This is a genomic window from Amycolatopsis umgeniensis, assembly GCF_014205155.1.
GTDB lineage: Bacteria > Actinomycetota > Actinomycetes > Mycobacteriales > Pseudonocardiaceae > Amycolatopsis > Amycolatopsis umgeniensis.
In genome coordinates this window covers 2,468,763-2,525,138 of sequence record NZ_JACHMX010000001.1, presented here as the reverse complement: position 1 = coordinate 2,525,138, position 56,376 = coordinate 2,468,763, and the positions used below count along the sequence as shown (strand labels likewise).

Here is a 56,376-nt window from a genome sequence, read left to right as displayed (position 1 = left end):
GTTCGACGACTGGGCGCCCGAGCTCACCGCGCTGATCACCGAAAGCGACATCGCGCCGATCCACCGTCCCGCCTACGCCCTGCCGTTCGGGACGCGATGGGCTCGCGTTCCGGGGGCGACCCTGCTCGGCGACGCCGCCCATCTCGCGCTGGCGAACGGCGAAGGCGCCAACCTGGCGATGCTCGACGGCGCCGAACTCGGCAAGTCCCTCGCCGCGCATCCCGGTGACGTCGAGGCCGCTCTCGTCGAGTACGAGCAGGCCATGTTCGTCCGCGGTGAAACGCCCATCGACGAGGAACTCCTGATGGAAAGCGTGTTCGGCGAGGAACTCCCGCCGAGCCTGCTCGGCCTGTTCGAGGAGCGGAATTCTTAGCCGATCATGATGAGCACCAGGATCGCGGTGAGCAGGGCCAGTGCGGCGGACGAGAGGATTCGCATGTCACGTCCGCTGTTCCAGCCGTTCGATGCGATCGAGGACAGGGCGTAGCTCCTGACGGACCGCCGCGGTGATCATGGCCGCGGCGTCCGTGGTGCTCGTCTGGGCGCGGAGGTGGGTGTAGCCGGTGAGCGCGGCCACGACCGTCCGGCGCGCGGTGCGCAGGTCTGCGCCCGCCTCCCGCAGGACGCGCCCGCCCGTCCCGTCGGGTTCGCCGATCAGGCCGAGCAGGAGATGTTCGCAGCCGACGTAGTTGTGGCCCAGCGCGAGGGCCTCGGTCACGGTCAATTCCAGCGCGTTGGCCGTGGCGCCGCTGAACTGTGTCGCCGGCGGGGCCTCGGAAGCCTCCGCTGCCGGTGCGGCGTTGGCCAGCGCCCGTGCCACGTGGGCGGGATCGATCTCCATCGCGCGCAGCACGTGCAGGGCGAGATTGGTCCCCTCGGTGAGCATTCCGTGCAGCAGGTGTTCCGTGCCGACGTCGGCGGCGCCGCTCGCGCGCGCCCGGTCGATCGCGAGCTTGACCACGGTGCGCGTGCGTTCGGTGAACTGCGAGAGCTGGGCCGTCGGGTCTTCGGTCTCCAGATCGCCCAGCACGGTCGCCCGGATCGCCGCCACGCGCCGCACCGACTGCTCCAGTGCCCGCTGGCAGATCGCCGAGACCGGCACCCCGGTCGCCTTGACCGCCTCGGCCAGGTCGTCGGGCAGATACACGTTGATCTTCGGCATCGCGGCCGCTCCTCCCAGTGATGACTAACCCCATTTATAACCCCCCTTGGGGGTATGGTCAATCGGGTAGTGCAGGAAGGCCCCCTTCCTTGCGTCTAGCGCAAGGAAGGGGGCCTTCACGTACTTGGGGCGGTCAGGCGGCCGGGCGGCCCGCTCCGGCGTAGTCGTCGCCCTGCTTCCGGTAGGTGTGCACCTGCACCGCCTGCCCGGTCTGCGGGGCGTCGATCATCTGCTGGTTCCCGATGTACAGCCCGACGTGGTGGATCTTCGTGTTCGGCTCGCCGTAGAAGATCAGGTCGCCCAGCTGGGGATCGGTCACCTTGTTCACGCTGTGGTACTGCGTGTGGGCGGTGCGCATGAGCTTGACGCCGGCGCTCGCGTACGCGGCCGTCGTGAGGCCGGAGCAGTCGAAACCGGGGTCGCCGCCGCCGGTGCCGTTGCCGCCCCAGACGTAGGGCAGGCCGATCTTGTCGATGGCGAAGTTGACCGCGCTCAGCGCCGCCGCGTTCGGCGGCTGCGGGTTCTGGCCGACGGTGCCGTAGACGTTCACCGTCGCGAGGGTGCGGTGCATCAGCAGCGGCGCGGGCTGCAGCGTGCTCACCGCGTTCCACCACGTCTGGCCCTGGCCGAGGTCGCGGCCGCCCGCGCACAGGGCGCGTCCGGCGGTGAGCGTGGCGTCGTCGATGTTCTGCTGGTTCGGTTTCCCGCCGCTCGCCGAGGCCTGGAACTGGTTCCACACCGACGGCGCCAGTTGCAGCGGACCGCTGGCGTTCGCGGACGAGACGACCTTGTTGTAGAAGTCGCGGACCTCGACCGCGCCGAGCGGCACGGTCATCACCCCGTCGGCGTTGAGGCTCGAGCCGGTGGCGCGGCCGTGGTCCGAAGCGATCTTCCCGAGCGCCGCCAGCGTCACCCAGGACAGACGGCAGCCCGGCGTTTCCTTGCTCAGCGCGACGGTGGTCTTCGCGTAGCCGGTCATCGCGCGCAGCGGGATGTCGAGCCAGCCGCTGGTCTTCGACACCCAGGCGTCGAACTCCTGCCCCATCTGCTGCGGGACCTTCGGCTGTTCTTTCGGTATTTCCGCGGGGGCGGACGACGTCGGCGGGGCGGGCGGGACCGTCGACTGGACGGCGGCGGCTTCCGTCTTCGGAGCTTCCTTCGGCGCGAAGGTGATGGCGGCGACCAATGCGGCGCCCGCGACGACGACGGCGGCGATGATCACCGGAAGTCTGCGTCGGCGGGAGGTTTCCTGTTCCATCAGAGACCCCCGACGATGCGGTCGAGCACGAACCCGCGGAAGGCGTCGACGTCGGTGGTCAGCGCGACGTCGATGGTGCGGCCCGGCACGGTCTGCGGATCGGTGCTTCGCAGCCTTCGCCGGTCTACGAGTGTCGCGCCGCGCGCGGGGCCGAAGCCGCACTCGACGTCCACGGGGTACGACTCGGTGTCGAGGATGCCCGGCCGGATCGCTTCGGCCACCGCGACCGCGTCGTGCATGACCATCCCGGGGAAACCGAGGATCGGGGTGTAGTGCTCGACATAGGTGGGCGTGAGCGCTTCGAGCGCCGCGCCGAGCGGGCCGGACGCGGCGAGTTTGCCGAGCCAGGTCGTGTCGACCGAGCACTGGTGCGTGATGTCCAGCGGCACCAGCACCGTCGGGATGTCCCCGTCGACCAGCACCCGGCGCGCGGCCTCGGGATCGCTCCAGATGTTGAACTCGGCGGCCGTGGTGGAGTTCCCCTTGGTCACCCCGCCGCCCATGATGACGATCCGGCCGATCTTCTCGCGGATCTGCGGATGGGCCGCCAGCAGCAGCGCGATGTTCGTGAGCGGGCCGATCGGGGCGATGGTCACCGGCTCGTCGGCGGCTTCCAGCAGATCCACCAGCAGGCGGACGGCGCCGCGTTCGTCGAGAGCGCGCTTCGCCTCCGGCAGTGTGCCGGCGTGGCCGGACAGGCCGTCCTGACCGTGCACGAACCCGGCGGGCTTGGCGTTGTCGTACACCAGCGGCCGCTCCGCGCCGGCGGCGACGGGGACGTCCTCGCGGCCGAAAAGCTGCAGCAGGCGGCGGGCGTTGGCGGTGGTGTGGCTCAGCGGGACGTTGCCGAACACCGTGGTCACGCCCAGCAGGTCGACGTCCTCGGAACGGGTGGCCAAGGCCAGCGCGAAGGCGTCGTCGACCCCCGGGTCCGTGTCGATGATCAGCTTGGTGCCCATGCGCGTGCTCCCCTTTGCGGTCGGCGGCCTGATCACAGGTTACGGTCACCCGTATGACGTCCATGTGGGGTGCGCCCGCGCTGTCGCGGCTCCGCGCTTGGGGCCAGGCCCGTCGTGATCCGCGTCAGGCGAAGTTCCTGACCAAGGATTCGCTGCGCTGGGTGCTGCGAAACCGCGCGTACACGCCTTGGTACCTGGTCCGGTACTGGCGGCTGCTGAAGTTCCGCGTCGCGAATCCGCACATCATCCTGCGCGGCATGGTGTTCCTCGGCAAGGACGTCGAGATCCACTGCCGCCCCGGATACGGACGGCTGGAGATCGGCCGCTGGGTGCACATCGGCGACGGCAACGCGATCCGCTGCCACGAGGGTTCGCTGCGCATCGGTGACAAGGCGGTGTTCGGACGTCAGAACGTCCTCAACGGCTATCTCGACATCGAACTCGGCGCGGCCACGCTCGTCGCGGACTGGGTGTACATCTGCGATTTCGACCATGTCACCACGGACATCACCGTCCCGATCAAGGATCAGGGCATCGTGAAGTCACCGGTGCGGATCGGGCCGGACACCTGGATCGGCACCAAGGTCTCCGTGCTCAAAGGCACCAGGGTCGGCCGCGGCTGCGTCCTCGGCGCGCACGCCGTGGTGCGGGGCGAGATCCCGGACTACTCGATCGCGGTCGGCTCGCCCGCCCGCGTGGTGCGGAACCGGCAGGACGACTACGCCGCCGACGCCGCTCGCCGAGAGGCTGTCGCGGACATGGCGCGGAAGGCGAACAAGGCTCTGCAGAAGACCCTGGGCGCCGAGAGCTGAAGGGGACTTTCCCCGCATCGCACGCGGTGAGGGGCGCTTTCCCTGCATGAGACGCGGGGAAAGTCCCCTTCAACCGCGCTAGCCGCGCAGCTGCTCCCGGACCTCCATGAGCGCGAAGCCCAGGAGGTTCTGCCCGCGCCAGTAGTCGGGGCGCGTGGCGTTCTTGTCGTCACGGGCGACGCCGCTGCCCCAGACCAGGTCCATCTTCGATGCCTCGACGATCACCTTGTCGCCCGTGCTCAGCAGGAACTCGCCCAGCTCGGCGTGCTGGCGGAACTTCTCCAGGTTCCCGTCGACGACGATGTCGAAGCGGTGCCGCTCCCACTTGTCCCCGTCGAAGCCCGAGACCTCGCGGCCGAGGATCTTGGCGGTTTTGGGGTCCGGCGCCTGACGAATGTTCTCCGCGGCCTCGTAATCGCCGAACAGTTCGGCCTTGCTCGCCATCATGTAGTGCTCGGCCGTCGGGTACCGCTCGCCGCCCGCGACGAACGGCGCCAGCCACCACTGGCTCAGGCAGGCCGCGTTGACCCGGCCGCTCTTGAGCGGGGTGTGGCCGTAGAAGAGCTGGTACTCGGGCTCCGCGCCACTGTGGACCAGCTCGCGCAACGCATCGAGACTCCGGACTCCGTCGACCTTGCTCACCATGGCGACCAGTGGACCACAAGCCACCGACATCCCGCGCACCCACTGGACCACTCTCCGACGTGGCCCGAGGTGGTAGGTACATTCAGCATTCGTGCAAGGGATCGAAACGGTGAGCGCCCGAACGGTCGAAGAGGCCGCGAAACGACTGGCCGGGGTGGTGACCCGCACGCCGCTCGAGCCGAACGAGCGCCTCTCGGCGCGGGTCGACGCCAGGGTCTGGCTCAAACGCGAAGACCTCCAGACAGTGCGTTCGTACAAGATCCGCGGTGCCTACAACTTCATCGTCCAGCTCGACGCCGCCCACCGGGAACGCGGCGTTGTCTGCGCGAGCGCTGGCAACCACGCGCAGGGCGTCGCGTACGCGTGCCGCCGTCTCGGCGCGAACGGCCGCGTCTACGTGCCCGGCACGACTCCCCGGCAGAAGCGCGAGCGGATCGCGACGCTGGGCGGCTCGCATATCGAGGTCATCGTCGTCGGCGAGACGTACGAAGACGCCTTCACCGCCGCGAAGCACGACGCGGAGAGCACCGGCGCGACGCTGGTCCCCGCTTTCGACGCGCCGGAGACGGTCGCGGGGCAAGGCACGGTCGCAATGGAGGTCGTCGCGCAGCTCGGATTCATCCCGGATGTCATGGTGGTGCCGGTCGGCGGTGGCGGTCTGCTCGCGGGGATCGCCGCGTGGGCCGCGGAACGGGCACCGGAGATGCGGATCGTCGGCGTCGAACCGGCGGGCGCGGCCTGTATGGCGGCCGCGGTGGCGGCCGGTGAGCCCGTGCGGCTCGAAGGCGTCGACACGTTCGTCGACGGCGCGGCGGTCGCGCTGGCGGGCTCGGTGACGTATCCGCTGGTCCGCGACGGCGGGGTCGAGCTCACCGACGTCGCCGAGGGTGCGATCTGCACGGAGATGCTCGCGATGTACCAGTCCGACGGCGTGATCGCCGAACCCGCGGGCGCGCTCGCGACCGCGGCGCTGGGCTCGGCGGTGAAGATCGACCCCGGGCAGATCGTGGTGTGCGTCGTCTCCGGCGGCAACAACGACGTCAGCCGCTACGGCGAAGTGCTCGAACGGTCGCTGATCCACGAGGGACTGAAGCACTACTTCCTGGTGGGGTTCCCGCAGGAGCCCGGCGCGCTCAGGCGGTTCCTCGACGAGGTCCTCGGGCCGGACGACGACATCACGCGGTTCGAGTACGTCAAGCGCAACAGCCGTGAGACCGGTCCGGCGCTGATCGGCATCGAACTCGCGCGTGCCGGTGATCTGGAAGGCCTGCTGCACCGCCTGGAAGTGAGCCCGCTGCAGGTGGAGCGCGTGGAGCCGGGCAGCCCGCTCTTCCACTTCTTGGTGTGACACCACGCGTTCAGTCCTCTGGATGCGGTACTTGCGCTTGCCACTACCGCATCCAGAGGACGAAACGCGGCTAGCGGAAGGCGGCGAGGTGGGCTCGCGCCCAGTTCGCGAACGGCCGCGGCTCGCGTCCGGTGAGGTCCTGGACGGCGCCCGTGACCTCCGAGTCGTCGAACTCACCCTCGGCGAAGAAGCGGAAGAAGGCGTCGACGTACTTCTCCGGCATCTCCGCGCTCATCGTCACGCGGGCTTCGGCGTCCGAAAGCGGCTCCAGCCGCAGGTCGCGGCCCAGCAGTTCGCCCAGCACGCGCAGCCTGTCGGCGGGCCGGAGCGAGCCGGGACCGGTGATGGCGTACGCGCGCCCCTCGTGTCCCGGCGTGGTCAGGGATTCCGCGGCGACGGCGGCGATGTCGTGCGGATCGATCGTCGCCACCGGCACGTTCGCGAACGGCTCGCGTACGACGTCACCCGTTCGAAGCTGCGCTGCCCACTGCAGCGTGTTCGACATGAACCCGCTCGGCCGCAGGAACGTCCAGGCCAGTTCGGACGCGCGCACCGACGCCTCGGCCGCCATGTGCATCCCGGCGACGGCGTTGTCCGGGTGCCCGCCGACGACCGAACGCGACGACAGCAGCGTGATCTGCTCGACGCCCGCGTCCCGCATCACCGCGAGCGCACCCGCCATGTCGTCGTAGCCGCCGAGCAGGAACACCGCCCGGACGCCGTCCAGCGCGGGTTTCAGGCTGGTCGGTTCGTTGAGATCGCCCGGCACGCCTTCGGCCCCGTCCGGCAGCGGCCGGGGCGTGCGGACCAGCGCTCTGACGGGATGTCCGCCGCGCGCCAGGATTGTGGTCAGTTCCGAGCCGACGTTCCCGCCTGCTCCGGTCACCAAGATCATTCAGTTCTCCCCAGTGCGGTGGCCGCCGTCACACCGCGACGGCCGTCGTCGGCAACCCTGCCAGGGAGATCAAGTCGGCTCAAGGCGCCTTGGGCACCGCCGGGTACGGGACGAAGGTGCTGGTGTTCTCGTCCACGGTCAGCTGCTTGCCGATCGTCGGGAACGCGCGCTGCGAGCAGGCCGGGCGTTCGCAGACTTTGCAACCCATGCCGATCGGGGTGGCCGCGTCGCGGTCGTCGAGATCGAGCCCGGTCGAATAGATCAGCCGTTTCGCGTGCCGTAGTTCGCAGCCGAGGCCGACGGTGAACGTCTTGCCGGGGCTGCCGTAACCGCCGATGTTGCGCGACACCGTCCGCGCGATCCAGAAGTAGCTCTTGCCGTCGGGAAGGGTCGCGATCTGGGTGAGGATCTTGCCCGGCTGGGTGAACGCCTCGTAGATGTTCCACAGTGGACAAGCACCGCCGACGCGGGAGAAGTGGAAACCGGCCGCGGACTGGCGTTTCGACATGTTCCCCGCCCTGTCGACGCGCACGAACGAGAACGGCACGCCGCGGTTCTTCGGCCGCTGCAAGGTCGAGAGCCGGTGGCAGACCGTCTCGAAGCCGACGCCGAAGTGGTCGCACAGCCGCTCGATGTCGTAGCGGAAGCGTTCCGCGGTGGAGAGGAACGGTCCATAGGGGAGGATCAGGGCGCCCGCGAAGTAGTTCGCCAGCCCGACCCTCGCCAGCGAACGCGCGGCCGGGCCGGAGAAGGCCCACGAATCGGCGAGTTCGGTGATCAGGTCGTCGTAGTCGAGCAGCGCGATCTGCGAGGCCATCCGGAACGCCTGCTGCCCGACGCGCAGGCTCGGTGCCAGCCGCAACACCCGCGGCCCCGGTTCGTACCGGTGCTGTTCGCCGTTGGCCTCGTCGATGCCTTCGTTCGTGACGTCGACGCCGTAGCGCTGGATCAGGGTGTCCTTCAGTGCCACGAGCACCCGGCCGCGCTGCAACGGGATGTCGTGCGCCATCCGTTCGGCGCGTTCGTCCAGCTCGGCGACGTAGTTCTCCCGCTCGTAGAAAAAGTCGCGGACCTCTTCGTGCGGCAACGACCCGGCCGCGCTGCCGTGCATGCCCAGCCCGTTCTCCGTGGTCAGCGCGGCGGTGTTCTCGACCGAGTTGCGATAGCTGCGATGCAGTTTGACCAGGGCCTGGGCGATCGTCGGCAGGTTCGTGGCGAGGTCGTTGAGCTCGCTGGTCGTGACGTCGACGCCGAGCACCTCGTCGAGCAGCGCCTCCTTCACGTCCGCCACCAGCCGGGCGGTGTCGTTGTTCGCGAAGAACTCGGTGTCCACTCCGAACGCTTGCGTGATGCGAAGGAGCACCGGGACGGTCAGCGGACGCGAGTTGTGCTCGATCTGGTTGAGGTAACTGGGTGAGATCTCCAGCACACGGGCGAGATCCGCCTGGCTCATCGACCGGCTTTCCCGCAGATGCCGCAGCTTCGCTCCGGCGAAGGTTTTGTCCACTGAGGCCTCTCTGTCCGCAAGGTTTCCGGGCCTGAACGATTCAGTGAACGGTCAAGCCCGTGGATTTTCGCTCCACTTGCGAACCTGTGATTCGCAACCTTTGCAAGATGCTACGGAAGCTTCGCAGAAATTGGCAAATTGGAGGCCTGGATCGGATTTCCCCTGTCATGTCAGGGTCGGATCAGGAAAGGCGATCACTCGCAAACTTCGCAACACCGGGAGAATCCGATGACTGAGCACGCGCAGCAGCTCGAGAAGGCGGCGGCCGAACTGACCAAGCAGTGGGAGTCCGACCCCCGCTGGGCGGGAGTGAAGCGGTCGTACTCTGCCGCTGACGTGGTCAAGCTGCGCGGCAGCGTGGTCGAGGAGCACACGCTCGCCCGCCGCGGTGCCGAGAAGCTTTGGGACCTCCTGCACACCGAGGACTACGTCCACTCGCTGGGCGCGCTGACCGGCAACCAGGCGGTGCAGCAGGTCCGCGCCGGCCTCAAGGCCATCTACCTGTCCGGCTGGCAGGTCGCCGCCGACGCCAACCTCTCCGGCCAGACCTACCCGGACCAGAGCCTCTACCCGGCCAACTCGGTGCCCGCCGTCGTCCGCCGCATCAACAACGCGCTGGGCCGCGCCGACCAGATCAACTGGGCCGAGGGCAACACCGACACCGACTGGTTCGCCCCGATCGTCGCCGACGCCGAAGCCGGCTTCGGTGGCCCGCTCAACGCCTTCGAGCTGATGAAGGGCATGATCGCCGCCGGTGCCGCGGGTGTGCACTGGGAGGACCAGCTCGCGTCCGAGAAGAAGTGCGGCCACCTCGGCGGCAAGGTGCTGATCCCGACCAAGCAGCACGAGCGCACGCTGAACGCCGCCCGCCTCGCCGCGGACGTGCTGAACGTGCCGTCGCTGATCGTCGCCCGCACCGACGCCCAGGCCGCGACGCTGATCACCAGCGACGTCGACGAGCGTGACCGCAAGTACGTCACCGGCGAGCGCACCGCCGAGGGCTTCTACAACGTCACCAACGGCATCGACCCCTGCATCGACCGCGGTCTCGCCTACGCCGAGTACGCCGACCTGCTGTGGATGGAGACCTCCAAGCCGGACCTCGAGGTCGCCCGCCAGTTCGCCGAGGCCATCAAGGCGAAGTACCCGGACCAGATGCTGGCCTACAACTGCTCGCCGTCGTTCAACTGGAAGAAGCACCTGGACGACGCGACGATCGCGAAGTTCCAGCGCGAACTCGGCCACATGGGTTACAAGTTCCAGTTCATCACCCTGGCCGGCTTCCACGCCCTGAACTACTCGATGTTCGACCTGGCGCACGGTTACGCCCGTGAGGGCATGACCGCCTACGTCGACCTGCAGGAGCGCGAGTTCGCTTCGGAGGACCGCGGTTACACCGCCACGAAGCACCAGCGCGAGGTCGGCACCGGCTGGTTCGACAACGTCGCGACCGCGCTGAACCCGGAGAGCTCGACCACCGCGCTCAAGGGTTCCACCGAGGCCGAGCAGTTCTGATCCCTCGCAAGCAGTGAGCAGGTGGCGGTCTTTCGACCCCGGGAGACCGCCACCTCCCATCCCTTTATCTCTTTCGCGAAGCCAGCGGAGGCACACCATGGTTGAGAAGCTGAACTACCGGATCGACGTCTGCGGACCCGCCGGTGACCGGTTCGCCGAGATCCTCACCCCGGCCGCGCTGGACTTCGTGGCCAAGCTCGACAACGCGTTCGCCGGACGCCGCCGTGAACTGCTCGACGCCCGCCGTCTGCGCCGCGAAGAGCTGCAATCCGGCGAGAAGCCGCTGGGTTTCCTGCCCGAGACGCACGCCGTCCGCGACGACAGCAGCTGGTCGGTCGCCCCGGCCGCGCCCGGTCTCGAAGACCGCCGCGTCGAGATCACCGGCCCGACCGACCGCAAGATGACGGTCAACGCGCTCAACTCCGGCGCGAAGGTCTGGCTCGCCGACTTCGAGGACGCGACCTCGCCGACCTGGCACAACGTGATCGACGGCCAGCTCAACCTGTTCGACGCGATCCGCCGCAACATCGACTTCACCACCGAGGCCGGCAAGCGCTACACGATCGGCGACGAGCCCGCGACGATCGTCGCCCGCCCGCGCGGCTGGCACCTGGTGGAGAAGCACATCCGCATCGACGGCCGCCCGGTTTCGGCGAGCCTGGTCGACTTCGGCCTCTACTTCTTCCACAACGCGCGCCAGCTGCTGGCCCGCGGCAGCGGCCCGTACTTCTACCTGCCGAAGCTCGAGAACCACCTCGAAGCCCGGCTGTGGAACGACGTCTTCCTGCTGGCGCAACGGGAACTCGGCATCCCGCGTGGCACGATCCGGGCGACCGTGCTGATCGAGACGATCACCGCCGCGTTCGAGATGGAGGAGATCCTCTACGAACTGCGCGAGCACATCGCCGGGCTCAACGCCGGCCGCTGGGACTACATCTTCAGCGTCATCAAGAACTTCTCGTCGCACGGCGCGGACTTCGTGCTCCCGGACCGCGCGCAGGTGACGATGACCGTCCCGTTCATGCGGGCCTACACCGAGCTTCTGGTGCGCACCTGCCACAAACGCGGGGCGCACGCCATCGGCGGCATGGCCGCGTTCATCCCGAGCAAGGACCCGGAGATCAACGCGACCGCGCTGGAAAAGGTCCGTCAGGACAAGGAACGCGAGGCGAACGACGGTTTCGACGGATCGTGGGTCGCGCACCCCGGCCTCGTCCCGGTCTGCCGCGAGGTGTTCGACGGTGTCCTCGGCGGCTGGCCCAACCAGCTCGGCAAGCTCCGTGAGGACGTCGTCGTCACCGCCGAGGACCTGCTCGACGTCGCCAGCGCCGGTGGCGAGGTCACCGAGGCCGGTGTCCGCGCCAACATCAACGTCGCGCTGCGCTACATCGACGCCTGGCTGCGCGGGACCGGTGCGGCGGCGATCCACAATCTGATGGAGGACGCCGCCACCGCCGAGATCGCCCGTTGCCAGATCTGGCAGTGGATCCGCAACGGCACCAAGCTCGAAGACGGCACCGCGCTCACCCGCGAGCTCACCGTGTCCTATTTGGACGAAGAGCTGGCGTCGGTGCGGTCCGAACTGGGCGAGGCCAACCGTCTCGGCGACGCCTACGAGATCTTCACCGAGACCGCGCTGGGCGAGAAGCTGCCGAGCTTCCTGACGACCGGTGCGTACGCGCGGTACCTGACCACGCACTGACAGGCTCCGGCCGCCCCTACCTGACGCGGGGCGGCCGGGTTCCACACCGGTTTGGGACGGTGTGGCCCAACGGGTCCGGTGGCGGAGGCTCCCCGCCACCGGACCCGCTTCACGCGCGCGCTCCTTCCGGTAGCGCTGTCGGGCGCGCGCCGTCGCGGAGGCCCCGTCCACCCCCACACCGTCGTGGGCGGGGCCTTCGTCGCGTGATCAGACCCGGAACTCGCGTGATCAGACCCGGAACTCGCGATGCGGTCCCCAATCACGTGAGTTCCGGCTCCAATCACGCGAGTGCGGTCTCTGATCACGCGAGTCACGGTTTTCGTCCTGGTCGCGAACCCGGTGCGGACCAGCGGAAAGGGACGAACCGGTCACGGACCGCGATTAGGTAGCGGTACCTAGTGATACCCCCGTTGTTTCCGCGGCGGGTCGCGCGGATGCTCGGCGCCGGGTGGGAAATCCGCCCGGATCCCCGAGGAGCCACCATGAAGAAGCAGTTGAGAAGGGTCTTGGCCACAGCTTTCGCCGTCCTCGCGGTCGCCCTCGCCGCACCGGCCGTGTCGGCTTCGGTGACGGTCTCGGCGCAGCCGGACTGTGTCCGTCCCTGCCACTTCTGATCTTCGTCACCTAGAGCAGTTCCGTGGGTCGCGCCCCTCGCGATCCGCGACGCTCGTGGAGGGGGTCCGGGTCCCCCGACGGCCCGGATTCCCCTCCGCCCCAGCGCGTTCAGTCCTCTGAAGGCGCGGGTTCACGGCTCGAAAGCGTTGCCCGTCGCGATCTTCGGGCGGCCCAGTTCCACCGGTTCGCCGGTCTTCGTACGCCGGTAGACCGCGGCGGTCGCCTCGGCGATCCGGCCCCAGTCGAAATCCGCGGCCAGCCGCGATTGCGCTGTCAGCGCCCGTCGTGCCGCGGCGACCTCGTCGTCCAGCACCGCCTCGACGGCGTCTCCGAGGGCGTCGACGTCGCCGGGGCTGAACGCCAGGCCGGTTTCGCCGTCGACGACGACCTCGCCGAGCCCGCCGGCGGTGGACGCCACGAGCGGCGCCTTCGCGGCGGCCGCCTCCAGCGCGACGATCCCGAACGGTTCGTACCGGCTGGGCAGCACGACGGCGTCGGCCGCGGCCAGTACGGCGCGCAGTTCACGGTCGGACAGGTGCCCGACGAAGTCCACCGCGCGGCGGACGCGCAGTTTGCGCGCCTGCTCGACCAGTTCCTCCAGATGCCTGCCCTTGCCCGCGACGACCAGCCTGGTCCCCGGTTTGGCGCGGCGGATCCGGGGGAGCGCGGCGAGCAGGTCCTGCACGCCCTTCTCCCATTCCAGCCGCCCGAAGTAGAGCAGCAGCGGCGCGCCGGAGGGGCTGTAGACCTCGCGCGCGTGCGCGACCTCTTCCGCGGGCACCTGCCAGGTGCGTTCTTCGATGCCGTTGTGGATCACGGTGACCGCGTCGCCGTCGACCTCGAACAGATGCGACACCTCGCGGCGCATGGCCTGCGAGCACGTGATCAGCGCGTCCGAGCGGTTCGCGAGCCACCATTCGACCGAGTGAACCTGCTGGTTCAGCGGATGCGAGAGCCAGCCGGAGTGCCGTCCGGCCTCGGTGGCGTGGATCGTGCCGACCAGCGGGACCCGCGCGGCCTCCGCGATCGCGATCGCGGGGTGGGTGACCAGCCAGTCGTGCGCGTGCACGACGTCCGGCTGCCAGGTGCGCAGCAGATCGGTCGCGGCGCGGACCATCGCGTGCCCCATGGCCAGCGTCCACGCGACGAGGTCCCGTTCGAAGGTCACGTGCATCGGATCCTCGGCGACCCGGATGATCCGCACGCCCTCGACCACGCGATCGGTCCTCGGGTGGGTTTCGGCGTCGGTGCCCGCCGTGTGACGGCACAGGACGACCACGTCGTGCCCCTGCCGGGCGAGGTGCCTGGCCAGGGCGTGGACGTGCCGTGCGAGTCCGCCGACGACCACGGGTGGGTACTCCCACGACAACATCAGCACGCGCATGGGTGGAGGTTACTCGTCAGTCGGTCGTCACCGGGACGGGGCGAGCACCCCCGGCGGTAAAGTCGATCATGATCTTCGCGAGGGCGACAGGGACGGCGATCTTTGCCACCATCGGGCTGATGACGTCCTCGGTGAACGCGGCCGAACCGGCCTTCAAGCCCGTCGAACCGGTCCTCTCGACCCCGTGGTCCGCCCAGGTCGGACCGGGCAACGCCCTGCCGGAGTATCCGCGCCCGCGACTGGTCCGCGAACGCTGGCTGAACCTCAACGGCGTCTGGGAGTACGCGGGCGACCGCTCGCCCGGCCGGAACGGATACGGCGAGCGGATCCTGGTGCCGTACCCGCCGGAGTCTGCGCTCTCCGGTATCGGACGGCACGACGAGACCCTGTGGTACCGCAAGGTTTTCCAGGTTCCGTCCGGATGGGACGGTCAGCGGGTGGTGCTCCACTTCGGCGCCGTCGACCAGTCCGCGACGGTCTGGGTCAACAACCAGGAGGTCGCCGTCCACGAAGGCGGGTACACGGCCTTCAGCGCGGACATCACCGACGTGCTGCGGCCGTCGGGATCGCAGGAACTGACCGTCCGCGCGGTGGATCGCACCGACGCCTCGACGCACGCCGTCGGCAAGCAGCGCAACGACGCGAAAGGCATCTTCTACACCGCCGCGTCGGGGATCTGGCAGACCGTCTGGCTGGAGCCGGTGCCGTCCGCGCACGTCGGGGATCTCCGGATGACCCCGGACCTCACCGGGGTGACGGTTGTGCCCAAGGTCACAGGTGGCGCGCGGGCGGAGGTGATCGTCAGCGAGCCCGGTGGCCCGGAGGTGGCACGCGTCGTGGGCGACGCGGGACGGCCGTTGCGCGCGGAGGTGCCTTCGCCGCGTTTGTGGACGCCGGACGATCCCCATCTCTACGACGTCGAAGTCCGGCTGCTCGACGAGAGCGGCAACGTTCTCGACGTCGTCGAGTCCTACACCGGGCTCCGCACGATCGGGACGGTCACCGACGCCGAGGGCAGGCCGCGGATCGCGCTCAACGGCCGGATCACCTTCCTCCACGGCCCGCTCGACCAGGGCTACTGGCCGGACGGGATCTACACCGCCCCCACCGACGAGGCGCTGCGCTTCGACCTGGAGAAGACCAAGGAACTCGGCTTCAACTTCGTCCGCAAACACGTCAAGGTCGAGCCGGAGCGCTGGTACCACTGGGCGGACAGGCTGGGGCTGCTCGTCTGGCAGGACATGCCGTCGCTCACCGTCTCCTTCGACGGCCCGCCCGGGCCCGCGCCCGATCCGGTGCCGGAAGCGAAAGCGCGCTTCGAAGCCGAACTGACCGAGATGATCGAGCAACTGCGCGGGGTGACCTCGATCGTCGGCTGGGTGCCGTTCAACGAGGGCTGGGGCGAATTCGACACCGCGCGGATCGCGAAACTGGTCAAGGAACTCGACCCGGCGAGGCTCGTCGTCGCGAACAGCGGGGTGAACTGCTGTTTCTCACGGCCGGACACCGGCGCGGGCGACGTCTACGACGATCACACCTACGTCGGGCCGGGGAAGCCCGCGGTGAAAGACCATCGGGTGATCGTCGACGGCGAATACGGCGGACTCGGCCTGGTCCTCGACGAGCACCGCTGGCCGGGGAAACCCCAGGCCTACGAGATGACGCTGACCTCGACACAGCTGACCAAGCGCTATGCCGAGGTCAGCGGACACCTCGAGCGGCTCGTCGCCGGAACCGGCCTTTCCGGCGCGATCTACACCCAGACCACCGACGTCGAGAACGAGGTCAACGGCCTGCTCACCTATGACCGGCGGGTGGTGAAGGCGGATCTGCCGACCATCGCCGCCCGCAACCGCGCGGTCATCGAAGCGGGTCAGTCCGGCTGAGCCTCCACCGGACCGCCGGAATCACGGACCCGGACGGGCACCCCGAGCAGCTGAGAAGGCAGTCGCCCGGGGTCGTGACCAGGGGTCATCCACACGTCGATCGTGGGTGCCCCCTCGGCCTCGCCCTGCCCGACCCCCACCACTCCGGGGACGTCGTCGAGCCACTGTGACGCCGTGGCGAGGGCGGCGTCGACGGTGTCGTTGTCGGACACGTCGGCCACTACGGGTGCACCCTGATCCCGAGCGCGGCCTCGACCAGCACGATCCGGTTGACCACGGTGACCGTCGGCGAACCGGCGAACAGGAGGCCGACCGCGTTCTCGTTGAGATCCGCGACCAGGCTGCCGGAGTCGCCGCCCGCGGAGAAGGCCGTGGTCAGCAACTGCTGCGCGAACCGGGCCACCCTGCCGCCGCCGTAGTTGACGTCCACCGTCGCGTTGATGTTGGTGATCCGCCCGGTCGTCCAGTTCGTGGTCCGGCCGGTCTTCTGCACGACGGTGCCGACAGCGGGCGCGACGTTCGTGCCCTTGAGGTCGCCGACCCAGTAGATCCGCCGGTCGAGGTCATGGAACTGGCCTTCGGCGATGGCGGCGTCGACGAGGTTCAACGGCGCGGGCTGCCCTGCCTGGATGAACTTGATCGGGACGAACCGGCTGAGCTTCGCGATGACGTCCGCGGGCACCGTGCCGCCGTCGAACGGCCCCGGTTGCAGGATCGGGTCGCCGATGGCGGCGGCGTTCGAGTTCGCCAGAACGTGGTTGTTGGACAGGATGTAGTAGCGGGGAGGGATCCCGGGGAACGCGGTGGCGTCGTACACGGCGGTTCCGTAAGTGCCCGCGGTGATCTTGAAGTGGCCGACGCTCACGCCGCCGAACGCCGGGCGGAACCGTTTGGCCAGCGTGAACGGGCCGACCTGTTCGTGCGCCAGTTCTTCGGGATGGCTCAGCGTCGGCGCCGAGGACTCCTCCAGCATGCCGGGCAGTCCGTTGCCCTTCGTCTGGGTGAGACCGCGGCCCGCCTGGAGAACGCCGACCTCCTGCACGTCGGTGGGAACACCGGACACGGTCTGGGGAATGACGTCCTGTTTGCGGATCAGGTCGCGGGGGAGCTTGGTCTCGACGAGGACCGTGAGAGCCTTCTCCTCGGTGTCCTTGCCTTTCGACCACTTCGTACCGAGAGCGACACCCACGACGTTCTGGCGGGCCAACAGGCCTTCTTCCTCCGCCGCCTGTACTTCGGCCAGTGAGTGGAATTCCTTCGGGATCATGTTGCTTTCGATCATGTCGGCCACACTTTTCTGCTTGTCGGCGTTGACGAAAGTGCGAGCTCTGATGAGCTTTTCCAGTGGTGTGCGGGGAGCCCCGACGAAAGAGTCTTCCCCTGTACGAGGGGTCGCGCCATAGTGCAATCGGGTAGACCACTTCACCCGTGAATGTCAGGATTTCCCTTGTGTGTCAAGGTTTTGTGATTGATCCACCGGCCATCGCGCGGAGGGTAGCGATATTCAGGGACTTTGGTCACCGGTTTTCCGGAAAAGGAAACGGGCGGGTTTCCGTCAGTTCGATACGGAAACCCGCCCGCCGGGAACAATCGTGCTTCAGGCGCCGATCGTCGCGTCGATCGCCTTGGTGATCACTTCGTCTTCGGGCTCGGTGCGCGGGCGGAATCGCCCCACCACTTCACCGGACGGGGCGACGAGGAACTTCTCGAAGTTCCACTGCACGTCGCCGGCGGCGCCTTCCGCATCGGCGGCCTTGGTCAGTTCGGTGTAGAGCGGGTGACGGCTTTCCCCGTTGACGTCCAGCTTCGCGAACAGCGGGAACGAAACCCCGTACGTCGTCGAGCAGAAGGTCTGGATCTCCTCGGCGGTGCCCGGCTCCTGGCCCGCGAACTGGTTGCACGGGAACCCGACGACGGAGAACCCCTTGTCCGCGTAGCGTTCCTGCAGCTTCTCCAGGCCGGTGTACTGCGGCGTCAGACCGCATTTCGACGCCACGTTCACCACCAGCAGCGTCTTGCCCTCGAGCCCGCCCAGCGTGGCGTCCTCACCCGCGAGCGTCTTCAGCGGAATGTCGTGGATCCCCATGGTTCCCCTTTCGTCATTTCCTGAGCAGGTCACGCGCGTCGACGTGCCCGAACGGGCCGTCGTCACGACGGAACGCGGCCGCCGTCTCCCCGGCACGCTCGTGCGCGCCGTCGCGGAGGAGTCCGGCGAGCGTGTCGAACCGGTCGGTGTGCGCCTTCGCGCGCCGTCGCGCGTAGTCGGCGGCGGAATCCTTGGTGACCATGAACGCCCAGTCGCTCGAAAGCGCCAGCATCGCCTCGGCGACGGCCTGGTCGCGGACGGCGTCGCGGGTCGTCGTGTCCATCCCGGAGACGAGATCGAGCATCCGGTGCTGCAGCGCGGTGTTGTCCCGCACCATGTCGGCGACCTGCTCGCCGTCCCAGACCCGCCAATCCTTGCCCGAGCCCCATGACGACGCGGGGAGGTCGACCTTCCCGCCGAGGTGGCCCGCTTCGAGCGCGCCCTTGAGCGTGGTGACGCGGACGCCCGCTTCGGGCAGCGCGCGCAGGACGCCTTCGAGCCACGCCGGTCCCTCGTGCCACCAGTGCCCGAACAGTTCCGTGTCGTACGCGGCGACGACGAGCGACTCGCGGCCGTGCTCGGCCTTGAGCGAGCGCAGCCGGGCGACGACGGTGTCGACGAAGTCCTGGACGTGGCCGCCGAGCGTGGCCGCCGCCATCGCCGGGTCGTACGGCGCCTTGTCGGGCGGCTCGACGGTCTTGCCCGTCACCCGAGACGGCTTGAGGCCGACTTCGTGCGCCCAGGTGTGGAAGTCGCGATAGGCGGCGTTGCCGGGGTAGCCGGCCTTCGGCGACCACACGCGGTACGTGACTTCGAGGTCGCGGCCGAAGCAGACGACGTCGGAATCGCCGACGGTCCGTGCCGCCGAGGTGTCGCCGTGCAGGGAGGGCCCGTCGACCATGAACCGCTGGACGCCCGCGGCCGCGTATCCGGCTTCCATACCGGGCGCGTAACCGCATTCAGGTGCCCAAATGCCTTCGGGACGCTGTCCGATCCGCAGCGCGGTGTCGGCGAGGCCGCCGCGCAGCATGAAGTCCCGGACAGCCGGGTCGAGCAGCGGCTGGAACGGATGTGCCAGCGGCCCGCCGAGCAGTTCGATCGTCCCGCTGTCCACAAAGGACCGGAGGATCGGCGAGAAACCGTGTCGCCAGCGGGTTTCGAGCTCTTCGGATGCCTTGGTCGCCGTCCGGTACTCGCTCGCGGCGAGATCGCGCAGCAGCGGGTCTCCGCGCCAGAGCGTCGACGCGTGCCAGGCCCGCAGCTGCCAGTGGCCGAGCCAGTCGTGGAAGGCGCCGATGCAGTACGGATCGTCGAGCTGGGCGGCGAGGATCGGGGTCATGCCGAGGGTGAGCACGTCCTCGCGGCCCTCGTCGGCGAACCGGCGCAGGAGGTCGACCATCGGCAGGTACGAATGCGCCCAGGCCTGGTAAAGCCATTCTTCGCCGACCGGCCACGAGCCGTGATGCGGCAGCCACGGCAGATGGCTGTGCACGACGAGGCAGAAGGTGCCCTCGTACTCGCTCATCGGCGCACCGCCACGGCGACCAGATCGAGGCTGGCGTCGAGGTCTTCGCCGTGGATGGCGAAGTCCGCGGCCCGGATGCCTTCGACGTCGGCGAGCAGTTCCGGGGGCCAGGTCGCCTGGCCGGGTAGTTGCCCCATGACGACGTCGAGCTGCGCGTCGATGATCGAGCCGCCGTACTCGGCGTCGAGCTTCGCCACGCCCTCGCCGTGATGGAGACCGTGCAGCGTCTCGACCTCGAAACCGGCGTCACGCAGCAGTCCGTCCAATTCGGACGGTGCGAGTTCCCTGGTGTGGAACGGGTTGAGCGGGGTGTCGCTGTCCGGGGTGAAGGTCAGCCTGTTGGGTGTGGTGACGATCAGCCGTCCGCCGGGAGCCAGCACGCGGCGGCATTCGGCGAGGAAGGCGCCCTGATCCCAGAGGTGCTCGATCACCTGGAAGTTGGCGACGACGTCGATCGAGGCGTCCCGCAGGGGCAGGAACACGAGGTTCGCCCTGGTCACGCCGATGCCGGGGTAGCGGCGGGCGACGTGCTCGGTGGTGGGGACGTCGTAGTCGAGCGCGAGCACCCGCGCGGCGACGGTGGCGATGAGCCCGGCGCCGTAGCCCTCGCCGCAGCCCGCCTCCAGGACGATCTTGCCTTCGCACAGCGGGAGGAGGTGGTGATACGCCGCTTCGTGGCGGCGAAACCAATAGTTCTCCTCGGCGATGCCCGGCACGGTGCGTTCACCCGTGAGGTGCAGCGCTTCGGCCCTGGTGGCTGGGGTGGTCACGCCGCGACCCTACCGGCCGGTCACTTCGGCTCGCGTGTCACGTTTCGCGGCGCTGTCCAGTCCAGGGGGTATGCAACGGACACTCACTCGCGTACTGCTCGTCGTCTTCGGCCTCATCGAACTGCCCGTCGGGCTGTGGCCTCTGCTCAGCCCTCGCGGGTTCTACGAGGACTTCCCCGGCTTCCGCACCGGCTGGGTGTCGATGGACGGCCCCTTCAACGAACATCTGCTCCGCGACTTCGGCGGCCTCAACCTGGCGCTTTCCGCCATCCTGATCGGCGCGGCCGTGATCGGGACGACAGCCGTGGCCAGGCTCGCGGCGCTGGCCACGTTCCTCTTCGGACTGCCGCACTTCCTCTACCACCTGGGCCACGTCTCGCATTTCGAGCCGACGGACCAGGTGCTGATCGTCGTGACGACGGCGCTGGGCGCGGTGCTCCCGCTGGTACTGGTGCTGATCCCCGGGAAGCGGCCTACACCGGAGACACCGTGATCCCGATGGCTCCGGGGCCGAGGTGGGCACCGAGGATCATGCTGGCGTCGACAAGGGTGCTGTCGACCATATGCGGCAGCCGTGCCCGCAACCGCCCGCCGATCTCGAGGTCGCGTTCGTCGGGGCCGAACCGGGTGATGGCGATCTCGACGTCCTGATCGCCCGCGCATTCCACCGCGAGGTCGACGAGTTTGTTGAGCGCCCGTCGCTGCCCCGGCACCCGGGTCAGCGGGGCGACCTCGCCGTTCTTCAGCGTCAGCAGGGGTTTGATCGAGAACGCCGAACCGAGGAACGCCTGCGCCGCGCCGATCCGGCCGCCGCGCCGCAAGAACTCCAGCGTGTCGACGTAGAGGATCTCCCGGCTGCCCCGGAACCGGCGTTCGGCCGCGTCGATGACCCGGGTGGCCTGCCCGCCGGCGGCGGCGACCTTGGCCGCCGAGGTCGCCGCGAAGCCGAGGCTCATCCCGGTGGTACCGCTGTCGAGGACGTGGACCGGGACGTTCACCTGCTGGGCGGCTTCGCGGGCGGCGTTCACCGTCTCCGACATCCGTCCCGAGATGTGGATGCTGACGATCGCCGAGGCGCCCTTGCTCGCGGCGTCCTGGAACGCCCAGAAGAACGCGGCGACCTCCGGAGGCGCCGTCTTCACCGGTGTCCCGGCGCGTAGCTGGTCGATGATCTCTTCGCGGTCGTAGCGGTTCTCTTCGTCGAACTGCTCGCCGACCTGCAGTTGGACCTGAACGACGCCGATTCCCCAGCGTTCGGCGACCGGGACGGGGAGGCAGGCGGTCGAGTCCGTGATCACGGCGACGGCGCCGGGCATGGAACGCATGGTGGGGCAGGTTAGCTCGTCACTCTCGCCGGGAGTACCCCGGAATACGGCCGTTCGGGTTAGTCGGCCGGTTACACTCACTTCCGGGTGAAATACCTGGACGATGGTCCCACTAAAACGTGCATCCAGGTGAATGAGGTCACCTCGGCGGGCCGCGGCGCCGAAATGGCCCTAATCTACCGGCCAGTAGAGCTGTTGCCCCGTGGCCGACGCCGGCCACCAACGGGAGGTCGAAGTAGACCCATGACGAACATCGTTGTCCTGGTCAAGCAGGTACCGGACACCTACTCGGAGCGGAAGCTCTCCGGTGCCGACAACACTCTTGACCGCGAATCCGCCGACGCCGTGCTCGACGAGATCAACGAGAAGGCCGTCGAAGAAGCCCTGAAGATCAAGGAAGCCGGCGAGGGCGAGGTCACCGTCGTCTCGGTGGGTCCCGACCGCGCGACCGACGCGATCCGCAAGGCGCTGTCCATGGGTGCCGACAAGGCCATCCACGTTTCCGACGAGGCCCTCCACGGCTCCGACGCGATCGCCACCGCCAAGGTGCTGGCCGCCGCGATCTCGAAGGTCGAAGGCTTCGACCTGGTCATCACCGGTAACGAGGCCTCCGACGGCCGCGGTGGCGCCGTTCCGGCGATCATCGCCGAGCTGCTCGGCCTGCCGCAGCTGACCCACGTGAACGAGCTGACCGTCGACGGCACCTCGATCAAGGCCGACCGCTACACCGAGGACGGCGTCACGCACCTCGAGGCGAACCTGCCCGCGGTGGTGAGCGTCGGCGAGAAGATCAACGAGCCGCGCTACCCCTCCTTCAAGGGCATCATGGCCGCGAAGAAGAAGCCGGTCGAGACGCTGACCGTCGCAGACCTGGGCCTGGACGCCGGCGAGGTCGGCCTGGGCAACGCCTGGTCGTCCGTGCTCGAAGCCACCCCGAAGCCGCCGCGCACCGCTGGTGAGCGCGTCGAAGACGAGGGTGACGGCGGCAGCAAGGTGGCCGCTTACCTGGTCGCCCAGAAGCTCATCTGAGACAGGTTTCGAGGAGGAATAGGGAAATGGCTGAAGTACTCGTCCTCGTCGACCACGTCGACGGTGAAGTCAAGAAGGTCACGCTCGAGCTGCTGACCGCCGCCCGCGAGCTCGGCGAGCCGTCCGCGGTCGTCGTCGGCCCGACCGGCACCGCCGCCAAGGCGAAGGAAGCCCTCGCCGCGCACGGCGCCGCCAAGGTGTACGTCGCCGAGGGCGACAACGCCACCGGCTTCCTGGTCACCCCGAAGGTGGACGTCCTCGCCGCGCTGGCGGAGCGGACCTCCCCGGCCGCCGTGCTCGTCGCGGCCAGCGCCGAGGGCAAGGAGGTGTCCGCCCGTGTCGCGGTCCGCCTCGGCTCCGGTCTGCTGTACGACGCCGTCGGCGTGAACGGCGACGGTAGCGTCGACCAGTCCATCTTCGGTGGCGCGTTCTCCGTGAAGTCCAAGTCCACCAAGGGTGTCCCGGTCATCTCGGTCCGCCCCGGCGCGGTCGAGGCGACCCAGGCCGACGGCGCGGCCGCCGAGGAGACCGTCGAGGTCCCCGCGGGCGACCCGGCGAAGTCCGCCAAGATCACCGGCATCGAGCCGATCGTCGGCGGCGACCGTCCGGAGCTGACCGAGGCCTCGGTCGTCGTCTCCGGTGGCCGCGGTGTCGGCTCGGCCGACAAGTTCGACGTCGTCGAGACGCTCGCCGACTCGCTCGGTGCCGCCGTCGGCGCTTCCCGCGCCGCCGTCGACTCGGGCTACTACCCGGCGCAGTTCCAGGTCGGCCAGACCGGTAAGACGGTCTCGCCGCAGCTGTACATCGCGCTGGGCATCTCCGGGGCGATCCAGCACCGGGCGGGCATGCAGACCTCGAAGACCATCATCGCGGTCAACAAGGACGCCGAGGCGCCGATCTTCGAGATCGCCGACTTCGGTGTGGTGGGCGACCTGTTCAACGTCGCGCCGCAGCTGACCGAAGAGGTCCAGAAGCGCAAGGGCTGATCTTCAGGCTTAGCGGGGGCCGTCCGGGATCAATTTCCCGGACGGCCCCTTTTCTGTGATCCGAAAGTGATGTTCCACCCTGAGAGAAGCCTGAGAACCCGCAATTAACTGAACGTGCACTATTCGGCCATCGGGCGCATTGTCGTTGGTACCCCCCGAGGGGTAGACCTTGCTTATGACGACGTCACAGCTCCTCGTCAGTACTGACCAGGCAGGTGTCGAACTCCCGGCCGACGCGCCGCGTTACTCACTCCTCGTCGCCAACGGAAACGAAGAAGTCGTTGCCGCGCAACGCCTTCGGCATCGGGTGTTCGCCGAGGAAATGGGAGCGACGCTCAATTCCCCCGTACCCGGCCTCGACGTCGATTACTTCGACGAGTTCTGCGACCACCTCGTGGTGCGGGACGACAACACCGGCGAGATCGTGGGTACCTACCGGATGCTGCCGCCCGATCGGGCGGTACGGGCGGGAAAGCTCTACTCGGACAGCGAATTCGACCTCACGGCGCTCGACTCACTGCGTCCTTCGCTGGTCGAGACGGGCCGCTCGTGCGTGCATCCCGACCACCGCAGCGGTGCCGTGGTGAGCCTCGTCTGGGCGGGGATCGGGCGCTACATGCTGCTGGCCGGGCACCGGTACCTCGCGGGCTGCGCGTCCGTGCCGCTGACCGACGGCGGGGCATACGCGGCGGGCGTCTGGGATGTCCTGCGCGCCAAGCACTACGCGGACGAGTCGCTCCGGGTGACCCCGCTGAACCCGTGGCGGACCGAAGGGCTCGAGCGGCCCGCCCGCGCGATCCTCCCGCCGCTCATCAAGGGGTACACGCGGCTGGGCGCCAAGATCTACGGCCCGCCCGCGCTGGACGCGGATTTCGGTGTCGCGGACTTCTTCGTCCTGCTGGATCTGCACAACGTCGACGAGCGTTATCTCAAGTTCTTCCTGGGAGTGCAGGGATGACTCACGCCTGGATGCCGAAGTCGCCGTGCGGCGACGGCTGCCTGACCGAAGGGGCGCCGACGGTGGCGTTCCCGCGGCGCGTCCTGCGGTTCGCCGCGGCGATCGGCGTCATCGCCGGCGCTTTCCTGGCCGCGCCGCTGGTGCTCGTGCTGCGCGGCATGCCCCGGGAACGGTTGGTGCGCCTGCTGTTCGCGGGGATCCTGAAGTCGTTCGGGGTGCGGCTGCGCGTCCTCGGCGACGAGCGTTTCCGCGCCGTGCCCGGCCGTGGCGCGCTCGTGGTGAACAACCACATCTCGTGGCTGGACATCATCGCGGTCAACGCGATTCAGCCGATGCGGGCGCTCGCCAAGAAGGAGGTCGGCGCCTGGCCGGTGCTCGGCCTGCTGGTCCGCCGCGGCGGCAGCATCTTCCTCGACCGGGAGAACCTGCGCAGCCTGCCCGCGACGATGGACGAACTCGCCGACGCGATGCGCGGCGGATCACTCGTCAGCGTGACCCCGGAGGGCACCACCTGGTGTGGTCTCGGCTCGGGCCGCTTCCGTCCGGCGGCGTTCCAGGCCGCGATCGACGGCGGTGTCCCGGTGCGGCCGCTCGCCCTGCGCTTCCGGCTCGCCGACGGACGGGAGACGACGCAGCCGGCGTTCATCGGACCCGAGTCGCTCATCGCCTCGCTGCGGCGGGTGGCGGCGTTGCGCGGTCTGGTGCTGGAGGTGCACGTGTGCCCGGAGATCGCGCCGGGCCGCGCGTCGGACCGGCGGGAACTGGCGCTGCTGGCGGAATCCGCGGTGCAGGCGGCGCTCGGCCGGGTGCAGATCCCGGTGCAGCGGCGGCGGCGTGCCCCCGCTCCCACCCCTGCCCCGGCCCCCGCGCGGACTCCGGCGGGCTGAAGGGAACTTTCCCCGCATGAGACGTGGTGAAAGCGTCCTTCGCCGTGTCTCATGCGGGTATGGGCCCCTTCAGCTCACTCGAAGGTCAGCGTGATCTTCCCGCCCGCGTGCCCGGTGAAGCTCTCGCGGTGCGCCTCGGCGACATCGGTGAGCGCGTAAGCCGACCCCAGCTTGAGCTTCAGCCCCCGCGAGACGAGATCCTCCAGCACCGCGGCGCTTTCCTCGCCACCCGCCGAGAACTTCAAGCCCTGCGCGTACGCGGCCGGGTCGGCGATGGTGATCAGCCGGTCGGGTGATCCGAGCAGCGCGACGGAATCGGCGAGGACCCCGAAGCCCGCCGCGTCGAACACCGCGTCGACACCGTCCGGAGCCACCGAGCGGACCCGCTCCACCCAGCCGTCGCCGTACTGCACCGGCACCGCGCCGAGCGCCTTCACCTCATCCAGTGACGAAGCGCCCGCCAGCCCGATGACCGTGGCGCCCAGCGCGACCGCGGCCTGCGTCGCGATCCGGCCGACCTGGCCGCTCGCCCCGTGGAGCACGATCGTCTCGCCCGGCTTGACTTCGAGTTCGCCCAGCACCCGCAACGCCGTCTCTCCCACGATGGGCAGCGCGGCGGCTTCGGCCCACGAAAGACCGGCGGGTTTGCGGATGAGCTTGCTCGCCAGCGCGTACTCCGCGTACGCCCCGGAGTCGGACCAGCCGAAGACCTCGTCCCCGACAGCGAATCCGGCGTCTTCGCCCACCGCGTCCACCACACCCGCCAGTTCCAGGCCGAGGATGTGCGGGAATTCGACCGGGAGGACCTCCGCCATGGCGCCGGACCGGATCTTCCAGTCGATCGGGTTGACGCCCGCGGCCTTGACCGCGACCCGCACCTGACCCGGGCCGGGCTCCGGCACCGGGACCTCGGCCGCCTCGAGGACCTCGGTGTCGCCGTACTGGCTGATGGTGATCGCTCGCATCGTTCACTCCTCATCGGATTTTCTTCGCTGCGATCAGTCAACCGGCGCCCGCACCCCGCCCGAACCGCTCGGACGAGCAGTGTTCACTAGCCGGGAGAGCAGCGTCGCTCACCGAGGACGCGCCTACTGTGGAGCCATGGACGAGTGGTCGGATCCGCTGTACGTGCTGAGCCAGGTCGAGCACATGCTCGCCGCCACGCGCGCCGAATTCCTGCCGCGGTTCTCCGCGGCGGCCGCGGCCGTCCTGCCGCATCGGGCCGCCGCCATGGAGACCGGCGACTGCTCCCGTATCCCGATCAAGGTCGACGGCGATCCGGCTATCACCGGCTCGGTCACGAGCGCCGAACTGCAGCGGCTCGCCGCGCTCGGCGTCCCGGGGCAGGCGGTGGTGACCGAGGCGACACTCGGCGGCAAGCGCCGGAAACTCGTCGTCCTGAGCTCGGCTCCGGTGATCGGCAACGGCGCGATGATCGCGCTCGTCCCCACCGAGGACGCGCCCGCGGAACTCGCGCTCGGGATCGTCGCCAAACTGTGGGACATCGTGAGCGTGAACGCCGCCCAGCGCGCCACGGATCCCGAACCCGAGATCATCGCGAGCAACCTGGCGGCCGCGACGGCGCGGGCGCAGACGATCACCGATCTGGGGCAGACCCACGCGACCACCCTGGCGTCCCTGCTCGCCGTGCTGCGATCCCGTCAGCTCGGCGACGCCGCCGCCCGCCAGACCGCCACCGATCTCGCCGCGGCCGCGCTCGTCGAACTGCGCTCGGTCGCCGATCGTGATCGGGAGCTCTCGGCGGAACCCGCTTCGGCGGCGTTCGACACCCTCGCCGCGCAGCTGGATCCCTTGGTGCGGCACAACGACGTGACCGTCGACCTCTCCGGACCAGGCGACGAGCGACCGCTCGCGCAGGACATCGCGCACACCGCGCGCACGGTCACCCGGGGTCTCGTGCTCGCCGCGCTGGAACGCGGCAGCACCCGCGTCCGGGCGTCCTGGCTGATCGACGGCGGAGCTCTCCGGATCACCGTGCGCGACGACGGCCCGGACGTCGCCCGCGCCGTGCCCTCCACCGGTCTCACCGAGCGGATCACCCCGCTCGACGGCCGCTGGGAGGTCGACGCCGTACCCGGCTGGGGCGCCACGATCACCGCGATCCTGCCGCTGGGCGTCGCGGAAACCCCGGAGCTGCGCCCGCTGGACAGGCTGAACTCACGCGAACTCGAAGTCCTCGCCGGGATCGCCATGGGCAAGAGGAACCGGCAGATCGCCGAGGAGCTCCAGCTGACCGAGCACACCGTGAAGTTCCACGTGCGGAAGATCCTCGGGAAGCTGGAAGTCACGTCGCGCGGCGAGGCCGCCGTGCTGGCGCGGGAGCTGCGGCTGGAGGTCGTCGGTCACGTGTCGTGAGTGGGCCGCGGGTGCCCGTGGCTTCGCGTGGCGGTGAGGTGTCGGTCCGGCCCCGTCGGTCGCCCAGCCACTCCAGAACCGCTTGACCTCCACCGAACTGGAGGTTGCACGCTCGGTGTATGACGATCACTGGGGACAAGGCGAAGCCGAAGGGCGTGCTCTGGACACCTGAGCACCGCGTGACCACGTTCGGGTTGCTGCTCATGGTCACGCTCATCGCGTTCGAGAGCATGGGCGTCGCCACCGCGATGCCGACGATGGTGGCCGACCTCGACGGCCTCGCGCTGTACGCCTGGCCCTTCACCACGTTCCTGGTCGCCAGTGTGGTCGCGACCGTCCTTTCCGGACGCCTCGGCGACCGCAAGGGCCCGGCGCCCGCGCTGCTCGCCGGTACCGCGCTGTTCGCCGCCGGGTTGCTGGTGGCCGGGCTCGCGCATGACATGCCGTTGCTCCTGCTCGGCCGGGGATTGCAGGGTTTCGGGTCCGGGCTCCTGCTGGTCTCGGTGTCACTGCTGATCGCGCTCACCTTCAGCGACCGTGAACGTCCGGTGATCTACGCCGCCAACGCCGCCGCGTGGGTGCTGCCCGCGGTGGTCGGGCCCTCGATCGCGGGTGTGGTGACCGTGGGCGTCGGCTGGCGCTGGGTGTTCCTCGGGCTGATCCCGCTGACGGGGATCGGGCTCGCGCTGCTGGTGATGGTCACGCGCCGGCTGCCCGCCCACGTGCCCGGCGCGTCCGCGAGCCGTGCCGGGGTCGTGCCCGCGGTGGTCGCCGCCCTCGGCGTCGCCGCGGTCACCTGGGCGGCACAGCATCCGTCTCTCGCGGCACTGGCTTACGGCGGCGCCGGTCTGGTGGCCCTGGCGTACGCGCTCCGCAAACTCCTGCCCGCGGGCACACTGACGTCGCGGCCGGGGTTGCCGACAGTGATCGCTTCCCGCGGGCTGATCGCGGGCGCGTACGCCGGGATGGAGGCGTACCTGCCGCTCACGATGACCGAGGTCCACGGCTACAGCCCCGCGCTGGCCGGATTGCCGCTGACGGTCACCGCGCTGGGCTGGTCGGCGGGCTCGATGCTGCAGGGTCGCAGGCTCGACTGGTCGCGCGAGACCTCCTTGCGCGCCGGATTCGCGCTGGTCGCGGCCGGTCTGGCGATCTTCGTCTTCGTGCCGCTGCCCTCGTTCCCCGGCTGGATGGCGTTCGTGGCGTCGGCGGTCGGCGGCGCCGGGATGGGGATCGCGATGCCCGCTATCTCGGTGCTGCTGCTGCGCTACTCGCCGGAGGCCGAACGCGGGTTCAACACGTCGGCGCTGCAGCTCGGCGACTGGGTCGGATCGGCTCTGACCATCGGTTTGGGCGGAGTTCTGCTCGTCTCGCTGGCGTCGGCGAAGGAGCCTTCGGTGGCGATCCTGGTGCTGTCGGTGCTGCTGACCGGCATCGCGCTGCTGGGGGTGCGGCTGACCGGCCGGTGGCCGTCGGCTATGAGCGGCACCACCCGCTGACCAGGGTGGGCTTGGTCACGCCCCGGAGCGGTCTACCCTGGTATGGCGATGACCTATCTCGACCACGCGGCGACCACCCCGATGTTGCCCGAAGCCGTAGCGGCCATGTCCGAGGCGCTGTCCACAGTGGGCAACGCCTCCGCGCTGCATTCCTCGGGCCGCCGGGCCCGCCGCCGGGTCGAAGAAGCCCGCGAGGTGATCGCGGAGGCGCTGGGCGCCCGGCCGTCCGAAGTGATCTTCACCGGTGGCGGCACGGAGAGCGACAACCTCGCGGTCAAGGGCATCTTCTGGGCCCGCAACGGCGAGGACCCGAAGCGCCGCCGGGTGCTGTGCAGCACCGTCGAGCACCACGCCGTCCTCGATTCCGTCGAGTGGCTGGAGCAGCACGCGGGCGCCGAGATCGTCTGGGTCGAGGTCGACGAGGACGGCCGGGTGTCGCCGGAGGCGATGCGCGCCGCCATCGGCGAAAGCCCCGAGACGGTCGCGCTGGCCACCGTGATGTGGGCGAACAACGAGGTCGGCACGGTCAACCCGATCGCCGGGCTCGCCGCCGTCTGCGCCGAGCACGAGATCCCGCTGCACACCGACGCGGTCCAGGCCGTCGGCGCGGTGCCGGTCGACTTCGCCGAGAGCGGCGCCGCGGCCCTGACCCTGACCGCGCACAAGCTCGGCGGCCCGTACGGCGTCGGCGCGCTGCTGCTCGGGCGCGACACCTCCTGCGTTCCGGTCCTGCACGGCGGTGGCCAGGAGCGCAGTGTGCGTTCGGGCACCCTCGACGTGCCCGCGGTGATCGCGTTCGCGACGGCGGTGAAGGCCACGGTCGAGGGCCGCGAGGAGTACGCCAAACGCGTCGCCGAACTGCGGGACGACCTGATCGAGGCCGTCCGGCGCGAGGTGCCGGACGCGGTGCTCAACGGCGGCGGGGGCGAATGCCTGCCGACGCACGCCCACTTCACCTTCCCTGGTTGCGCGGGTGACAGTCTCTTGATGCTTTTGGACGCCAAGGGCATCGAATGTTCCACTGGATCGGCGTGCACGGCGGGTGTCGCGCAGCCGAGCCACGTGCTGCTGGCCATGGGTGCCGATCCGGCGGCCGCGCGCGGGTCGCTGCGGTTCTCGTTCGGGCATACCTCGGCGCCGGAAGACGTTGAAGCGGTTTCGAAGGAGATCGCGGGCGTCGTCGACAGGGCGAGGCAGGCGGGACTAGCCGGAATGCGCAAGCAGACGCAGAAGCAAGAGGTGTGAGGAAGATGCGCGTACTGGCCGCGATGAGCGGGGGAGTGGACTCGGCGGTGGCCGCCGCACGCGCCGTGGACGCCGGGCACGAGGTCGTCGGCGTGCACCTGGCGCTGTCGGCGAAGCCCGGCACGCTGCGCACCGGCTCCCGCGGCTGTTGCACGATCGAGGACTCGGGCGACGCGCGGCGTGCGGCCGACATCCTCGGCATCCCCTTCTACATCTGGGATTTCGCCGAGCGCTTCACCGAAGAGGTCATCGAGACCTTCGTCGGGGAGTACGCCGCCGGCCGGACGCCGAACCCGTGCGTCACCTGCAACGAGAAGATCAAGTTCGAGGCGTTGCTGGACAAGGCGATGGCGCTCGGTTTCGACGCCGTCGCCACCGGGCACTACGCCCGGCTGTCCCTTGTGGACGGTGTCCCCGAGCTGCGCCGCAGTGTGGACTCCGGCAAGGACCAGTCGTACGTGCTGGCCTCGCTGACCCCGGAGCAGCTGCGGCATTCGCTGTTCCCGCTGGGTGATTCGTGGAAGACCGACGTGCGCGCCGAGGCCGAGAGCCGCGGGCTGTCGGTGGCGAACAAGCCGGACAGCCACGACATCTGCTTCATCCCGGACGGCGACACGAAGAGTTTCCTCGAGAAGCGCCTCGGCCGGCGTCCCGGGCAGCTCGTCGACGCCGAGACCGGTGCGGTGCTCGGTGAGCACACCGGCGTGCACGGCTTCACCGTCGGGCAGCGCAAGGGGCTCGGCATCGAGGCTCCGGCGCCGGACGGGCGGCCGCGTTACGTGCTTTCGCTGGAGCCGGTTTCGGGCACCGTGAAGGTCGGTTCTTCACGGGACCTCGGCGTGAACGTGATCGAGGCGAACCGGCCGATCTGGCCGAGCGAGCGGCCGCTGGACGGCCCGACCGAATGCGTCGTCCAGGTGCGCGCGCACGGCGGGATCGTCGAGGCCGTCGCCGAGGTCGCGGAGGACGAGGTGACCATCCAGTTGCGTGAGCCGCTGCGCGGTGTCGCGCCGGGACAGGTCGTCGTGCTGTACCGCACCGACGCGGCCGAAGGCGATCTCGTGCTGGGAAGCGCGAAGATCTCGGAAACCCGCAATTAGTCCTCTGGATGCGCTCCTTGCGTGTGCAACTACCGCAACCAGAGGACGAAACGCGGGGGTTCAGAACTTCAGCTTGAAGCCGGTGTGGCTCGCCTCGAAACCGAGGCGCTCGTAGAACCGGTGCGCATCCTCGCGTTTCACGTCCGACGTCAGCTGGACGAGGGCGCAGCCCCGGCGCCGGGATTCGTCGATCGCCCACTTCATCAGGTCGCCGCCGAGGCCGGAGCCGCGATGGCTCGCCCGCACCCGGACGGCCTCGATCTGCCCGCGCAGCGCGCCCTTCCTGGCCAAGCCGGGAATGATCGACAACTGGAGCGTGCCGACGGCCTCACCGGCGTCGTCGGCGACGATCAGCAGGTGCGACGGATCGGCGTCGATCTCCTCGAAGGCCTCGAGGTACGGCGTGAGGTCGTCTGTGGAATCACGAGTGCTGCCGATCTGGTCGTCGGCGAGCATCCCGACGATCGCCGCGACGTCTTCCCGGCGGGCTTGACGGATGATCACGAGGCGTAGTGTCGCACGCCGTCGGTCTCGGTCGAGGTCAGTTTCCCTTGGGCCACCAGCAGATCCAGATGAGAACCGGTCTCGAGGACGGCGAGCATCTGGTTGAACGGGTCCATCTCGGGGAGCTTGCGCAGCTTGCGTGTCCAGCCCAGCCGCAACGCGACCTCGTACGCCGTCGTGACGTCCGCGGTGATCTCGGCGCCCATGACCTCGAGCCGGTCGCGGTGGTGCTCCAGCAGTTCGTCCACCCTGGCGTGGACGCTGTCGGTGACGCGTCCGTGCGCGGGGAGCATGCGCCGGTCGGGCATCTCGCGCACCAGGCGCAGGGAGTCGAGGTAGTCCCTCAGCGGGAGTTCGGCAGGCACCGGCTGGAATCCGATGGACGGCGTGATGTGCGGCAGCACGTGGTCGCCGGAGAACACCAGCCCGGCTTCGTCGTCCACGAAGACGACGTGCCCGGCCGTGTGGCCCGGCGTGTGCACGACGTCGAACTCGCGGCCGGGCACGATGGCGCGTTTGCCGGGGGCGAGCCAATCGTCGGGCAGCTCCCACAGATGCGCCTCGGTGTGCCGGACCCCGCCGAAGGCCTTGGCGAGTTCCTCGACCACGGGCACCGCGCCGCAGCGTTCGAGGAGGCCGACCTGCGCCTCCATCGGGAAGCGGTCGGGATCCCCGGAGCGCACCAGCGAAGGCTCCTCCAGCTTGCCGAGCCCGATCGTGCCGCCGAACTCGCGGCGCAGTTCCACGGCGAGCGTGTAGTGATCGCGATGGACGTGGGTGATCAGGAATTCGTCGACGTCGCCGAGATCGGCGCCGAGCGCCTTCAATCCGCGCGAAAGTCGTTCGCGCGCCGACTCCAGCGCCCAGCCCGAGTCGATGAGGACGAGGCGCGTGCCGTCGGTGACGACGTAGACGTTGACCGCGCGCAGCGCGTCCTGCGGCAGGGGCAGCGGGATCCGGTGGACCCCCGGCGAAACCGTGTAGACGCCTGGCTCGGCCCAGTCCCGTTCGCCGTCTTCGGGCAACGGCTCCATGGTGACCTCCGTCCCGGACGCACTCCGGCGTGCCGCCCAGTCCTCCCACCTTGAGCCGCCGGAAGGCGAGTGTCCACTTGAGTGGGGTGAGACCCCGGTCACTTGTCGAATCGAGTTGGGGTCGTGAGTGGCGATTCGGGTTCTAACCGTTTTCGCCACTCACGACCCCAATGCGGGACTGGCCGTTCGCGACCTACTTGACCGAGACCTTCCGCCACTGCCCGCTCGCCTGTGCACGTTGCGAACGCCACTTTCGCAACAGTCCCAGTGCTCACCCCGCAGTAGGTACCTAAGACACGGTCAGCGATCGAACGGCCACCGGTGCTCCTACCCCGCTTGAAAGTCCGTGAAGGTCGAGTTTCCCCGGCTGAGCCGAGGGAAGGGGGCCTTCACGGACCGGGCCCTGACCCGATCGCCACTCACGGCCCCATCCGGCCGACTCGCGTGCGGCCGAGACGTGCCCCGCGAGCGCTCAGCCTTTGTCGTCCTGCTTCAGCGCCGTGTCGATGGTCAGCGCCGAGGCGACCACCATCGAGGCCAGCGGATCCCGCAGCGGCCGGTGGATCTCGACGACGTAGTTGTCGGCGGTGGTGAACGCGGCCTTCACGAAACCGCCCCAGGTCTTGGTGATCCGCGCGATCTCGACGTCGGCGTGGTCCCTGATCACGAAGTTCCAGGCCCGCCAGTTCTCGGCGAAGATCCCGCCGACCTTCTGGCCGTCGACCAGGAAACCCAGCCGGATCTTGCCGAAGACGTTCTCCTGCACGATCTCCCCGATCGGGGAATCGTCGGCCTTCGTCACCAGGAACCGGGATTTGAACACCTTCGCCGGCCGCGTCACCTTCAGCACGGTGCTGTGGTTCGCGTCCCGGATTTCGAAACGGTGGGTCAGGTACTGGTCGTAATTCGTGAGCAGCCGGATGGCTTTCTTCAGCGTGCTCTGCCCGACCTGGACGACGCCGCCGAGGCGGTTGCCGTTCTGGTCGAAGACCCCGAACTCGTTGGACATTTCGATGAGTTTCGCGCGCTGGTTGACCACCAGTACGGGTTCGGAGAACAGGGTGCCGCCGCCGACGACCCCGCCGGCCCGGCTTTGGGTCCCCTTCGCCACCTGCGTCCGGATCTTGCCCGGATCGTGCGCGCCCTCGATGTCCAGCTCGATCATCTCGGCGTCGTGAGACGGCCGCGTGTTGGCCGTCCAGGCTTGCCCGTCCCACCACCGGTAGACCCGGGGGTTCTGCTGGTCGGGATACCAGCCGGCGGGCTGTGGAGAGCTCGTCATGGCAGGTCAGAGTAATGCGCTCGGAGCCACCGCGGGCTCGTCGACGGCAATTGCGGCGAATGTCCGTGTCTCGGCGTGCCCCGCCGGGTCGCCGGTCCGGACCAAGGGGAGAATCCGGGTGTGAACGAACGACCTTGGCCTCTAGGCGCGGCGACCGCGATCGGTTCCCTGCCCGGCACCGATCCGGTCGAGGCCGCGTCGATCGTGTTCGGCGAACTGCCCGAATTCCCCTGTCTGCCCGAACTTCCGGCGCGCGGCGTCGGCGCCGACCTGATCGGCCGGACGGCGGCGCTGCTGGTCGACCTCGCCGTCGAAGTGGTGCCGAGCGGCTATCGGGTCGCCGCCCGTCCCGGGCACGACCACCGCCGGGCCGTCGACCTGATGAGCTGGGACCTCGACGCCGTCCAGGAGGCGAGGGAGAAGGCGGGCGCCGCGCCGCCGGTGTTCAAGGCACAGGTCGCGGGGCCGTGGACGCTCGCCGCGAACGTCGAACTCCAGCGAGGGCACCGGATCCTCACCGACCGGGGCGCGCTGCGCGATTTCACCTCGTCGCTGCTGGACGGCCTGGCCGGTCACGTCGCGGAGCTGAAGTCGCGCGTCGGCGCGCCGGTGGTGCTGCAGTTCGACGAACCGTCGCTGCCCGCCGTCCTCGCCGGTGACCTCCCGACGGCGTCCGGCTACGGCACCGTTTCCGCCGTACCCGCGCCGGAGGCCCGCGAACTGCTGTCGACGGTGATCGCCGGGGCGGAGCGCATCACCGGTCAGCCGGTCGCCGTGCACTGTTGTGCCGAGAAGCCGCCGATCTCGTTGCTGCGCGCGGCGGGAGCGAAAGCGATCGCGTTCGACTTCACTCTGTTGAAGGGTGCTTCGCCCGCGCAGCTCGACGAGATCGGTGAGGCGCTGGACTCCGGCACGACGCTGATGCTCGGGCTCGTCCCCACCGCCGACCCCGGTGTGCCGGTGGCGCTGCGTGACCTGGTCACGCCCGTGTTCAAGCTCGTCGACAGGCTCGGATTCCGCCGGGAGATCCTCGCCGAACGGGTCGTACCGACCCCGGCGTGCGGTCTCGCGGGCGCCACCCCCGAGTGGATGCGCCGCGCGCTCACCCTCAGCCGGGAGGCGGGCAAGGCTTTCCTCGAACCGCCTGAAGGCTGGTGATCGGCGCGGTAGCGTGCCCTCCATGCGTTTGTTCCGCCGCTCCCGCAAGTCCGAGGACGTTCCCGACCCCCGCACCGCGTGGCCGGAGCAGCCGGTCCCCGAGGACGCGGCCGCCGCGGCGGTGACGTTCTGGGAGGCGTGGTTCGCCCTCCTGCCCGAAGTCAGCGCCGCGCTCGGCGACCGCGAACCGCACCGCGTGGAACACGACCTCTGCACCATCGTCGAGGCGCTGCACCCTCGGCTGCACTTCTCCCTCGATCGGGGGCACCGCGCGATCTACTCGCTCGTGCTCACCGGCCAGGAGGATCCGGAACTGCGCCCGTACACCGACGCGTGGAAGGCCGCCGCGCCGCCGGAGGACGCGATCTGGGAGTACCACGACTCCGTGCCGCCCGTCCCCGATCCGAGCGAAGTCACCGTCAACCTCGGCGAGACCCGCATCGCGCTCGCCGACGTCCGGGTGACCGCGAAAGTGGACGATTCAGCCGGACGGGTGGACGTGACCGTGTTCCACCCGCTGATCGAAGAGCTCCGGCCGGAGACCAGGACGACGATGACCTTCCTGCCGCTGGACGCCACGCTGGGTGAGCGCGTCGCGGCCGAGCGGCTGGGCAAGGTCGAGCTGGTGACGGAGGCCCAGGACGGGCAACTGACCTTGCTGGAGCTTCGCGAAGTGGTCGGCCGACTCGGCTCACCGACGCCCGGAAATGTCGGTACCCCCGACTAGGCTCACCCCTGTGAGCAGCGAACTTCCCGAAAACCTCGAACCAGCGCAGGACGTCACCGACGTGCCCGCCGAAGTCCGTGAAAGGCATGCCGAACTGGCGGAGGAGATCCGCGGGCACCAGTTCCGGTACTACGTGCTGGATTCGCCGATCGTGTCCGACGGCCAGTTCGACGAGCTGCTCAACGAACTCCAGGCCATCGAGGACGAGCATCCGGGGCTGGTGACGCCGGATTCGCCGACCCAGAACGTCGGCGGCACGTTCTCGACCGAGTTCGTCGCGCACGACCACCTCGAACGCATGCTCAGCCTCGACAACGTCTTCGACGGCGAGGAGTTCGAGACCTGGGTCGAGAGGGTCCAGAAGGAGATCGGCGCGACGAAGTACCTCGCCGAGCTCAAGATCGACGGGCTCGCGATCAACCTGCTGTACGAGAACGGCCGTCTGACCCGCGCGCTGACCAGGGGCGACGGCCGCACCGGCGAGGACGTCACGCTCAACGTCCGCACCCTGGAGCAGGTGCCGGACAGGCTCACGGGCACTGATCAGTTCCCGGTGCCCGCGCTGGTCGAGGTCCGCGGCGAGGTGTTCTTCCGCGTCGAGGACTTCTTGGCGCTCAACGCGAAGATGGTCGAGGCGGGCAAGGACCCGTACGCGAATCCGCGTAACACCGCCGCCGGATCGTTGCGGCAGAAGGATCCCAAGATCACGAAGTCCCGCAACCTGCGCCTGATCTGCCACGGGCTCGGGAAACGTGACGGCTTCGAGCCGAAGCGCCAGTCCGAGGCGTACGACGCGCTCGCCGCGTGGGGCCTGCCGGTCTCGCCGCACAGCAAGGTGCTCGCGACCGGCGGGGAACTGCTGGAGCACATCAAGTTCTGGGGCGAGCACCGCCACGACGCCGAGCACGAGATCGACGGCGTCGTCATCAAGGTCGACGAGGTCGGCCTCCAGCGCCGTCTCGGGACGACTTCGCGCGCGCCGCGCTGGGCGATCGCCTACAAGTACCCGCCGGAAGAGGCGATCACCACCCTGCTGGACATCCAGGTCAACGTCGGCCGCACCGGGCGGGTCACCCCGTTCGCGGTGATGGAGCCGGTGAAGGTGGCCGGGTCCACGGTGGCGATGGCGACGCTGCACAACCAGGAAGAGGTCAAACGCAAGGGTGTGCTGATCGGGGACAAGGTCGTCATCCGCAAGGCGGGCGACGTCATCCCCGAGGTGCTCGGCCCGGTGGCCGACGCGCGCACCGGTGAAGAGCGCGAGTTCGTCATGCCGTTGCGCTGCCCCAACTGTGACACCGAATTGGCGTACCAGAAGGAGGGCGACATCGACATCCGTTGCCCGAACGCGCGATTCTGCCCGGCGCAGCGGCGGGAGCGGCTGTTCCACCTGGCGAGCCGGAACGTCTTCGACATCGAGGTGGTCGGATACGAGGCCGCGGTGGCGTTGCTGGACGCCGGTGTCGTGCACGACGAAGGCGACATCTTCGACCTGGACGAGGAGAAGCTGCTCGAGGTCGACCTGTTCCGCACCAAGGCGGGGGAGCTGTCGGCCAACGGGCGCAAACTCCTGGAGAACCTCGAAACCGTCAAGGACCGTCCACTGTGGAAGGTCATCGTCGGGCTCTCGATCCGGCACGTCGGCCCGACGGCCGCGCAGGCGCTCGCCCGGGAATTCGGTTCACTGGAACGGATCGAGAACGCTTCCGAAGAGGAGCTCGCCGGTGTCGACGGGGTCGGCCCGACCATCGTCCGGGCCGCGAAAGAGTGGTTCGAGATCGATTGGCATCGTGAAATCGTCGAGAAGTGGCGTGCGGCGGGCGTGCGGATGGAGGAGGAGCGCGACGAGTCGATCCCGCGCAACCTCGAGGGGCTGTCGATCGTCGTCACCGGTTCGCTGAACGACTACTCCCGTGACGAGGCCAAGGAGTTCATCATGGCCCGCGGCGGGAAGGCGGCCGGTTCGGTGTCGAAGAAGACGGCGTTCGTCGTCGTCGGCGACGCGCCGGGGACGAAGTACGACAAGGCCGTCCAGCTGAAGGTTCCGGTGCTCGACGAGAACGGCTTCCGGGTGCTGCTCGAAAGCGGCCCCGAGGCCGCCGCCGAGCTCGCGCTGCCGAACGAGGAGGAGAGCGGTGAGTGACCTGGAGATCCGGCCCGCCAGGGCCGGCGAACTGGAGGCGGTCGGGGAACTCACCCTGGCCGCGTACTCCGAGGATTACGGCCTCGTGGAAGGCGTCGGCTACGCGGCCGAGCTCGTCGACGCCGCGAAACGGGCCGAGCAGGCCGAACTCCTGGTCGCGGTGGACGGTGACGGTGCGCTCGTGGGCACCGTCACCATCGCGCGGCCGGGCACGCCGTTCGCCGAGCTGTCCCGCGAGGGCGAGCTGGAGTTCCGCATGCTCGGCGTTTCGCCCTCGGCCACCGGGCGTGGCATCGGCGAGGCCCTGACCAGGGCCGTCATCGAGCGGGCACGGGAACTCGACGCCGACAGGGTGGTGCTGTGCAGCCTGGTCACGATGAAACGGGCGCACCGGCTCTACGAGCGGCTCGGTTTCACGCGGCTGCCCGAACGTGACTGGGAGCCGCACCCCGGGGTGACCTTGATCGCCTACCGCCTGGAGCTCGCCTGACCTTCCGCATTTAGTCCTCTGGATGCGGTACTTGCGCGTGCAACTACCGCATCCAGAGGACTGAACGCGAAGGTCAGCTGTCCAGGACGACGGCGACGATGCCCGCGAAATGCGCCAGGCGCGCCACCTCGGCGGCGCGGAAGTTCGGCCCGCCGGGCCGCGCGACCAGCAGCGCCTTCCCCGGCTTCCCCAGCGGCGTGGCCGCGAGTTCGGTCCCCAGTTCCTTCCACGTCTCCGGGATCCACGCCTCCTCGGCGTCGAGGATGGTGGCGCGTTCCAGCGGAAGCCACGGCAGGTCGGTGATCGGCGTCTCGGGCGCGGCGCTGGACGAAGCCAGCCTCAGCGCACCGGATTCCGAATGCTCGACGACGACGGCCCAGCCCGCCCGGATGATCCTGGGCACACCTTCGGCGAGGATCTCCAGCCCCGAAGCGGGCTTCGCGGCGATCTCCTCGACCAGTTCGAGTTCGCGATGGGTGTCCAGCACCCCGGCGTACGGGCGCACGGCGTCGACCTCGACGCCGTCGACGCTTTCGGCGGCGGTGATCAGCGCGTCCGGCAGCCTGCCGGAGGGGATCTCGACGACGAGGTCGTCGATGGCGACACCGCCGCTTCGTTCGACCACGTCCACGCTCAGGATGTCGGCGCCGACGGTGCCGAGCGCGGTGGCGACCGCGCCGAGGGTCCCCGGGGTGTCCGGTAATTGGACCCGGATCAGGAACGACACACGCGCCCCTCTCGCCTCAGGCGTTCCAGCCTCGCCGTGGAACGCGCTACGCCGGGCGCCGATTGTGACAGACCGGACGGTGTAATGGGGCCAGCCATCCGGCCTTCGGGATAACGAACCAGGCACTCCTACCCGACGTGGGAGTCCTGGCCGCGGCATAACCCGGTCGAGTTCGCCGACGCCGCCACCATAGACTTGCAGCTTCCGACAGAACCCGCACAGCACACCCCGGGAGTCACCCGCGTGCCCAACATTTCCCGCGACGAGGTCGCACACCTCGCCAAGCTGGCCAGGCTTGCCGTCACCGAAGAGGAGCTGGACGTCTTCGCAGGCCAGCTCGACCAGATTCTGGACTCGGTGGCCAAGGTGAGCGAGGTCGCAGGCGAGGATGTCCCGCCCACGTCGCACGCCGTACCGCTGACGAACGTGTTCCGCGAGGACACCGTCCGACAGGGGCTGACCCAGCAGCAGGCGCTGGCCGGTGCGCCGGCCGCCGAAGAGGGTCGTTTCCGGGTGCCGCGGATTCTGGGAGAAGAGCAGTGACCGAACTCATCAAGCTGACCGCCGCCGAGCTGGCGGAGAAGATCCAGTCCCGTGAGGTGTCGGCCGTCGAGGTCGCCCAGGCCCACCTGGACCGGATCGCCGAGGTCGACGACCACATCCACGCGTTCCTGCACGTGGACACCGAGGGCGCGCTCGACGCGGCCCGCGCGGTGGACGCCGACGTCGCCGAGGGCAGGGCTCCGAAGTCGCCGCTCGCCGGGGTGCCGCTGGCGCTCAAGGACGTGCTGACCACCAAGGGCATCCCCACCACGGTCGGCTCGAAGACGCTGGAGAACTGGATCCCGCCGTACGACGCCACCGTGACGCGCAAGCTGCGCGAAGCCGGTGTCGTGGTGCTCGGCAAGACCAACATGGACGAGTTCGCGATGGGCTCCTCCACGGAGAACTCCGCGTTCGGCCCGACGCACAACCCGTGGGACCACGCCCGGATCCCGGGCGGTTCCGGCGGTGGCTCCTCGGCGTCGATCGCGGCGTTCGAAGCGGCGATCGCGATCGGCACCGACACCGGCGGCTCGATCCGCCAGCCCGGCGCTGTCACCGGCACCGTCGGCGTGAAGCCGACGTACGGCGGCGTCTCCCGCTACGGTCTCGTCGCTTTCTCGTCGTCGCTCGACCAGGCCGGTCCCTGCGCGCGGACGGTGCTCGACGCCGCCCTGCTGCACGAGGTCATCGCCGGATACGACCCGATGGACTCGACTTCGATCGACGCGCCGGTCCCGCCGGTGGTCGCCGCGGCCCGCCAGGGCCTGACCGGTGACCTCAAGGGCGTCCGCGTCGGCGTGGTGAAGGAATTCGCCGGCGACGGTTATCAGCCGGGCGTGTTGCGGTCGTTCGAGGCCGCCGTCGAGCAGTTGCGCGCGCTCGGTGCCGAGATCGTCGAGGTCTCGTGCCCGAACTTCACCTACGCGCTGCCCGCGTACTACCTGATCGCGCCGAGCGAGTGCTCGTCGAACCTCGCCCGGTTCGACGCCATGCGGTACGGCCTGCGCGTGTCCGACGACGGCGCGCACAGCGCCGAAGAGGTCATGTCGCTGACCCGCGAAAAGGGCTTCGGCCCCGAGGTCAAACGCCGCATCATGCTCGGCACGTACGCGCTGTCGTCGGGCTACTACGACGCCTACTACGGCTCGGCGCAGAAGGTCCGCACGCTCATCACGCGAGACTTCGAAGCCGCGTACGAAAAGGTGGACGTGCTGGTCTCGCCGACCACGCCGACCACCGCGTTCAAGATCGGCGAGCGCGTCGACGACCCGATGGCGATGTACCTCGCGGACCTCTGCACCATCCCGTCGAACCTCGCGGGCAACGCGGCGATGAGCGTCCCGAGTGGACTGTCGCACGAGGACGGCCTGCCGGTCGGTCTCCAGATCATGGCCCCCGCGATGGCCGACGACAGGCTGTACCGCGTCGGCGCCGCCTACGAGGTCGCGCGTGACGCCGCCAACGGTGGCTCGCTGGTGCACGAGGTTCCTGAGCTGGGAGGAAAGAAGTGACCGCCGTGGTTGAGTTGATGGACTACGCCGACGTCATCGAGCGGTTCGATCCGGTCCTGGGCCTCGAGGTGCACGTCGAGCTGAACACGAACACCAAGATGTTCTGCGCCTGCGCCAACGAGTTCGGCGGCGAGCCCAACTCCAAGGTCTGCCCGACCTGCCTCGGCCTGCCCGGGTCGCTGCCGGTGGTGAACGGCAAGGCCGTCGAGGGCGCGATCCGCATCGGCCTCGCGCTCAACTGCGAGATCGCGTCGTGGTGCCGGTTCGCCAGGAAGAACTACTTCTACCCGGACCAGCCGAAGAACTTCCAGACCTCGCAGTACGACGAGCCCATCGCGTTCAACGGCTACCTCGACGTGACACTGGACGACGGCGAGGTCGTGCGTGTCGAGATCGAGCGCGCGCACATGGAGGAGGACACCGGCAAGTCGCTCCATGTGGGCGGCCGGACGGGTCGTATTCATGGCGCCGAGCACTCGCTGCTCGACTACAACCGCGCCGGCGTGCCGCTGATCGAGATCGTCACGAAGACGATCGAGCACACCGGCGGACGTGCGCCCGAGGTGGCGCGCGCGTATGTCACCGCGCTGCGGGACCTGCTGAGTGCGCTCGACGTCTCGGACGTCCGGATGGACCAGGGTTCGGTCCGGTGCGACGCGAACGTGTCGCTGATGGCCAAGGACGCGACCGAGTTCGGCACGCGCACCGAGACCAAGAACGTCAACTCGCTGCGCAGCGTCGAGCGCGCGGTGCGGTACGAGATGACCCGCCAGGCGGCGATCCTCGCCGAGGGCGGCACGATCAAGCAGGAGACGCGGCACTTCCAGGAGGCCGACGGCACCACTTCGCCCGGCCGTACCAAGGAGACCGCCGAGGACTACCGGTACTTCCCGGAGCCCGACCTGGTGCCGATCGCGCCGACGGCCGAGTGGGTCGAGGAGCTGCGCAAGACGCTGCCGGAGATGCCGTCGGAGCGCCGCAAGCGCATCCAGCGCGAGTGGAACCTGACCGACGAGGCGCTGCGCGACCTGCTCAACGTCGGCGCGGTCGACCTGGTCGCCGCGACCGTCGAGGCGGGTGCGACGCCGGACGAGGCCCGCAGCTGGTGGGTCAACACGCTGGCGCAGGAGGCCAACTCCCGCGAGATCGAACTGGCGGAGCTGGCGATCACCCCGGCGCAGCTGGCCGAGGTCATCGGGCTGGTCAACGCCGGTGAGCTGACCAACAAGCTGGCCAAAGAGGTCGTGCAGGGTGTCCTCGCAGGCGAGGGTTCGCCGTCCGAGGTCGTCGAGAAGCGCGGCCTGAAGGTCGTCTCCGACGACTCCGCGCTGATCGCGGCCGTCGACGAGGCACTGGCCGCGCAGCCGGACATCGCCGAGAAGATCCGCGGCGGCAAGGTGGCCGCGGCCGGGGCGATCGTCGGCGCGGTCATGAAGGCCACCAAGGGGCAGGCCGACGCCAAGCGGGTGCGCGAACTGATCGTCGAGCGAGTCGGTGCCTGAACTCGGTTTCAAGAAGGTCACCTGGCGTGAGTGGCTCGGCCTCGCGGCCGGGCTGCTCGCGCTGGTGGCCTTGTTCTTCCCGTGGACGACGCTGACGGCGTCGCGTCCGGAGATCGAGGACGTGCTGACGTCCTTGCCCGCGGGCGACGTCACGCGTGACGCGTGGCGTTCGGGCTTCCTCGCCTGGGCGCCGGTCTTCCTCTTGTTCCTGCCCGGTCTCGCCGTCGTGCTGTTCGGCCGCGTCGAGGCCGTCCGCCGCGCGGGCCTGCCGCATCTGTGGCTGATGGCGGCCATCGCCGCCCTGCTGCTGATGCTGCTCGGCTGGTTCACCCTCGACTGGCAGTTCGACGCCGACCAGCGGGGGATCCTCTCCGCCGCGGGCATCGAGATCGGGGCGGGCCTCGGCCGCTACCTCGGCCTGGCGGCAGCTGTCGTCTCCGTTGTCGGCGCCGCTTTCGACGTCCGAGCCCGCAAGTAGTCCTCTGCCTGCGCAGGGGTTGCGTAAGAAAGCGCTTTCTGTCTACCGTGTAAGAGCCTCACAAGCACGGTGGAGGTCACGGGTGACGACCGGGACACCCCTCCGGGCGGCCATCATCGGCACCGGAGGAATCGCCAAAAGCCATCTAGCCGCCTACGAAGCCCACCCGTCGGACGTGACCGTGGTCGCGGCGGCGGACGTCGACGAAGCCAGGGTCGCCGGTTTTTCCACCGGCGATATCAAGCCCTACACCGATTTCCGGCGGCTTCTCGCCGAAGAGAAGCCCGATCTCGTCTCGCTGTGCACCCCGCCTTCGCAGCATGCCGGGCAAGCCGTGCGGGCTTTGCGAGCCGGAGCGTGGGTGTGGTGCGAGAAGCCACCTTGCCGGTCACTGTCCGAATACGACGAGATCACCGCGGCCGAGTCCGAGGGCGGGCCGTACGCCAGTTTCGTTTTCCAGCACCGGTTCGGCTCCGCCGCCGCGCATTTCCGCGACCTGCTGGCCGCGGGCGAACTCGGACGGCCGCTGGTCGCGCACTGCCAGACGACGTGGTTCCGCGACGCGGAGTACTACGCCGTCCCGTGGCGTGGCGACTGGGCCACCGAAGGCGGCGGACCCGCCATGGGCCAGGGGATCCACCAGATCGACCTGCTCCTGCACCTGCTCGGGGACTGGGCCGAGATCCGCGCGATGACGGGCAGGCTCGTGCACGACGTGCGCACCGACGACGTCTCGACGGCGTTGGTGCGGTTCGAATCCGGCGCGATGGCGACAGTGGTGAACAGCGTGCTCTCACCCGGCGAAGTCAGCCGGATCCGCATCGACTGCTCCGACGCGACAGTCGAATTGACCCATCTCTACGGCTACGGCAACGACGACTGGATCTACACGCCCGCGCCGCACGTCGCCAAGAAATGGCGAAAGCCGTCGGCGAACCTCGACAGTTCCCACACCGCGCAGCTGACCCGGGTCCTCGCCGCGATCAGGGCGGGGGAACGTCCGCCGTGCAGTGGTGCGGATGGACGGCGCGCGCTCGCCTTCATCGCCGCGCTGTACAAAGCCGCGTTCACCGGGCGCACCGTCCACGCGGGCGAGATCACCTCCGAGGATCCCTTCCACTTCGCCATGAACGGGGAATCGTGAGCGCATCCATCACCGTCACGCACCGGCACGGCGAACGTGTCACCGTCGAGGCCGCGGGCGTCGAACTACTGTCCTATGTGTACAAACCCGATCCCGCGGCCTATGAGTCGCGCAAGCCGTACACGCATCCGCTGCGGACGCTGGCCGGACGTCAGGTCAGCGCCTACCGGCCGTCGGATCACCGCTGGCACAAGGGACTGCAGATGACGTCGAGTCATCTGTCCGGGCAGAACTTCTGGGGCGGCTGGACCTACGTACCCGGCGATTGGTACCGGGAACTGCCCGATCTCGTCGGTTCCATGCGGCACGACGGTTTCGCGGAGTTCACCGTCGAGGACGAAAGCCTCACCGTGGGCGAAAACCTGACCTGGGTCGAGAACGGCGGCGGGGAATGGGCGCGCGAACGGCGTGACCTCGTCGTCCATTCCGTGGTGCCGGACGAGGGGGCCTGGGCCATCGACTGGGCGATCACCCTGACCAACATCCGTGACGAGCCACTGGACTTCGGCAGCCCGACGACCGCCGGACGCGAGATGGCAGGCTATACCGGGCTGCACTGGCGTGGCCCCCGCGAATTCAGTGGCGGCGAGGTGCTCGGCCCCGGCGATCTCGGCGGCGAGGAGATGATGGGACGGCAGGCGCCGTGGCTGGCGTTCGTCGGCGAGCACGACGAGGTCGACGCGAAGTCGACGCTGGTTTTCGCGCACGCGCCGGAAAACGAGCACGCGATCCACGAGTCGCACTGGTTCGTCCGGTCGCACGGCACGCCGACGGTGGCGATCTCCTGGGCGTTCTTCGAGGAGTTCGCCCTGCCGCCCGGCGAAAGTTTCCACTATCGCTATCGCGTGGTGGTCGCGGACGGTGCCTGGGATCGCGACCGCGTCGAGCACTACCTGAAGACACACGGATTCTGAGGAGGTCCTCGTGTTCCCGCTTCCCGGCGGCATCGGCCTTTCCCATCTGCGGGCCTACGACTGGGAGGCCGCGGACGGGGTGTGCGGCGGCAGCCCGCATCTGCACCTCGCCTGCACGGAGGCCTACGTCGTCACCGGCGGACGCGGCGCGGTGCAGACACTCAGCGTCGACGGCTACCGCGAGACCGGACTCGAAGCCGGGGTCGTCGCGTGGTTCGCGCCCGGCACGGTTCACCGGATGGTGCAGCGCGACGACCTGCGGATCACCGTGCTCATGCAGAACAGCGGGCTGCCCGAAGCGGGCGACGCAGTCTTCACCTTCCCGCCCCCGCTCCTCGCCGACCCCGACGCGTACGCCGAGGCCGCCGCGATGCCCACGGACGACGACGCTGCCCGTCGCCGCCGCGACCTCGCGATCGAGGGCTACCTGCCGATCCGGGACGCCCTCGCCGCGGGGGATCCCGGCCCGCTGAGGGACTTCCATCGCGTGGCCGCCGCACTGGTCGCGCCGAAGGTCGGCGCCTGGATCCCGCGCTGGCGTGCCGGCGCGCTGGCCGCCGCCGAGCTCACCGGTGAACACCTGAAGGCGCTCGCGAACGGTGACGCGAGCCATCTCGAGGGAGCCGGCGTGCGGGTCGCGGTGCCGTCCACAAAGGACGGTTACGGCATGTGCGGGCGGCGCGAAGAGTACCGCCTTGAGGACCCGCCTCTGTAGTTAGTGGTTAGTAACTAGTAATCTATCGTCATGGCCGAACGGATGAGCGGGACCGAACGACGCGCCCAGGTGCTGGCCATCGCGGCGGAGGAGTTCGCGGAGCACGGGTTGCACGGGGCGTCGACGGAGGTGATCGCGAGGACCGCGGGGATCACGCAGGCGTACGTCTTCCGGATCTTCGGGACGAAGAAAGCCCTGTTCCTGGAGCTGGTCCGGGCCGCGTTCGAGCGTGTCAGCGACGGTATGCGCGCCGCGGGCGGGGGGAAAACCGGCCTGGACGCGCTCTCGGCGATGGGCGGCCAGTATTTCGACCTGCTGGCCGATCGGACCAGCTTGTTGTTGCAGCTCCAGGGCTTCGCCGCGTGTGGTGACCCCGAAGTGCGGGACGTGGTGCGATCGTGTTTCGCCCGGCTGTGGGGCACGACGGAGGACGGCACCGGTCTCGAGCCGGTGACCGTGAAGACCTTCCTCGCCTTCGGAATGCTGCTGAACGCCGGCGCCGCGATGGGCATCGAGCAGGTCGACGAGGCCTGGGCCGAGGGTGTCCGCACCCGGATCCAGCCGGAGCTGTTCGCGCACATCACCACCGGGACGAACCGGTGAGCACCCGTGCGGACCGCGGCCTGAGCGTCGCCCTGGTCTGCACGGCGTTGTCGGGAGCGGTGATCGGGAGCGTCGGAGCGCCTCTCATCACCCCGGTCGCCACGGGAACGCACGTGTCACTGGAGGCCGCGCAGTGGACCTTGACGGTGACCCTGTTCAGCGGCGCGATCGCGGGCCCGGTGCTGGGCAGGCTCGGCAGCGGCCCGTACCGCCGGGTCACGATCCTCGCCACCCTGGCCCTGGTCATGGTGGGTGGACTCTTGACGGTGCTCCCGCTCCCGTTCGCGGCGTTGGTGATCGGACGCGGTTTGCAGGGGCTCGCGGTCGCGGCCGGGCCGCTGTTGATGAGCGTCGCCCGCGCACATCTGCCACCCGAACGTTCGGCATCGACGATCGCCGCGATCTCGGTCGCGTCGACCGTGGGCATCGGGGTCGGCTACCCGGTGATCAGCCTTCTCGACCAGCTCTCGGGCCTGCGCGCCGCGTACGGACTCGGATTCCTCCTGTCCACCGTCGCGCTGATCATCGCGTGGCGGACCCTGCCTGCCGAGGCGCCCGGTGAGCTGCCCCGGATCGACGTCACCGGCGCGCTTCTCCTCGCTCTCGGAATGCTCGGGATCCTCCTGGTCATCGCCGACCCCTCGATCTGGGAGACCGCGTGGGCGGCCGGTGGTGTCCTCGCCGGTTCCGCCGCGGTTTTGGCCGTGTGGACGTTCCTCGAACTGCGGGCAAAGGCACCGCTGGTGAGTCTCCGGTTGCTCGGCCAAGCGCCCGTTCTCCGCGCGAATTCGGCGATACTCGTGGCCGGAGCGGGTTTGTACCTGCTGTTCAGCCTGTTCACGCGCTATGTGCAGACTCCCGGCGGCGCCCGCTACGGCTTCGCACTCCCCGGTGTCGCCGCGGGCGCGGCCCTGATCCCGTTCTCACTGCTCGGTTTCGCCGCGGGAAAGGCGGTACCGCGGCTCAGCGTGCGCATCACCGAGCGAGGGACGTACACGTTCTCGATCGGGATCGCCGTGGCCGCCGCCTCGCTGTTCGCCGTCGGCAACCGGTCGCTCGTCCTCGTGCTCGTCGCGATCGCCTTACTCGGCTTCGCCGTCGGAGGGGTCTTCGCGGTGATGCCCAGACTCGTCCTCGTCGGTGTGCCCCAAGAAGAAACGGCCAGCGTGCTCTCGATCAACCAGATCGCCCGCAGCATGGGGATGAGCGTCGGCAGCGCGCTCGCCGGCTTCCTCCTCGCCGCCACCACTCCGGACGGCACACTGCTTCCCGCCCAGGACGGCTACCGCACCACGGCGTTCTGGGCACTACCGCTGCTGGCCGCCAGCGCCGTCATCGTCGCCACGACGAGATCTCCCCGTCGAGCAGTGTCGACGAATCTCTAGTCCTTGCCGCCCCCGCCGGTGCTGGCCGCCGGCGTGATGATGACGAGGCGGTCGTCGCTCGAAACCGGTGCGCCGCCGTCCTTGTTGATCGTGCCGACCAGCGCGATCTGCGGGTTGATCATGCTCATCGAGGACAGGCGGCCGAAGGTCTTCGGCGGTTTGCCGGTCTTGCCGTCCAGGGTGACGCCGGGTTTGCCGGTCACCGCGCCGTCCGGCGTGACCGGCAGGTTCTGCAGGTTGCCCGCGACCGACGTCGCGATGGACAGGTAGCCGGTGGCGCCGACGAAGTCCGCGCACCCCGCGACCCCGGGCTTGTCCGGCCAGGTCCAGGCCGGGGTGGTCAGCGGCTGGCCCGCGCGAAGCCGGTGGAGGACGTCCTTGTCCGCCAGCCTGTCCGTCAGCCATACGCGCGATCCGGACTGGTCGCCGCAGATCCCGCCGGGGGAGTGCACACCGGTCGAGAAGACGGCCGAACCCGCCGTCGGATTGCCCGGCGCGGGTTTGCCGGACGTGTCGACGCGCAGCACCTTCCCGGCCAGCGACGCGGGATCGGCCGCGAGCCCGGGGTTGCCCGCGTCGCCGGTGGCGACCAGGAGCGCGCCCTTGCCGTCGGTGCCGATCGCGCCGCGGTTGCCGGAGGCGCCCTTGGGGATGCCGGTCAGCACCGGTTTCGGCGCCTGGCCCTTCGCCAGCCGGACGACCCGGTTGTCCGTCGGGGTGGTGATGTAGGCGAAGACGAGCTGGTCTTCGGCGAAACCCGGGGAGAGGGCGAGCGAGGTGAGTCCGCCGTCGCCGGAACCGTCGACGGGGATGGTCGCCCAGCCCGCCGGGTCCTTCCCCGCGGCGGCGAACATGATCCGGCCGCTCTTGCGTTCGCCCGCGAGCGCACTGGGCGCGGTGCCGTCGCCGGGGATCGCGGCCACGGCGGCGACGGTGTCCAGACAGGTCGCGATGACGGCCTTGTCGAAGTCCTTGCAACCCTGCGGCGGCGGGACCGGGGTCGGCGTCTGGTTCGGCCCGTTCCCGCGGCCCGGACCGCCGGGGCCGGAGTCGCCGGCCTCACCGCCGGGCCCGACCTGCGGCGGGGACTCGGGGGACGGCGGGTTGACCGGCGTGAACTTCTGCCCGGCGGCCGTGTTGTCGAAGTCGGCGCAGCCGGAGAGCAACAGCGAGCCGCAGGCCAGCAGGGCCAGCGGCGCAGTCCATTTCCGCCGGTACCGGGTACGCACGGGCCCAGCCTAGGTGGGCGTGCGTGAGCCACGGGTAAGCGGCACTCGATACCGTGGCGATCATGACCGTAACCGTGCTCGTGCCCGACGAAGAGGGAATGACCGCGCTTTCGGAGATCGAGGGTGTCCGTCCGGTGGTGTACCGCCGGGGAGAGCCGGTGCCCGCCGAAGCCGCCGAAGCCGAGGTCCTCGTGACCGGTGACCAGCCCAGCGAGGAGCTGTGGCGCGAACTGCCGAACGTCAAACTCGTGCAGTTGCTGGTGGCGGGGGCCGAGGACTGGGTCGGCAAGGTGCCGGACGGTGTCCTGCTCTCGACCTGCCGCGGCGCGCACGGCGGAAGCTCGGCCGAATGGGTCGTCGCGGTCCTCCTGGCGATCTACCGCGGTCTCGACGGTTTCGCCGACGGCTTGCGCCGGAAGCACTGGGAGCGCCGGACCACCGACACCCTGCAGGGTAAACGGGCCCTCATCATCGGTGCCGGCGACCTCGGCAGGCATCTGCGACGGCGGCTGGAGACGTTCGACGTGCGCTGCACGATGGTCGGCGCGACAGCTCGCGAAGGCGTGCACGGCGTCGGTGAACTCCCCGACCTGCTGCCCGACCACGACATCGCCGTCCTGATGGTGCCGCTCACCCAGCACACCCGGGGACTGGTCGACGCGGAGTTCTTGGCCGCGATGCCGGACGAGGCGATCCTCGTCAACGTCTCGAGGGGGCCGGTCGTGGTCACCGACGCGCTCGTCGCGGAGCTCGCGGCGGGCCGGTTGCGCGCCGCCCTCGACGTCACCGATCCCGAGCCGTTGCCCGACGGGCATCCACTGTGGGATGTGCCGGGCCTGCTGCTGACCCCGCATGTCGCGGGCGCGGTGAGCGGGAGGCGGCAGCGCGCCTACGCGGTGGTGGCCAGGGAACTGAGCCACTACCTGGGCGGAGAGCTGCCGAAGAACCTGGTCCACGGCGAGTACTGATCAGCGTGGCGACACTGCACGTCGGCTGCGCGATGTGGACGCACAAGGCGTGGGCCGGGCGGTTCCTGCCGAAGTCGCTGCCCGCCGGGGAGCGACTGCGGGCCTACGCGGGTTGGTGCAACGCCGTCGAGGGCAACACCACCTTCTACGCGACCCCCGCCCGGGACACCGTCGAGACGTGGGCGCGGCAGACCGACCCCGGGTTCCGGTTCGTGGTCAAGCTGCCCAAGGTCGTCACGCACGAACGACGCCTCGCCGGGGTCGAGACCGAGATGCGGGCGTTCCTGGACGCGATCGAACCTCTCGGCGAACGGGCGGTCCTGTGGACCCAGCTGCCCGGCTCGTTCGGCCCGTCGGACGTCGACTCGCTCGGCCGGTTCCTGAGACGGCTCCCCGCCGGCCTCCGACGCGCCGTGGAGGTGCGCCATCCCGAGTTCTACACCGGCGCCCGCTCGGCGTCGCTGCTGGAGACGACCCTCACCGCCGCGGACGCCGAATGGGTGCCTTTCGACACGACGGTCTTCTTCGGCAGTCCGCCGGTCAGCGAGGCCGAGCAGGACGCCTGGGCCAAGAAACCCCGGCTGCCACGGCGGACGCGGGCGCTGACCGACCGGCCGATCGTCCGCTATCTGGGCCGGGACTCGACCGAGGAAACCGTCCAGGGGTGGCGGCCCTGGGCCGAGGTGGTCGCCGAGTGGTTGCGTGCGGGCCGGTCGCCCACGGTCTTCCTGCACACTCCCGACAACGACGACGCGCCGGCGCTCGCCCGCCGGTTCCACGACGACGTGCGCGCCCTGGTGCCCGGGCTCGACCCGCTGCCCGAGCCCGAACCGCTCGAGCCCGCGACCCTGTTCTGAACGTGAGCGCCACTCCGCCTGTCGTCGAAACAGTCGCCTGACGGGCCGGTTTCCCCTACCCTTCGCGCGTGAGCGATGACTATCAGACCAGTGTGATCTCGGACGTGGCCGACTCCGACAGCGGCCCCGGCCCGGCGGAGACCAGGGGCGGGATCGATCTCGGTCTGCTCGTCCTGCGCGTGGTGCTCGGCGTGACCATGGGCGCGCACGGGCTCCAGCACCTCTTCGGCGCCTTCGGCGGGCCCGGGGTCGGCGGCTTCGCCAAGGTGCTCGGCAGCTTCGGCTACACCAGCCAGACCACGCTGCTTTCGTGGATCACCGGGATCAGCGAGGTACTCGGCGGCGCGCTCGTGCTGGTGGGCCTGTTCACCCCGGTCGGCGCCGCCGCGTTGCTCGGGGTCTGCGCGAACATCGTGTTCGTGAAGTTCGGCGGCGGGTTCTTCCAGAAGGAGGGGCAGGGCTTCGAGTTCGAGCTCCTGCTGGGCGCCGCTTCGCTGACCGTCCTGCTCGCGGGCGCCGGGCGGATTTCGCTGGACGTCAACACCCCGTGGCGGAAGCGGCCGCTTTCGTTCGGGTTGATCGGGCTGCTGCTGACGGCGGCGGCTTCGGTCGTGGTGATCGTCCTGTGCCGCTGACGACTGGTCTTGCCGCGTGAAGGCCCCCTTCCCTCGGCTCAGCCGAGGGAAGGGGGCCTTCACGCGCATCGCGTCTTTACTTGTTCGGGTCCCGCACCGCGCCGGTGTCGGCCGACGTCGCCATCCGCGCGTAGGCCCGCAGCGCGGCGGTGACCTTCCGGTCCCGCGAGACCGGCTGCCACGGCCGCTCGCTCGCGTCCATCTTCGCGCGCCGCTCGGCGAGGACGTCCGCGTCGACGAGCAGTTCGAGACGGCGCTCGTGGACGTCGAGCAGGATCCGGTCGCCGTTCTGGACGAGCCCGATCGCCCCGCCCGCGGCGGCTTCGGGGGAGATGTGCCCGACGGAGATGCCCGACGAACCGCCGGAGAACCGGCCGTCGGTGATCAGCGCGCACTTCTTGCCGAGGCCGGAGCCCTTGAGGAACGCCGTCGGGTGCAGCATCTCCTGCATCCCCGGGCCGCCCGCCGGGCCTTCGTAGCGGATCACCAGCACCTCACCGGGCTGGATCTCCTTCTTGAGGATGGCCGAAACCGCCTCCTCCTGGCTTTCCAGCACCCGGGCCGGGCCCTCGAAGCGCCAGAGTTCCTCGTCGATGCCCGCGGACTTGATGACGGCGCCGTTCTCCGCGAGGTTGCCGCGCAGGATCGCGAGCCCGCCGTCCTTGGTGTAGGCGTGCTCGACGTCGTGGATGCAGCCGCCGGAGGCATCGGTGTCCAAAGAGGACCAGCGGTTCTCGGTGGAGAACGCCTCCGTGGTGCGGACCCCGCCCGGCGCGGCGTGGAACAGCTCGACCGCCCGCGCGGACGGCTCCTCCGCGCGGATGTCCCAAGTGGACAGCCAAGACTCGATGTCCGGTGAGTGCACGGAGTGGACGTCGGTGTTCAGGAGCCCGCCGCGGTACAGCTCGCCGAGGATGGCCGGAATGCCGCCGGCGCGGTGGACGTCCTCCATGTGGTAGTCCGAGTTCGGCGCGACCTTCGACAGGCACGGCACGCGGCGGCCGATGGCGTCGATGTCGTCGATGGTGAAGTCGACCTCGCCCTCCTGCGCGGCGGCGAGGATGTGCAGCACCGTGTTTGTCGAGCCGCCCATCGCCATGTCGAGGGCCATCGCGTTCTCGAAAGCCTTCTTCGATGCGATCGAGCGCGGGAGCGCGGACTCGTCGTCCTGCTCGTACCAACGCTTGCACAGCTCGACGACCGTGCGCCCGGCGTCCTCGAACAGCGCCTTGCGGGCGGCGTGCGTGGCGAGGGTGGAGCCGTTGCCCGGCAGAGAGAGCCCCAGCGCCTCGGTGAGGCAGTTCATCGAGTTCGCGGTGAACATGCCCGAACACGAACCGCAGGTCGGGCAGGCCGAGCGCTCCACAATGGACAGCCCGTCCTCGTCGACCTCGCTGCTGGCCGAGGCGGCGATCGCGGTGATCAGGTCGGTCGGTGCCTGCGCGACCCCGCCGACGACCACGGCCTTGCCCGCTTCCATGGGCCCGCCGGAGACGAAGACCACCGGGATGTTCAGCCGCATGGCGGCGTTCAGCATGCCCGGGGTGATCTTGTCGCAGTTGGAGATGCAGACCAGCGCGTCGGCCTGGTGCGCGTTCACCATGTACTCGACGGAGTCCGCGATGATCTCACGCGAGGGCAGCGAGTAGAGCATTCCGCTGTGCCCCATGGCGATCCCGTCGTCGACGGCGATCGTGTGGAACTCGCGGGCGACACCGCCCGCCTCCTTCACCGCGCCGGCGACGATCTCGCCGAGGTCCTTGAGGTGCACGTGCCCCGGCACGAACTGGGTGTAGGAGTTCGCGATGGCGACGATCGGCTTGCCGAAGTCGCTGTCGGTCATCCCGGTGGCGCGCCAGAGCGAGCGGGCGCCCGCCGCGTTGCGGCCGTGGGTGGTGGTCCGGGAACGGAGTGGGGGCACGGCTTGCTCCAAGGTTCGGGGTGGGACCAGGGCCTTGCCGGGCGAACCGGCGCCAAACTGGTCCTACCAATCCTACTCCCCGGAGGCTTCGTCCTTTTCCGGAGCCGGTTCCCCGGCCTTGTCGACGGTGTCGGTGAGCCCGGAGGGATCGGCCATGCGGCCCGCGCTGACCAGCGAGATCACCGGAAGGTGGCGGGTGCGCACGGCGGGGAGGGCGATCTTGGACTCGTCCTTCAGCACCGCCTGCACCTTCGCCTTGTCGGTGATGGCGAGGCCCTTGAGGGCGGACCACGGCAGGTCCCGCCGCCCGAACAGCGTGCGGACTTCCAGCCCCTCGGACGTCGCCGTCGTGCGGGTCCGGATGACGAACACCGCCAGCGCGATCGGGAAGAGGTAGAGCCACTGGAGGTACGGCACGTCGCCGAACGCGACAGGCGTCACACAGACGACGAGGAAAGCGATCGCCAACAGCGCCGTGTTCGGAATCTTGAAGACGGCTTTGGGAGCCTCGTTCGCCTGTTCTTGCTGCTTTTCTTCTGCCACGTCAAAGATGGTGCACCGCCGCCTTTCCGGCTCCGAACGCGGGTCTCGCCACGTGCCGAGGGTGTCCAACATGCGGAATCGCCGTCCCGCAGAGTTGACACTCTTGACGGCGACCGACTAGCTTCACTCTCGTGACAACGCAGACCGGCCTCGTACTTCCCCAGCGCGTCGACGCTTAGGGAAGTCTCCGCTGCGTCGACGCGCGACCCTCGTGCGACCACTCCGGTCGGCGGGGGTTTTTTGTTGCCTGGAACAATATTCCTGCCGAACCAGCCAATGAATACCCGAACGAGTGACTAGACAAGACGAGGCAAACAGCGATGACTAGTGCCACCTCGCGAGCAGAAGCGAACACCCCTGGAGCACGTCCCAAGCCGGCGCCGCCGGCCGGGACCCCGGTGCGGGTCACGGGCGCGCAGTCGCTCGTCCGCTCGCTCGAAGCGGTGGGCGCGGAAGTCGTGTTCGGTATTCCCGGCGGCACCATTCTCCCGGCGTACGACCCGTTGCTCGACTCGACGAAGGTCCGCCACGTCCTGGTCCGCCACGAACAGGGCGCGGGCCACGCCGCCACCGGCTACGCGCAGGCGACCGGCAAGGTCGGTGTGTGCATGGCCACGTCCGGCCCCGGCGCGACCAACCTGGTCACCCCGCTGGCCGACGCGAACATGGACTCGGTGCCGGTGGTCGCCATCACCGGTCAGCAGTCCCGCGCGCTGATCGGCACGGACGCCTTCCAGGAAGCCGACATCTGCGGCATCACGATGCCGATCACCAAGCACAACTTCCTGGTCACCGACCCGGCGGACATCCCCCGCACCATCGCGGAGGCCTTCCACCTCGCCTCGACCGGCCGTCCCGGCCCGGTCCTGGTGGACATCCCCAAGGACGTCCTGCAGGAGATGACCTCCTTCTCCTGGCCGACGGAGCTGCGGCTGCCGGGATACCGGCCCACGCTGCGCCCGCACGGCAAGCAGGTCCGCGAGGCCGCCCGGCTGATCAGCAAGTCGCGTCGCCCGGTCCTCTACGTCGGCGGTGGCGTGATCAAGGCCGACGCCTCGCGTCAGCTGATGGAACTGGCCGAGCTGACCGGGATCCCGGTCGTCACCACGCTGATGGCCCGCGGCGCGTTCCCCGACTCGCATCCGCAGCACCTCGGCATGCCGGGGATGCACGGTTCGGTCTCCGCGGTCGCGGCGATGCAGCGAGCGGATCTGCTGATCGCCCTCGGCGCCCGTTTCGACGACCGCGTCACCGGGCAGCTGTCCTCGTTCGCGCCGGAGGCCGCGATCGTCCACGCCGACATCGACCCGGCCGAGATCTCCAAGAACCGCAAGGCGGACGTGCCCATCGTCGGCGACTGCGCGGAGATCATCACCGAACTGATCGAGGCCGTCCGCGCCGAGACCGACAAGTCCGCGAAGCCGGACCTCGCGGACTGGTGGACGCAGGTCAGCTCCTGGCGCGACGACTACCCGGCGGGCTACGAGTGGCCCGAAGACGGGACGCTTTCCCCGCAGTACGTCATCGAGCGCATCGGTTCGCTGGTCGGCCCGGACGCGGTCTACACCGCGGGCGTCGGGCAGCACCAGATGTGGGCCGCGCAGTTCGTGAAGTACGAGAACCCGCGCACCTGGATCAACTCCGGCGGTCTCGGCACGATGGGCTTCGCCGTCCCGGCCGCGATGGGCGCCAAGTTCGGCGTCCCGGACAAGCAGGTCTGGGCCATCGACGGCGACGGCTGTTTCCAGATGACGAACCAGGAACTGGCCACCTGCGCCATCGAAGGCGCGCCGATCAAGGTCGCCGTCATCAACAACGGCAACCTCGGCATGGTCCGCCAGTGGCAGAACCTCTTCTACTCGGAGCGGTACTCCAACACCGATCTC

The 56,376-nt window shown here is 69.4% G+C and carries 54 protein-coding genes (2 of these 54 running past the window's edge); 33 read left to right on the top strand and 21 right to left on the bottom strand.

From position 1 onward, the window contains the following. On the top strand, window positions 1-373 hold the final stretch of the coding sequence (locus tag HDA45_RS11330; protein ID WP_184894458.1) for an FAD-dependent oxidoreductase. 758 nt of this gene lie to the left of the window's left edge; the window shows 373 of its 1,131 coding nt (coding positions 759-1,131); its start codon lies off the left edge, out of view; it ends in the stop codon at window positions 371-373. 66 nt (window positions 374-439) lie between these two features. Here the strand turns inward: HDA45_RS11330 and HDA45_RS11325 are convergent, their stop codons facing one another. The 3 genes from HDA45_RS11325 to HDA45_RS11315 all read right to left on the bottom strand — a co-directional run bounded on the left by HDA45_RS11325 (window position 440) and on the right by HDA45_RS11315 (window position 3,379). Beyond that, complete coding sequence (locus HDA45_RS11325) at window positions 440-1,162, bottom strand: Clp protease N-terminal domain-containing protein (protein WP_184894456.1); 723 nt, start codon at window positions 1,160-1,162, stop codon at window positions 440-442. A gap of 133 nt (window positions 1,163-1,295) precedes the next feature. Beyond that, window positions 1,296-2,420 carry a C40 family peptidase gene (locus HDA45_RS11320; protein ID WP_184894454.1) on the bottom strand — a complete coding sequence of 375 codons (1,125 nt, stop codon included), beginning with the start codon at window positions 2,418-2,420 and terminating at the stop codon, window positions 1,296-1,298. Further along, entirely contained in the window at window positions 2,420-3,379 is a 960-nt protein-coding gene (locus HDA45_RS11315) for a nucleoside hydrolase (RefSeq protein WP_184894452.1), read from the bottom strand. The genes HDA45_RS11320 and HDA45_RS11315 overlap by 1 nt, the downstream gene beginning before the upstream one ends. A gap of 53 nt (window positions 3,380-3,432) precedes the next feature. Here HDA45_RS11315 and HDA45_RS11310 point away from each other — a divergent pair, with 53 nt between their 5' ends. Continuing rightward, on the top strand, window positions 3,433-4,191 hold the full coding sequence (locus HDA45_RS11310) for an acyltransferase (protein ID WP_184894450.1): 759 nt from the start codon (window positions 3,433-3,435) through the stop codon (window positions 4,189-4,191). Window positions 4,192-4,269: 78 nt separating this feature from the next. Here the strand turns inward: HDA45_RS11310 and ybiA are convergent, their stop codons facing one another. After that, complete coding sequence (gene ybiA / locus HDA45_RS11305) at window positions 4,270-4,836, bottom strand: riboflavin biosynthesis intermediates N-glycosidase (protein WP_184894448.1); 567 nt, start codon at window positions 4,834-4,836, stop codon at window positions 4,270-4,272. Between the two features lie 91 nt (window positions 4,837-4,927). On the opposite strand from ybiA, the gene ilvA reads away from it, so the two are divergent. Next, window positions 4,928-6,184: a threonine ammonia-lyase IlvA gene (gene ilvA / locus HDA45_RS11300; protein WP_184894446.1), complete on the top strand. Its 1,257-nt coding sequence runs from the start codon at window positions 4,928-4,930 to the stop codon at window positions 6,182-6,184. A gap of 70 nt (window positions 6,185-6,254) precedes the next feature. Here ilvA and HDA45_RS11295 read toward each other — a convergent pair whose 3' ends face one another. Both HDA45_RS11295 and HDA45_RS11290 read right to left on the bottom strand, forming a co-directional pair. Then, complete coding sequence (locus tag HDA45_RS11295; protein WP_184894444.1) at window positions 6,255-7,079, bottom strand: NAD(P)H-binding protein; 825 nt, start codon at window positions 7,077-7,079, stop codon at window positions 6,255-6,257. A 79-nt stretch (window positions 7,080-7,158) separates the two neighbouring features. Continuing rightward, entirely contained in the window at window positions 7,159-8,586 is a 1,428-nt protein-coding gene (locus HDA45_RS11290) for a short-chain fatty acyl-CoA regulator family protein (protein WP_184894442.1), read from the bottom strand. Between the two features lie 228 nt (window positions 8,587-8,814). On the opposite strand from HDA45_RS11290, the gene aceA reads away from it, so the two are divergent. The 3 genes from aceA (at window position 8,815) to HDA45_RS42785 (ending at window position 12,417) form a co-directional block, all read left to right on the top strand. After that, complete coding sequence (gene aceA / locus HDA45_RS11285) at window positions 8,815-10,101, top strand: isocitrate lyase (protein WP_184894441.1); 1,287 nt, start codon at window positions 8,815-8,817, stop codon at window positions 10,099-10,101. Window positions 10,102-10,198: 97 nt separating this feature from the next. After that, the gene (aceB, locus tag HDA45_RS11280; protein WP_184894439.1) at window positions 10,199-11,803 is read left to right on the top strand and encodes a malate synthase A; all 1,605 of its coding nucleotides are present in this window, start codon (window positions 10,199-10,201) and stop codon (window positions 11,801-11,803) included. Window positions 11,804-12,285: 482 nt separating this feature from the next. Further along, a complete protein-coding gene (locus HDA45_RS42785) occupies window positions 12,286-12,417 on the top strand; it encodes a hypothetical protein (RefSeq protein ID WP_281400719.1) in 132 nt (43 codons plus the stop codon). Window positions 12,418-12,548: 131 nt separating this feature from the next. On the opposite strand, the gene HDA45_RS11275 is transcribed toward HDA45_RS42785, so the two are convergent. Beyond that, window positions 12,549-13,802: a glycosyltransferase family 4 protein gene (locus HDA45_RS11275; RefSeq protein WP_184894437.1), complete on the bottom strand. Its 1,254-nt coding sequence runs from the start codon at window positions 13,800-13,802 to the stop codon at window positions 12,549-12,551. Between the two features lie 119 nt (window positions 13,803-13,921). Here HDA45_RS11275 and HDA45_RS11270 point away from each other — a divergent pair, with 119 nt between their 5' ends. After that, a complete protein-coding gene (locus HDA45_RS11270; protein ID WP_184905504.1) occupies window positions 13,922-15,688 on the top strand; it encodes a glycoside hydrolase family 2 protein in 1,767 nt (588 codons plus the stop codon). On the opposite strand, the gene HDA45_RS11265 is transcribed toward HDA45_RS11270, so the two are convergent. The 5 genes from HDA45_RS11265 to HDA45_RS11245 form a co-directional block, all read right to left on the bottom strand. Next, window positions 15,676-15,909 (bottom strand): hypothetical protein, encoded by a 234-nt coding sequence (locus HDA45_RS11265; RefSeq protein WP_184894435.1) that lies wholly within the window; start codon window positions 15,907-15,909, stop codon window positions 15,676-15,678. The genes HDA45_RS11270 and HDA45_RS11265 overlap by 13 nt on opposite strands. After that, on the bottom strand, window positions 15,909-16,970 hold the full coding sequence (locus tag HDA45_RS11260) for a chymotrypsin family serine protease (protein ID WP_184894433.1): 1,062 nt from the start codon (window positions 16,968-16,970) through the stop codon (window positions 15,909-15,911). The genes HDA45_RS11265 and HDA45_RS11260 overlap by 1 nt, the downstream gene beginning before the upstream one ends. A gap of 315 nt (window positions 16,971-17,285) precedes the next feature. Continuing rightward, window positions 17,286-17,774, bottom strand: coding sequence for a glutathione peroxidase (locus HDA45_RS11255; protein ID WP_184894431.1), 489 nt, complete (start codon window positions 17,772-17,774; stop codon window positions 17,286-17,288). 13 nt (window positions 17,775-17,787) lie between these two features. Next, entirely contained in the window at window positions 17,788-19,299 is a 1,512-nt protein-coding gene (locus tag HDA45_RS11250; RefSeq protein WP_184894429.1) for a 1,4-alpha-glucan branching protein domain-containing protein, read from the bottom strand. Next, window positions 19,296-20,069: a methyltransferase domain-containing protein gene (locus tag HDA45_RS11245; RefSeq protein WP_184894427.1), complete on the bottom strand. Its 774-nt coding sequence runs from the start codon at window positions 20,067-20,069 to the stop codon at window positions 19,296-19,298. Before HDA45_RS11245 ends, HDA45_RS11250 begins: the two co-directional genes overlap by 4 nt. 70 nt (window positions 20,070-20,139) lie before the next feature. Between HDA45_RS11245 and HDA45_RS11240 the strand changes: the two genes are divergently transcribed. Continuing rightward, on the top strand, window positions 20,140-20,562 hold the full coding sequence (locus tag HDA45_RS11240) for a hypothetical protein (RefSeq protein ID WP_184894425.1): 423 nt from the start codon (window positions 20,140-20,142) through the stop codon (window positions 20,560-20,562). On the opposite strand, the gene HDA45_RS11235 is transcribed toward HDA45_RS11240, so the two are convergent. After that, window positions 20,543-21,394: a DegV family protein gene (locus HDA45_RS11235; protein WP_184894423.1), complete on the bottom strand. Its 852-nt coding sequence runs from the start codon at window positions 21,392-21,394 to the stop codon at window positions 20,543-20,545. The two genes, HDA45_RS11240 and HDA45_RS11235, sit on opposite strands and share 20 nt — an antisense overlap. Before the next feature lie 243 nt (window positions 21,395-21,637). Between HDA45_RS11235 and HDA45_RS11230 the strand changes: the two genes are divergently transcribed. The 4 genes from HDA45_RS11230 (at window position 21,638) to HDA45_RS11215 (ending at window position 25,254) form a co-directional block, all read left to right on the top strand. Next, complete coding sequence (locus HDA45_RS11230) at window positions 21,638-22,423, top strand: electron transfer flavoprotein subunit beta/FixA family protein (protein ID WP_184894422.1); 786 nt, start codon at window positions 21,638-21,640, stop codon at window positions 22,421-22,423. Window positions 22,424-22,449: 26 nt separating this feature from the next. After that, window positions 22,450-23,409 carry an electron transfer flavoprotein subunit alpha/FixB family protein gene (locus HDA45_RS11225; protein WP_184894420.1) on the top strand — a complete coding sequence of 320 codons (960 nt, stop codon included), beginning with the start codon at window positions 22,450-22,452 and terminating at the stop codon, window positions 23,407-23,409. A gap of 175 nt (window positions 23,410-23,584) precedes the next feature. Beyond that, a complete protein-coding gene (locus tag HDA45_RS11220; RefSeq protein ID WP_184894418.1) occupies window positions 23,585-24,367 on the top strand; it encodes a GNAT family N-acetyltransferase in 783 nt (260 codons plus the stop codon). After that, window positions 24,364-25,254 (top strand): lysophospholipid acyltransferase family protein, encoded by an 891-nt coding sequence (locus tag HDA45_RS11215; protein ID WP_184894416.1) that lies wholly within the window; start codon window positions 24,364-24,366, stop codon window positions 25,252-25,254. Before HDA45_RS11220 ends, HDA45_RS11215 begins: the two co-directional genes overlap by 4 nt. 74 nt (window positions 25,255-25,328) lie before the next feature. On the opposite strand, the gene HDA45_RS11210 is transcribed toward HDA45_RS11215, so the two are convergent. Continuing rightward, complete coding sequence (locus HDA45_RS11210) at window positions 25,329-26,219, bottom strand: NADP-dependent oxidoreductase (protein ID WP_184894414.1); 891 nt, start codon at window positions 26,217-26,219, stop codon at window positions 25,329-25,331. A 136-nt stretch (window positions 26,220-26,355) separates the two neighbouring features. Here HDA45_RS11210 and HDA45_RS11205 point away from each other — a divergent pair, with 136 nt between their 5' ends. The 4 genes from HDA45_RS11205 (at window position 26,356) to mnmA (ending at window position 31,474) form a co-directional block, all read left to right on the top strand. Continuing rightward, window positions 26,356-27,630, top strand: a complete 1,275-nt coding sequence (locus tag HDA45_RS11205) for a helix-turn-helix transcriptional regulator (RefSeq protein WP_184894411.1) — start codon at window positions 26,356-26,358, stop codon at window positions 27,628-27,630. 119 nt (window positions 27,631-27,749) lie between these two features. After that, window positions 27,750-29,129 carry an MFS transporter gene (locus HDA45_RS11200; protein ID WP_184894409.1) on the top strand — a complete coding sequence of 460 codons (1,380 nt, stop codon included), beginning with the start codon at window positions 27,750-27,752 and terminating at the stop codon, window positions 29,127-29,129. A 48-nt stretch (window positions 29,130-29,177) separates the two neighbouring features. Further along, complete coding sequence (locus HDA45_RS11195; protein WP_184905502.1) at window positions 29,178-30,374, top strand: cysteine desulfurase family protein; 1,197 nt, start codon at window positions 29,178-29,180, stop codon at window positions 30,372-30,374. Between the two features lie 5 nt (window positions 30,375-30,379). After that, complete coding sequence (gene mnmA / locus HDA45_RS11190; protein ID WP_184894407.1) at window positions 30,380-31,474, top strand: tRNA 2-thiouridine(34) synthase MnmA; 1,095 nt, start codon at window positions 30,380-30,382, stop codon at window positions 31,472-31,474. 60 nt (window positions 31,475-31,534) lie between these two features. On the opposite strand, the gene HDA45_RS11185 is transcribed toward mnmA, so the two are convergent. From HDA45_RS11185 to HDA45_RS11175, 3 genes are all read right to left on the bottom strand, one after another. Then, complete coding sequence (locus HDA45_RS11185; protein ID WP_184894405.1) at window positions 31,535-31,978, bottom strand: GNAT family N-acetyltransferase; 444 nt, start codon at window positions 31,976-31,978, stop codon at window positions 31,535-31,537. Then, entirely contained in the window at window positions 31,975-33,012 is a 1,038-nt protein-coding gene (locus tag HDA45_RS11180) for an MBL fold metallo-hydrolase (protein WP_184894403.1), read from the bottom strand. Before HDA45_RS11180 ends, HDA45_RS11185 begins: the two co-directional genes overlap by 4 nt. Before the next feature lie 472 nt (window positions 33,013-33,484). Beyond that, complete coding sequence (locus HDA45_RS11175; protein ID WP_184894401.1) at window positions 33,485-34,294, bottom strand: LURP-one-related family protein; 810 nt, start codon at window positions 34,292-34,294, stop codon at window positions 33,485-33,487. 120 nt (window positions 34,295-34,414) lie between these two features. Here HDA45_RS11175 and HDA45_RS11170 point away from each other — a divergent pair, with 120 nt between their 5' ends. The 4 genes from HDA45_RS11170 to HDA45_RS11155 are packed head-to-tail and all read left to right on the top strand — an operon-like array spanning window position 34,415 to window position 38,812. Then, the gene (locus HDA45_RS11170; protein ID WP_184894399.1) at window positions 34,415-35,452 is read left to right on the top strand and encodes a uroporphyrinogen decarboxylase/cobalamine-independent methonine synthase family protein; all 1,038 of its coding nucleotides are present in this window, start codon (window positions 34,415-34,417) and stop codon (window positions 35,450-35,452) included. A 22-nt stretch (window positions 35,453-35,474) separates the two neighbouring features. After that, window positions 35,475-36,179, top strand: a complete 705-nt coding sequence (locus tag HDA45_RS11165) for a hypothetical protein (protein ID WP_184894397.1) — start codon at window positions 35,475-35,477, stop codon at window positions 36,177-36,179. 10 nt (window positions 36,180-36,189) lie between these two features. Further along, window positions 36,190-38,322: an NAD-dependent DNA ligase LigA gene (gene ligA / locus HDA45_RS11160; RefSeq protein WP_184894395.1), complete on the top strand. Its 2,133-nt coding sequence runs from the start codon at window positions 36,190-36,192 to the stop codon at window positions 38,320-38,322. Continuing rightward, on the top strand, window positions 38,315-38,812 hold the full coding sequence (locus HDA45_RS11155; protein ID WP_184894393.1) for a GNAT family N-acetyltransferase: 498 nt from the start codon (window positions 38,315-38,317) through the stop codon (window positions 38,810-38,812). The genes ligA and HDA45_RS11155 overlap by 8 nt, the downstream gene beginning before the upstream one ends. A 73-nt stretch (window positions 38,813-38,885) precedes the next feature. Here HDA45_RS11155 and HDA45_RS11150 read toward each other — a convergent pair whose 3' ends face one another. Continuing rightward, window positions 38,886-39,539 carry an ACT domain-containing protein gene (locus tag HDA45_RS11150; protein WP_184894391.1) on the bottom strand — a complete coding sequence of 218 codons (654 nt, stop codon included), beginning with the start codon at window positions 39,537-39,539 and terminating at the stop codon, window positions 38,886-38,888. Window positions 39,540-39,782: 243 nt separating this feature from the next. Between HDA45_RS11150 and gatC the strand changes: the two genes are divergently transcribed. The 9 genes from gatC to HDA45_RS11105 all read left to right on the top strand — a co-directional run bounded on the left by gatC (window position 39,783) and on the right by HDA45_RS11105 (window position 48,337). Then, complete coding sequence (gene gatC, locus HDA45_RS11145) at window positions 39,783-40,082, top strand: Asp-tRNA(Asn)/Glu-tRNA(Gln) amidotransferase subunit GatC (protein WP_184894389.1); 300 nt, start codon at window positions 39,783-39,785, stop codon at window positions 40,080-40,082. Then, the gene (gene gatA / locus HDA45_RS11140; RefSeq protein ID WP_184894387.1) at window positions 40,079-41,596 is read left to right on the top strand and encodes an Asp-tRNA(Asn)/Glu-tRNA(Gln) amidotransferase subunit GatA; all 1,518 of its coding nucleotides are present in this window, start codon (window positions 40,079-40,081) and stop codon (window positions 41,594-41,596) included. Before gatC ends, gatA begins: the two co-directional genes overlap by 4 nt. Then, window positions 41,593-43,098 carry an Asp-tRNA(Asn)/Glu-tRNA(Gln) amidotransferase subunit GatB gene (gene gatB, locus HDA45_RS11135; protein ID WP_184894386.1) on the top strand — a complete coding sequence of 502 codons (1,506 nt, stop codon included), beginning with the start codon at window positions 41,593-41,595 and terminating at the stop codon, window positions 43,096-43,098. The genes gatA and gatB overlap by 4 nt, the downstream gene beginning before the upstream one ends. Then, window positions 43,091-43,576 (top strand): hypothetical protein, encoded by a 486-nt coding sequence (locus HDA45_RS11130; RefSeq protein WP_184894384.1) that lies wholly within the window; start codon window positions 43,091-43,093, stop codon window positions 43,574-43,576. The genes gatB and HDA45_RS11130 overlap by 8 nt, the downstream gene beginning before the upstream one ends. Window positions 43,577-43,658: 82 nt before the next feature. Further along, window positions 43,659-44,720 carry a Gfo/Idh/MocA family protein gene (locus HDA45_RS11125; protein ID WP_184894382.1) on the top strand — a complete coding sequence of 354 codons (1,062 nt, stop codon included), beginning with the start codon at window positions 43,659-43,661 and terminating at the stop codon, window positions 44,718-44,720. Beyond that, window positions 44,717-45,634 (top strand): DUF6807 family protein, encoded by a 918-nt coding sequence (locus tag HDA45_RS11120; RefSeq protein WP_184894380.1) that lies wholly within the window; start codon window positions 44,717-44,719, stop codon window positions 45,632-45,634. Before HDA45_RS11125 ends, HDA45_RS11120 begins: the two co-directional genes overlap by 4 nt. A 10-nt stretch (window positions 45,635-45,644) precedes the next feature. After that, window positions 45,645-46,349 (top strand): cupin domain-containing protein, encoded by a 705-nt coding sequence (locus HDA45_RS11115; RefSeq protein WP_184894378.1) that lies wholly within the window; start codon window positions 45,645-45,647, stop codon window positions 46,347-46,349. A gap of 30 nt (window positions 46,350-46,379) precedes the next feature. Next, a complete protein-coding gene (locus HDA45_RS11110; RefSeq protein ID WP_246480673.1) occupies window positions 46,380-46,952 on the top strand; it encodes a TetR/AcrR family transcriptional regulator in 573 nt (190 codons plus the stop codon). Beyond that, window positions 46,949-48,337: an MFS transporter gene (locus tag HDA45_RS11105; RefSeq protein ID WP_184894376.1), complete on the top strand. Its 1,389-nt coding sequence runs from the start codon at window positions 46,949-46,951 to the stop codon at window positions 48,335-48,337. Before HDA45_RS11110 ends, HDA45_RS11105 begins: the two co-directional genes overlap by 4 nt. Here HDA45_RS11105 and HDA45_RS11100 read toward each other — a convergent pair. Then, window positions 48,334-49,566, bottom strand: coding sequence for a PQQ-dependent sugar dehydrogenase (locus HDA45_RS11100; RefSeq protein WP_184894374.1), 1,233 nt, complete (start codon window positions 49,564-49,566; stop codon window positions 48,334-48,336). The genes HDA45_RS11105 and HDA45_RS11100 overlap by 4 nt on opposite strands. Window positions 49,567-49,628: 62 nt before the next feature. Between HDA45_RS11100 and HDA45_RS11095 the strand changes: the two genes are divergently transcribed. The 3 genes from HDA45_RS11095 (at window position 49,629) to HDA45_RS11085 (ending at window position 52,026) form a co-directional block, all read left to right on the top strand. Beyond that, window positions 49,629-50,534, top strand: coding sequence for a 2-hydroxyacid dehydrogenase (locus HDA45_RS11095; protein WP_184894372.1), 906 nt, complete (start codon window positions 49,629-49,631; stop codon window positions 50,532-50,534). A 32-nt stretch (window positions 50,535-50,566) separates the two neighbouring features. Beyond that, window positions 50,567-51,391 (top strand): DUF72 domain-containing protein, encoded by an 825-nt coding sequence (locus HDA45_RS11090; protein ID WP_184905498.1) that lies wholly within the window; start codon window positions 50,567-50,569, stop codon window positions 51,389-51,391. A 92-nt stretch (window positions 51,392-51,483) separates the two neighbouring features. Continuing rightward, the gene (locus tag HDA45_RS11085; protein ID WP_184905495.1) at window positions 51,484-52,026 is read left to right on the top strand and encodes a DoxX family membrane protein; all 543 of its coding nucleotides are present in this window, start codon (window positions 51,484-51,486) and stop codon (window positions 52,024-52,026) included. A gap of 76 nt (window positions 52,027-52,102) precedes the next feature. On the opposite strand, the gene ilvD is transcribed toward HDA45_RS11085, so the two are convergent. Continuing rightward, a complete protein-coding gene (ilvD, locus tag HDA45_RS11080) occupies window positions 52,103-53,947 on the bottom strand; it encodes a dihydroxy-acid dehydratase (protein ID WP_184894370.1) in 1,845 nt (614 codons plus the stop codon). Window positions 53,948-54,019: 72 nt separating this feature from the next. Next, entirely contained in the window at window positions 54,020-54,490 is a 471-nt protein-coding gene (locus HDA45_RS11075) for a PH domain-containing protein (RefSeq protein WP_184894368.1), read from the bottom strand. Window positions 54,491-54,810: 320 nt separating this feature from the next. Here HDA45_RS11075 and HDA45_RS11070 point away from each other — a divergent pair, with 320 nt between their 5' ends. Next, window positions 54,811-56,376 carry the 5' portion of an acetolactate synthase large subunit gene (locus HDA45_RS11070; RefSeq protein ID WP_184894366.1) on the top strand. The gene runs 303 nt beyond the window's last position, so only the first 1,566 of its 1,869 coding nucleotides appear in the window; the start codon lies at window positions 54,811-54,813; its stop codon lies off the right edge, out of view.

Bases quoted from the DNA above. Each gene is read 5' to 3' on its own strand.
- HDA45_RS11270 (WP_184905504.1), top strand. From the start codon at position 13,922: ATGACGTCCTCGGTGAACGCGGCCGAACCGGCCTTCAAGCCCGTCGAA.
- HDA45_RS11255 (WP_184894431.1), bottom strand. From the start codon at position 17,774: ATGGGGATCCACGACATTCCGCTGAAGACGCTCGCGGGTGAGGACGCC.
- HDA45_RS11215 (WP_184894416.1), top strand. From the start codon at position 24,364: ATGACTCACGCCTGGATGCCGAAGTCGCCGTGCGGCGACGGCTGCCTG.
- aceA (WP_184894441.1), top strand. From the start codon at position 8,815: ATGACTGAGCACGCGCAGCAGCTCGAGAAGGCGGCGGCCGAACTGACC.
- HDA45_RS11230 (WP_184894422.1), top strand. From the start codon at position 21,638: ATGACGAACATCGTTGTCCTGGTCAAGCAGGTACCGGACACCTACTCG.
- HDA45_RS11275 (WP_184894437.1), bottom strand. From the start codon at position 13,802: ATGCGCGTGCTGATGTTGTCGTGGGAGTACCCACCCGTGGTCGTCGGC.
- HDA45_RS11110 (WP_246480673.1), top strand. From the start codon at position 46,380: ATGGCCGAACGGATGAGCGGGACCGAACGACGCGCCCAGGTGCTGGCC.
- HDA45_RS11195 (WP_184905502.1), top strand. From the start codon at position 29,178: ATGACCTATCTCGACCACGCGGCGACCACCCCGATGTTGCCCGAAGCC.
- HDA45_RS11240 (WP_184894425.1), top strand. From the start codon at position 20,140: ATGCAACGGACACTCACTCGCGTACTGCTCGTCGTCTTCGGCCTCATC.
- HDA45_RS42785 (WP_281400719.1), top strand. From the start codon at position 12,286: ATGAAGAAGCAGTTGAGAAGGGTCTTGGCCACAGCTTTCGCCGTCCTC.
- HDA45_RS11205 (WP_184894411.1), top strand. From the start codon at position 26,356: ATGGACGAGTGGTCGGATCCGCTGTACGTGCTGAGCCAGGTCGAGCAC.
- HDA45_RS11250 (WP_184894429.1), bottom strand. From the start codon at position 19,299: ATGAGCGAGTACGAGGGCACCTTCTGCCTCGTCGTGCACAGCCATCTG.
- HDA45_RS11310 (WP_184894450.1), top strand. From the start codon at position 3,433: ATGACGTCCATGTGGGGTGCGCCCGCGCTGTCGCGGCTCCGCGCTTGG.
- HDA45_RS11210 (WP_184894414.1), bottom strand. From the start codon at position 26,219: ATGCGAGCGATCACCATCAGCCAGTACGGCGACACCGAGGTCCTCGAG.
- HDA45_RS11325 (WP_184894456.1), bottom strand. From the start codon at position 1,162: ATGCCGAAGATCAACGTGTATCTGCCCGACGACCTGGCCGAGGCGGTC.
- HDA45_RS11200 (WP_184894409.1), top strand. From the start codon at position 27,750: ATGACGATCACTGGGGACAAGGCGAAGCCGAAGGGCGTGCTCTGGACA.
- HDA45_RS11260 (WP_184894433.1), bottom strand. From the start codon at position 16,970: ATGATCGAAAGCAACATGATCCCGAAGGAATTCCACTCACTGGCCGAA.
- HDA45_RS11180 (WP_184894403.1), bottom strand. From the start codon at position 33,012: ATGGAGCCGTTGCCCGAAGACGGCGAACGGGACTGGGCCGAGCCAGGC.
- ybiA (WP_184894448.1), bottom strand. From the start codon at position 4,836: ATGGTGAGCAAGGTCGACGGAGTCCGGAGTCTCGATGCGTTGCGCGAG.
- HDA45_RS11090 (WP_184905498.1), top strand. From the start codon at position 50,567: ATGTGGACGCACAAGGCGTGGGCCGGGCGGTTCCTGCCGAAGTCGCTG.
- HDA45_RS11295 (WP_184894444.1), bottom strand. From the start codon at position 7,079: ATGATCTTGGTGACCGGAGCAGGCGGGAACGTCGGCTCGGAACTGACC.
- HDA45_RS11165 (WP_184894397.1), top strand. From the start codon at position 35,475: ATGCGTTTGTTCCGCCGCTCCCGCAAGTCCGAGGACGTTCCCGACCCC.
- HDA45_RS11235 (WP_184894423.1), bottom strand. From the start codon at position 21,394: ATGCGTTCCATGCCCGGCGCCGTCGCCGTGATCACGGACTCGACCGCC.
- mnmA (WP_184894407.1), top strand. From the start codon at position 30,380: ATGCGCGTACTGGCCGCGATGAGCGGGGGAGTGGACTCGGCGGTGGCC.
- aceB (WP_184894439.1), top strand. From the start codon at position 10,199: ATGGTTGAGAAGCTGAACTACCGGATCGACGTCTGCGGACCCGCCGGT.
- HDA45_RS11095 (WP_184894372.1), top strand. From the start codon at position 49,629: ATGACCGTAACCGTGCTCGTGCCCGACGAAGAGGGAATGACCGCGCTT.
- HDA45_RS11315 (WP_184894452.1), bottom strand. From the start codon at position 3,379: ATGGGCACCAAGCTGATCATCGACACGGACCCGGGGGTCGACGACGCC.
- HDA45_RS11175 (WP_184894401.1), bottom strand. From the start codon at position 34,294: ATGACGAGCTCTCCACAGCCCGCCGGCTGGTATCCCGACCAGCAGAAC.
- HDA45_RS11225 (WP_184894420.1), top strand. From the start codon at position 22,450: ATGGCTGAAGTACTCGTCCTCGTCGACCACGTCGACGGTGAAGTCAAG.
- HDA45_RS11220 (WP_184894418.1), top strand. From the start codon at position 23,585: ATGACGACGTCACAGCTCCTCGTCAGTACTGACCAGGCAGGTGTCGAA.
- HDA45_RS11320 (WP_184894454.1), bottom strand. From the start codon at position 2,420: ATGGAACAGGAAACCTCCCGCCGACGCAGACTTCCGGTGATCATCGCC.